The following is a 44,898-nucleotide window of genomic DNA, read 5'->3' as shown; positions in this document are numbered from 1 at the left end:
GTGAAACCATGGACGATCACTACCATAGATTCCGATTTCAGTAACGAACTTCAAAATATCCTGGATGAACAGTTTACACCTGAACGCCCAAATGCGGTATGGTGCAGTGATATTACGTATATCTGGACGACGGATGGCTTTGTCTATCTGACAAGCATTATGGATCTATTTTCCCGTAAGATTATTGCCTGGACACTCAGCCAGACTTTAGAGGTATCCTGTGTGATTGATACCATCAATAAAGCGAAAGCCAGACGGAATACAGAGCTGCCGTTAATTATCCACAGTGATAGAGGAAGTCAGTACGTATCCCAGGCTTATCGGGAAGCTACTGCAAAAATGCAGCGCAGTTACTCGAAAAAGGCTTTCCCATGGGATAATGCATGTATCGAATCGTTTCATGCACTTATCAAACGGGAATGGCTGAACCGGTTTAAAATACGTGATTATCAGCAGGCATATCGTCTGATCTTCGAGTATATCGAAGCCTTTTATAATACCAAACGTATTCATAGTCATTGCGATTATATGTCGCCAAATGACTTTGAAAAACTATATGAGCAGACACAGACAAACGGACAGCTCTTAGTAAGTTAAGATGAGGATAAATTTCTCATTTTAACTTGCGCTAAATCTTGACATAGGACCAAATGATGTTTGTCATGGGCAGCGGATGGTTGGCGGATTTTTTCATTTTAGGGCTTGACTTTTAATAGTTAGTCTTCGTCAGATTTTTGTAGCCCTCAGCCACTTTGCCATTAGGATCATGGGCATAAATGCTTTTTCCTTCAGCACTGATTTCTTTAGCCCTGACAGAATGAGGAATTTCTGATGTAAACACCTTGATCTTACTGCCATAGGTTTCGCGCAGGAGAGCGGAGATTTCTTTGGCAAAATTGGTTCGGCTGTCTACCATCGTCAGCAGAATCCCATCAATTTGCAGCTTGGGATTGATTTGTCTGCGAACCTTATTGATAGTTTGCAAAAGCTGCTCTAAACCTTTAGCGGGAAGATACTCTGCCTGGACGGGGATTATAACCCTATTAGCGGCAGCCAGTGCATTGACCGTAAGCATACCCAGGGAGGGCTGGCAATCAATAAGGATATGGGAGTATTGCCCCTTCAGCGTGTCCAGATATTGTCGCAGAATGGTTTCTCGGCTCATAGCGTTTACCAGAGATACCTCCATACCAGATAGCTGGATGTCCGCAGGCATCAGGTCTACGCCCTCAGGGTGGTGCAGGATACCCTCGCCGGGACGAATTGGTTCATCCATCAAAATACGGCCCATAGCGTCTGACAGTGTAAAGGGCAGCTTGTCAGGTTGGGGATTGCCCAAGCTGATGGTCAGGCTTCCCTGTGGGTCTCCGTCAATCAGAAGGACTTTCTTCCCAGACTGAGCCAGACCAATTCCAAGATTGGCACAAGTGGTTGTTTTGCCGACACCACCTTTTTGGTTGGCTATGGCAATAATCTGTGTATTCATAATTTCACCTCATTTCTTTCTAAGTTTAGATATGAAAAAAAGTGCCTGCTCTACCTTTCCTGAGAAAGATAAAACAGGCACTTTTACTGGCTCAATACCTCTTGTAATGAGCCTCTATGTATGGTAGACTATGTCCACGAGACCATAAATATAATTAAGTCCCGACGGGAATTGAACTTTTGGCTAACGCTAAAATTCGCGCCTTTGCAAACAGAGTGCAAACAATAGGGGGCTAAAATCCTTTGTTTTTGCTTGATTTTGCTTGTACGAGGTTTACAGTGAATGTGGAGAAATGCCTTGATATAACTGCATTTTCTTTATCTCCGTTGATAGGGAATATATGCACTGGGTCCATCTCCTAAGCGGTAGGTCGGGTGTTCGAATCACCTCGGGAACGGGTTTTAAAAGCAGGAATTATCAGCCGAAAAGGCGAAATAATCTCCTGCTTTTTATTTTGTCCTTTGCAGATTTAGAGAGGCAAAAAGCCTGCAACATGGTATAATTGCTTTATAGGGAAAGAGATCGTTGGTGTGCTGAATTGATTCGTTGAAATTCGAGAGGCAGGTATAGCTATGAGCAAAACAGAAAAAGAATTGGTAGTTATTGATGAAAAAGCCCAGGCACCAAACAGTGAAGTGGCACACTATAATATTAAGAGCATGATTTATGTTATACGCAATAAGCAGGTTATGCTGGATAGCGATTTAGCCATGTTGTATCAGGTGGAAACAAGAGTTTTTAATCAGGCTGTAAAAAGAAATATAGCACGCTTTCCGGATAGTTTTAGGTTTCAAATTAGTAAAGACGAGTATGAGGCTTTGAGATCACAAATTGTGACCTCAAAAGAGGAGGATGCTAATGGTAACAAAAAAGGTGGCAGAAGATATTTACCTTATGTTTTTACTGAACAGGGAATCGCAATGTTATCGGCTGTTTTAAGAAGCGATGTTGCTATTCAAGTTAGTATCAATATTATGAATGCATTTGTAGAGATGAGGCGTTTTATAGCCAATAACGCTTTGCTTTTTGAACGTATCAGCAACATAGAACTAAAACAGCTGGAATACCAGAAACAGACTGATGAGAAATTAGAGCAGATATTTGAGTACATATCCGGGCATGAGGAAGCTGGCCAGAAAGTGTTTTTTTGATGGTCAGATTTATGATGCATTCAGTTTGATTGTCAGTCTGATACAAAAGGCAGAAAAAGAAATTACACTGATAGATGGATATGTGGATGTGGGAACATTAAATTTACTCTCCAAGAAAAATGAAAACGTGTCTGTTACAATCTACACTCAAAAACGGACAAGACTTACCAAAACAGATGTGGAGAATTTCAATGCACAGTATCCAACTCTGGAAGTGAAATACACAAAGGTGTTCCATGATCGCTTTTTAATTCTTGATAGAGGTACAGCTTATCATGTGGGAGCATCATTAAAGGATGCAGGAAAAAAGTGTTTTGGGATTAACCTTATTCAAGATGCAGGGATCATCAGGGATATATTGCAGAGGTTAGAACTGGAAACGGAGGAATGAGTTTCAAAAGCAGGAATTATTAGCTGAAAATGCGAAACAGTTCCTGCTTTTTATTTTTTGAAAGGGGAATTTTTATGCAAAAACTTCTCTCATTTCACAGAGAATATACATTTGACGGGAAGAAGTATTTTTATGATAAATGCAGGAAAAAGTACATCTTAAAAACACCGGAAAAAATCATACGGCAGACAACAGTCAAATTTTTCAGATGGAAACTGCATACCCCTTTAAGAAACATACAGACTGAAGTTTCCATGAAGCGGTACGGATATCCGGAACGAAGAGACCGGGCAGATATACTGGTTTTACGGCCCGATGGAAATACAATTCTGGCTGTAGTGGAGTGCAAGACAGCGCATATTCCGATCGATGAGAAGGTAATTGCTCAGCTGTTGCGCTATGCCGAAGCTTTAAATTCAGAAATTGCTTTCGCAACGAATGGAAGTGATCTGAGAGTATTTCGGTTTGATCAGAGATCCGGATATAAAGAGACAGAATGTCCTGCCTCATACAAGCGGATGTGCAGATCTAACTGTAATGAAACAACACAGGCAATGACACTTTCTTCACGTCCGGATTTAAAGACGCTTGAGAATATCACATATGTACGCAGACATTATGACAGCTATATAGGAAGACAGACCAGGGAGCATCTGAAGAAAAAACGATACTGGCCGCAGCAGTAGACGATGGGAATAGATGCCATCATGCGCTGCAATTAATATTAGATACAAATATGGAACTATGCCATACCAAAGAAGGAGTGCGCTGCCTTATAAACCACAGCGGGAAAATTAATGTCGGCCGCAAAGGCAGGGCAAAAGTGCAGGAAGTGCTTGAGTATGTAAGAAAGAAAATGCCTTCGTTAGTGGACGAAAAGAACGGGCGGATACATTTGGGAGAATTTCGAACTGACAGGTTACTATATGTTACTTCTGAGGAATTTATTGATTTCTTTGAACACGTGATAAGCTCCGTTCTGATTCTTGAAGCGTTTAGAAAGATGAAAAAACATTAAACAATAAGGAGTTTCAGCTTCTTTCATGTATTTGAAAGAAATTTATGATATCATAGATTCAGCTGAAAATTAGTGCATAGACAGGATGGATACAAATGGTAAAAACAATTATGAAAGATATTTTCTTCCTTGGGCAGAAGTCTGAGCCTGCTTCAAGGGAAGATTTGCAGGTTGGGAGAGATCTGCAGGATACATTGGCGGCTAACCGGGAGGCGTGTGTCGGCATGGCGGCCAATATGATCGGAGTCAGAAAACGGGTGATTATTGTGAATATGGGGATGTTTGACGTTGTCATGTTTAACCCGGTCATGGTCAGAAAGGACACGCCGTACGAGACAGAAGAGGGATGTCTTTCCCTTCCCGGTGTCCGGAAAACCACCCGTTATCAGAACATTGAGGTGGAATATTATGATATGAACTGGACAAAGCAGCGGCAGAAGCTGAGCGGCTGGCAGGCTCAGATCTGCCAGCATGAACTCGATCATCTGGAAGGAATTCTGATCTGATATGAAAGAGGAAAAATGGGACAAGCTGCTGCAGATCCGCACAACCGGGCGAGATGATTCTCATGCAGACCAGTACCGGTATCCATATGAGCCGACGCCGTATCCGGTTCTGGAGCGTCTGGCAAACAGCGGATATATCCGGAAAGGAAATACGCTTTTGGACTATGGATGCGGCAAAGGCCGTGTTGATTTCTTTTTGTCGTGGCAGACCAGGTGCAGGTCCATTGGAATCGAGTATGATGAGCGGATTTATGAAAAAGCAGTGGAAAATCAGAACATGTCATCAGCTTCGGGAAGGGTAACGTTTCAGGCTGTCGATGCGGGAGAATTTCCGGTACCGGAAAGTGTGGACCGGATCTATTTTTTCAACCCGTTTTCTCTGGAAATCCTGCAAAAAGTGATCAGCAGGATTCGGGATTCGTATTACGAGGCGCCAAGAGAAATTTTACTGTTTTTCTATTACCCGTCAGATGAATATATTTCTTTTCTGATGACGGTGAATGAACTGACATTTTATGATGAGATTGACTGTGGAGATTTATATGATGGAAAAGACAGCCGGGAACGGATTGTAATTTTTAAAATGTAAAAAGGAGAAAAGGGATGATATGGAATCCGGCGATTCCTGAAGTCGGGGGAGAACAAATGAGATGAAAGAAAAGAATTATAATCTTGAACTGATCAGGATGATTTCTTTTGTTCTGGTCATTGCGATTCACGTAAGTAATTATTTCTGCAGAGCTTATGGAGAAATTCCGAACAGCGAGTATGCATTTTCTTTGGTGGTCGATACGGCAGCGAGGGTAAGCGTACCTTCCTTTTTTATGATTTCCGGGGCGTTGCTGCTGGGAAGAGAGGAGACACTGAAAAAGCACTGCAGAAGGATCTTACGCTTTTTGTCGGTATTGGCTGTATGGAGCGTGGTTTATTATCTGTGGAATACCTGTTATATGAAAACAGAAGTAAAACTGCAGGAAATTATTTTTGTTCCTGCGGAAGCCCATCTTTGGTACCTGTATGCTATGATATCGATTTATCTGGTGCTTCCGTTTCTGCAGGTTATGTGCAGAAACCTGTCGAAGAATCTTGAAACTGCACTCCTGATTATTTCGACAGGAGCAGTGCTTCTGAATTTTCGTACTACTTTTACAGGTGAGGAACTGTATTATGATCTGCCGTTGATTGGAGATAAAGTCTATACATACTACTTGTTTTTCGGTTATTATATTAGCAAGTACAGGAAAAAAATCCCGATTCGCCAGAAAACAGCAGTGCTGATTTGTATATTCAGTATGGCGGTATCTTTTGGAGCAACCATGGGGGCAACATTTGCAAAAGGGTATCATTATGAAAAAGAACTGACTTATGGTTCACCGTTTGTGATTTTGGCATCCGTTATGTTTTTTATCATTATGATAAGGGTGAATGATGGAAATTTTCAGCCTTCAGACCGCAGAAAGCGTATAATAGACCTTTTTTGCAACTGTTCGTTTGGCATATATCTGATCCATATTTTATTTCTGGATAATTACAAAAAATATATGGAACCAACTGATTTTACGGCATGGATTGCAATACCGGGGCTGACTTTTGTGATTGCGGCAGTGTCCTTTGTGTGTGTCCTGATTATGAGGCAGACAACGATCGGGAAGAAAATTACATAGAGGGAATGAATGTCCGGATGGAGGAAAGTGAATAATAGAATCAAAACGTGCGATAGCGGAAAGGAAAGAATGATATGTGTACCTGTATTACGTATGACAATGGAGATTTTTACTTTGGAAGGAATCTGGATCTGGACTGCTCTTTCGGGGAGAAGGTTGTGATCACACCGAGGAATTTCCCGCTGGATTTCCGTCTGGCAGGGCGTAAGGAACAGCATTATGCCATGATCGGCATGGCATCAGCTGTCAGCCGGTTCCCTTTGTATGCGGAAGCGGTAAATGAAAAGGGGCTGTGTATGGCAGGGCTGAATTTCCCGGGAAACGCATACTATCAGAAACCGGAAGATCAGGGAATGGAACTTGCCTCTTTTGAGATCATTGCCTGGATTTTGGGAAACTATTCCACGGTGGCGGAAGTGAAAAATGATCTTGAGAAAATGAAAATTGTGGACCTTGCGTTTTCTGAGAAGATGCCTCCGGCGCCGCTTCACTGGATGCTGGCGGACCGGGAACAGTGTCTTGTTCTGGAGGCTGTTCAGGAAGGACTGAAAATTTACGAAAATCCATTTGGTGTGCTGACGAATAATCCGCCGTTTGAATATCACAGGCTGAATATGAACAATTATATGAATCTCAGCGCAAAAAGCCCGGAGAACCGCTTTTGTGACAAGCTGAGCTTAAAGCCTTACGCACAGGGAATGGGAGCGGCAGGACTGCCGGGAGATGCTTCTTCCGCGTCACGGTTTGTAAGGGCTGCTTTCCTGAAATGGAATTCTGTATCGCCGCAGGACGAGAAATCGAATGTTTCCCAGTTCTTTCATATTCTGGACGGGGTATCGATGGTGCGCGGGTCTGTGATTACAGAGGCCGGAACATATGATATCACCACTTATTCCTGCTGTATTAATACACGGACAGGTGCATATTATTACAAAACATACGATGACAGCCGGATCCGGAAAGTAGAGATGCAGGAAACGGATCTGGAAGGGGCTGAACTGATAACGGTATTTTAGGAAGGGAAAAAGGCAGAGCGTAAGATTGCTCTGCTTTCTTTTTACGATGATTTTACGTGTTGCAACTTCAGATTTGACATTCTCCTGTTAAACTTAAAAAAATCATAATTTGAGAAGGGAGAACGTCTAAATATGAAGAAACGACAGCTCAGTATAGCACTTGCAGCATTTTTAACCGCATCCGCAGTTGCCCCGGCAGCAGGCATGCCTGTGTCTGCTGCATCTTCCGGAAATACGGTTTTTATCAATGAAGTCGAGTCTGATGATCCGAATGGAGGGAATGACTGGATTGAGATAGTAAATACAGGAGATCAGGCCGTGGATATCAGTGGCTGGTTTGTCACAGACGACAAGGGTCTGGAACGGCTTACGAGCAATGAGACAAAGCAATTTCCAGATGGAACAGTGCTGGAAGCAGGAGCGGTAATGGTATTGGAGGACAGTATTGATTTTAGTTTTGGGCTTGGGAAAAGCGATACTGTTTCCTTGTACAACGCAAACAGCAGTCTGCAGGATACCTACAGCTATGAAGGACATGCTTTGGGAACTTATTCCAGAGTACCAGATGGGACAGGAGAGTTTGTTGATCAGAGTTCTACAAAGGGAGCGGTAAATGTTACCGCACAGGAACCAGGAGAAGGGGAAAACGGCGAATCCGGACAGAATATGACGGCGCTTGTGATAAATGAAATCAATTCCTCTCCGGATGACTGGGTAGAACTGATGAATACAGGAAATGAAACCATTGATCTGTCAGGGTGTGAAATTCGTGATAATTCCGATGACCATCGGTGGAGATTTTCGGAAGGTTCCACGATAGAACCGGGAGCGCTGCTGGTGGTTGATGCTAAAACAATGGGAAGAATTTATAATGACCAGACAGACACGTTTGAAGAAAATACGTTTGAGGCAGCAATCGGAATCGGGTCTGCGGATTCTATCCGACTTTATGATTCACAAGGGACTCTTCTAGATGAATACTCCTGGACTGAACATGCTTCATATGAAGGAGATGCGGCTCAGGCTTCTTATGGAAGATATCCGGATGGAACAGGAGCATTTGCACTCACAAAAGAGACAAAAGGACAGGCGAATGAATGGTATGCTCCATCTGTTGTAATCAACGAAGTAGAATCGAATGGTGACAGCACAGACTGGGTAGAAATCAAAAATACAGGAGATACTGCGGTAGATATTTCAGGATGGTACCTGTATGATAATGATCCGGTAGGACATGCGTCCGATATTACTCCTGTAGCGGAAGGAACGATCTTAAATCCGGGAGAATACTATGTTTTTGAAGGAAACCGTGACTTTTTATTCGGTTTGGGGAATGAGGACAAGGTATCCATTTATAACAGCGAAGGCGCGGCTGTTGCTGAATACAGCTGGACGACTCATGCAGCGGGAGTATATGCAAGAATTCCGGACGGGACAGGAGAACTGACGGATTTCCAGACTTCCACTAAAGGAGAGGCGAACCTGATCGTGAATCCCGTGGTGCTTAACGAAGTGCAGTCCAATGATCCGGATGGAGGAGCGGACTGGGTGGAACTGGCAAACCCGACACGGGAAGCGTTAGATGTTTCCGGAATTGTTATCAAAGATAATGATGATTCGCATGAGTATGTAATACCGGAAGGGACGACCATTCCGGCAGACGGGTATCTGGTGATTGATGACCTGAATTTCGGACTGGGAAGCGATGATTCTGTCCGTCTGTACGAAGATGGAAATCTGATTGCGAACACTACATGGACCGGGCATACAAGTCCGACCTGGGGACTTTATCCGGATGTAAACGGACAGGAGTACAGGAATACGCAGGAAGCAACTCCGGGAGCAGCGAATAAGTTTGCGGATATTCCGGAAGTAATCGCATGGCCGGGAGCAGAAGAGGTTACCGTATTTGATACAGAATCTACATTTCTGGAAGATTCTTCAGGACTTGACTTTTTTGGAGGACAGTTGTATGCGGTAGATAACGGAACCGGAAAATTCTGGATTCTGGATGTTGCAAAAGACAGCACATTAAGCTTTGCGAATGGATTTGAAGAAGGAAAGAGGATTCGTTTTCAGAAAGATGCATCTGATCCGTCTGCTGCCGGACCGGATGCGGAAGGAATTACAGTAGATGGAGCCGGACTTGTTTATATTGCATCGGAGCGTGATAATAGTCAGAAGGGAATCAATTATAATTCTATTCTGGTGGTAGATCCGGACACAGAAGGATCAGACCTGACAGCAGTCAATGAGTGGGATTTGACGTCTTCTCTGCCGCAGGTATCTGCAAATATGGGAATTGAAGCAGTCGAATGGGTTTCTGACACGGCTATAACAGGAAAACTGTTTGACCAGAATACAGGGTCTGCATTTGACCCGGCAGACTATCCGGATGCGGTCGCTGATGGTGTATTTTTCGTAGCTTTGGAAGATAACGGACATGTTTACGCCTATGTATTGAATGAAGATGGTACATCTGTACAGATTGCAGATATTGATTCCAAACTTGGCGGTGCCATGTCACTGGACTATGATACTTACGAAAATGTTCTTTGGGTGATGACGGATGACGGTTACGGTAATAGAGGAGCAAAAATCACTCTGAATGGAACGGAGACACCGGAAATTGTCCATGTACTTCCGCCGTCAGGTGTGGATCCCTCCGCCAATAATGAAGGCTTTGCCATTGCGGATGCTTCTTATACTGTAAACGGACAAAGGCCGGTATACCGGTTCCGGGATGGAGTTACATCCGGTGCACTGACAGTTGGTTCGTTGAATTGTGACTACAGTGAGACATCAGGAGATGATGGACAGCAGACTGGAGGAAATCAGCAGACCGGGGATAACCAGCAGACTGGTGGAAACCAGAACAGCGGAGACAAGAATGCCGGAGGAATGGATGCTCAGAATCAAAACTTTGCGGATCAAAATAAGACTGCCGTTTCTGAAAGTGATTCAGGAACACAGGCACCAAAAACCGGAGACAGCAGTAATGTACTTCTCTGGGCCGGAGCAGCCGTAATTTCTCTTGGAGGAGTAATCAGCGGCTTCATCATGAAAAAGAGACATTTTATGTAATGCTTTGTTAAAATAGCAGAAAGCTTCCGGGGTGAGTAAAAAAATCAGCTCATTCCGGAAGTTTTATTTCTGACAGAGATTCAAAAGAAATCACTGTTTCAGTTTCTCCGTCAGAGATGACAAGTTTCTGAAAGACAGAATCAATCCTGGTTACAATTCCTGAAACCTCTTTATAGATTCCAAGAGGTGGCGTGTCAGAATGGTGCATGTCCTCCTGAAAAAAACGAACTGAGAGAGAGCTTCCCTTTTCTACCCGAGAAAGGAGCACGGAAATCTGCAGAGACTTCTCTTCTGACAGAAGTTTTTTCGGGACCAGATTCTTTTTCCAGTCTTCCTCGGCGATTTCCTCTTCATATCCGCGCAGAGCGGCGAAAGGTGAGAAGATCTTTGCGCGGCCGGCAACGGGCATACGGGGATGCCTGTAGGATGGTTCCGGACGGGAAAGATGCAGAATATCCTGATATTTTGCAGTGACGATGCGTCCTTCTGCTGAATTTTTATAGTCTGTCATGGCAACATTTCTCCTTTTTATATGGCGGAAACAGATCAGGCCGTGTGGCCGCCGATCTGCCCGTTGCGCTCCCGCATGGTAGCGCCGTCTAAAAAGCTGGTACCTTTCAGTACCGCATTTTTTCCAAAGCGCTTCCGGATATCCAGCATGGATTCCTGAAGCTTCTTTTCTTTTTCCAGCTTCTTTGTGTCGGTAAACAGATTGAGCTGATATATGCCATCATCTTTTACCACCCGGTTTGCAGTGATTGTAATACGGCGCACCAGAAGACGGGGATCTGTGATCTGCTCAAACAGCTCTGAAGCTGCCTGGATCAGGCTGCCTGCCAGATTGGACGGAGGATCCAGACGGATCGTACCGTGTGCGCCTTTCGGAACTTTCCGGCCGTAGTGATCGATGTGAACTTCTCCGTGATATGAGCCGCTGTCGCAGTTTTCACGGTCATAGCCGATTCCCAGAGTCAGAGAATCCGTCGTCAGATTCTGTTCCAGAAGACGGTAGGAGAGACTTTCTGTCATCTCCTGGACGACGATCCGGGCTTTCTGATGGTCATAAGGGCAGGAGAGCACCTGGCCCTCACTGGTGCTGTTGTCCGAAGGGCGGTATGATTTAATATCCTGCATGGTGCACGGCTCGATCCCCCAGGCATGATCGATGAGGATTTCCGCATCAATACCAAATTCCTTGTAAAGCATATCTTCTTCTGTGAGGCTGGCCCGTGCCAGCTCGCCCATCGTATGAATCCCGTGCTTTTCCAGACGTCTGACGGTACCGGCACCTGTCTGCCAGAAATCGGTAAGCGGCTGATGATCCCAGAGAAGATACCGGAAAGATGCCTCATCAAGCTCGGAAATCCGGACGCCGTCCGGGTCCGGAGGCGTGCGTTTGGCAACGATGTCCATGGCAAGTTTGCAAAGGTACAGATTAGTCCCGATTCCCGCGGTGGCGGTGATGCCGGTGGCATAAAGGACTTCGCGGATCATTGCTTTGGCAAGGTCATGGGCGGACATCTGATAATGCTCCAGATAGGAGGTCACATCCATAAAGACTTCATCGATGGAATAGACATGAATGTCCTCCGGGGCAATGTATTTCAGATAGATGGAATAAATCTTTGCGGAAAGTTCCATATAGTAGGCCATACGGGGAGGGGCAACCAGATAGGAAACCGTAAGCGTCGGGTCCTGTTTCAAGGCATTTGCGTCAAAGGAAGGCTCTCCAAGAGACAGCCGTCCGTTTTGATTCAGTGCAGTATGACTCTGGATGGCGGCCTGAAGCCGGCGCGTATTGACTTCCTTGACCTTCTGAATGACTTCAAAGAGCCGTGCCCTGCCGGGAATCCCATATGCCTTCAGAGAAGGGGAGACGGCAAGGCAGATCGTCTTTTCCGTGCGGGATTCATCCGCCACTACCAGATTGGTGGTCAAAGGGTCGAGATGACGTGCTGCGCACTCGGCAGATGCATAGTAGGATTTCAGATCAATTGCGAGATAGGTTTTCATCTTGCGTCGCCTTCTTTCTTTTCAGAGTAACAGATTATACAGAAGCACTTCTTTCTACAAACCATCTTCCGACACGGCTTGGAAATAGAGGATCCGTACGTTCAAAAAACAGATGCTTTTCCTGACCGTGAATGACTACGGTATAACAGTCGCCCCGGGATAAAGCGGATGCAGGCCGGCAGTCCCGGACACTTTCGATGGGAAAGGTACGGCCGTCCGCCCAGGTGATGGCTGTCGGCTGCATATAGCCGGTGGCATCAAAAACGGAAGAAACACTGACATAAATGCGCTCTGTGGTATGTGGACCGGGAGCTGGACTGTGCAGGGGCTGATTCATACAAAGCGTCTCCTTTCCTGAAAATAGTGATCAAACAAAACAAACATATGTTCGAATTCTTCTGAGTTCATCATACTATAGAAAAACAGAGAATGTCAAGATGAAGAAACTTCCAGAAAAGAGAATCGTGTTCTGTTTTTCAGAAGAAAACCAATGGTTTCTTTTTTAACCCAAAGTTTAAAAAGCAGTTTATTGCTTTATGCAGCGGCAGATTGATATAATCAAAGCAGAACCGGACAACAGTTAGCGCGTATAAGGGGAAAAGAAAAATGAAAATCAATGAAATCATAAGAACAAGACGAATCTCGAAGCTTTTCGACCAGTGGGAGTACACTTCATATGTGGCACATTTTCAGTTATACTCAGCGCAAAAAGACTGGGTGAATACGCTGAAAGTTCTGGTGCCGATGCTGAAGTCAGTAACAAAGCGGTGGGATCTTAAGAAGTCCCCGCTTTACCAGCATATCCAGACAAAAAAAGTGGAGACTGAGGACAAATCCAGGATGAAGCAGATGTTGTTAAAAATGATCAAGGAAGATGAAGATACCGCATTTTTGCGGGAAAGAGACGAATTTCAGGATGCCGTCAAAGAAATAGAAGACGAAAACGGGGAATCATAAAAAAGCTTACAAAAACCCCGGTCGTCCGGCACGTGTGTACCGGATGACCGGGGTATATTTTTGCATTTTTCCTGTTGGTTATGCCTGCTGTCGTCGTTTCCCGGACCGGATTTTGATCAGATCGTAAATAGATACATAATGAAGTTCATCATTGTAAGCTGCTTCCGCATGGTAGGTGATCGGCAGCAGTCCGTTTGTCTCATTGTGAATCTCCACGCCGCGTTTCAGCCGTTCCAGAAACAGTTCTGTCTTTTCGTGGGAGTTTTCCCGGAAGATGGCGAGGAAAGTACGGCCGCTTTTTCTGCCGATAAAACACAGATCTTCCGCAGAAACCCGGAGAATATCCGCAAATTCCCGGAATACAGAATCTCCCGCCTCGTGCCCGTAAGTACGGTTCAGACGGTGGATATTATCAAAAGAAATCACCGCGCAGGAAATGTCATCTTCCAGTACTGTTTCAGAAAGCTTTACGAGTTCGTTTTTAAGTGCGGAAGTATTCGGAAGCCGGGTCAGAGCATCTGTCTGGGCCAGCTGGAACAGCCGCTGTTCTTTCTTTTTCTGACGGTTCCAGGAAATCAGATCGAAAGCAAGAAACGCAAGGCATCCGAAAAGCCCGGAAAAGAGAAAGATGGAATATTCCGTGGATAAAAAGTGTTCAGCACGGAGCAGAATACAAAACGCCATAAAAAAGAATACGATGAATATACCCTGTATCCATTTTAAAGCTCTATAAGATTTCATTACCAATCATCTCCTTTGGTGTTCCAATATCAAACCAGGTATTATAATTAAGTATAGAAAGAAAAAGTAAAAAATATGTGTTTTTTTTTCTTTGGATTTTATGAAAATCGTATCATAGTCTTGTGTCAAGTAAAATTTTAGATACAGGATGTTGATAACTATGTGGAAAGAGTGGATAACTTTGTGGACATGTCTAAAAAGCGTTTGGATAAAGCTTGGAGAATCTGTAGAAAAAAATAGTTGGTTTTCGACACGGGAAAGTGGATAAAGGGTAAAAAAGGAGGATAAAAAACCAGATTGAAGAAAAAGTTATCCACATAATAGGGAAAAGAGGGAATAAAAGAAAATAGAGAGGATATAGTATGGAAAAGCCCGATTTTTAAGAGAAACTGAAGGATAGATACTAATAAACCGGGGAAAGAAAAGAGGAAAAAAAGAAAGTTATCCACAACTTTATCCACATAAGGTGGACAGTTTTGCATGTGGAGAAAAACGGTGTGAATATCGTGGAAAAACAGAATCGGGATGTGTAAAAAGAAAAGTGCACGGAAAAGTGGATTTTTTTCACTTTCTTTCCGAAGATATGGTAAACTATAAGGTACGAAGAAAAACAGGGGAGACATATGATGAAAAGAAAAATGAAAAAAATACTGGCAGGACTGCTCTGTATTGCAGCGGTTACAATGCCCGCATCAGGAGTCAGTGCGGCGGATGCAGAGGAGGAGGCGAAGCAGTCCTATGCGCTTCCGGTTCAGAGTAATGAGATTGAAAACTGGCCGGAAGGTCCTGCAGTCTATGGAAAGTCGGCCATTGTGATCGATGCCGATACAAAGGCGGTACTTTATGCAAAGAATATTGATGATGAGCACTATCCGGCGAGTATTACGAAAGTGATGACAGCACTTCTGGCGGCGGAAAATGGAGATCTGGAGACTGGACGGGTGACGATCTCACAGGAAAGCGTGGATTTCCTCGAACCGGGGGACGCTTATATCGGGATGCGGCCGGGAGAGGAGATATCCCTGACGGATGCGCTGTACGGGGTACTCCTGGCATCGGCAAACGAGGTGTCCTACGCGGTTGCGGAAAATATCGGCAATACACTTTCAGGAACCGGAACGGGATATGAAAAGTTTGTGGCGGCCATGAATGACCGGGCCGGGGAGCTTGGTGCCACCCATACGCATTTTGTCAATCCGCACGGCCTGCAGGATGAAAATCATTATACGTCGGCACATGATATGGCACTGATTTCGTCAGAGCTGTTTTCTCATCCTGAGCTCATGGAAATCATGCAGACATATGAGCATACGATTGGACCTACCAATCTGGAGACAGAGTCCCGGACATTCCAGCAGAGGCATGAGATGCTGGTCAACTGGAACGATCATTATTATGAGTACTGTGTCGGAGGAAAAACAGGATATACTGATGAGGCCGGAAATACACTGATTACTCTTGCGGACAACGGAAAAATGCACCTTGTCTGCGTGGAGATGGAGACAAGAGGCCAGCACATTTATGATGATACAAGAAGTATTCTGGATTACGCGTTTGAGAATTTCACCAGGCAGGAGGTAGAAAGCAGTGTTCTGGAGCAGGCACAGGAAGAAGCACATGCAACTGTCACGGAGACAGAACCGGTTTATGTAAGTCTTCCGGCTGACGCTTCCCAGGAAGACCTGAAGTTTGAGACCGGAGAAGAAAATGGAGAGTCCATGCTGTATCTGACGTATGAAGGACAGACTGTCGGCAAAGCAAAAGCGGATGTCGATGAGAAAGCCGTGGCCCGGAAGGAAAAAGAAGAGCAGGGAACAGCATCGGTTCTGGACATCATCAAAAATGTATTCGAGGGAAGACAGTGGATCGTGATCGCAGCGGCAGCGGCTGTAATCATTGTGGCAGTTGTGATTCTGATTCTGGTATTCCGCAGAAGAAGACGGAGATCGTTCCTGAGGACGAGCAGACGGCAGAAGCGTCTGGAGCGTCAGAGACGGAGAAGAATGAAGAGAGCCGCCAGAAGAAGCAGAAGGCGCGGAAGGAAAAGATGGTAAAAATACTTGACGCATACGAAAACTATCAAGTATAATAAACGAAGTATGGGACAGACCATACATAAATATATCGAAAAAGCGATGACGAAGAGAGTAAGACAGATGTCAAAAGCCTTCAGCGAGCCGGAGATGGTGTGAGCCCGGTGTAAGTAGACCCTGCCTGAAGATCACTTCCGAGCTGCAGACGCTGAACGGGAATCCTACTAAGCGCTGCCGGTATTCTGCCGTTACCAAGAGCGCATATGAACGTATGCAGTAACAGGTGGTACAGCGAAAGATTATACTCTCGTCCTATTACGGACGGGAGTTTTTTTCTTAGAAAAATTCTAAAAGGAGAGAAGAGCATGTATCAGAAAGTTTCAACCGATTTGAAATTTGTTGACAGAGAAAAAGAAGTAGAAAAATTCTGGGAAGAAAACCATATTTTTGAAAAAAGTATGGAAAACAGAAAAGAAGGCGAGACATACACGTTCTATGACGGACCTCCGACGGCCAACGGAAAACCGCACATCGGACATGTCCTCACCCGTGTTATCAAAGATATGATTCCGAGATATCAGACGATGAAAGGAAAGATGGTTCCGAGAAAAGCAGGATGGGATACCCACGGACTGCCGGTAGAACTTGAAGTGGAGAAACTGCTTGGACTGGATGGAAAAGATCAGATCGAAGAATATGGTCTTGAGCCGTTCATCGGTAAATGTAAAGAGAGTGTATGGAAATATAAAGGTATGTGGGAGGACTTTTCTGCTACAGTTGGTTTCTGGGCGGACATGGAGCATCCGTATGTTACCTATGACAATGATTTTATCGAGTCCGAGTGGTGGGCATTAAAGCAGATCTGGGAGAAAGGACTTCTTTACAAAGGATTTAAGATCGTTCCTTACTGCCCGCGCTGCGGAACACCGCTTTCCGCGCAGGAAGTAGCGCAGGGATACAAGGACGTAAAAGAGCGTTCCGCAATCGTGCGTTTCAAGGTAAAAGATGAAGACGCTTATATTCTTGCATGGACAACAACGCCCTGGACACTGCCGTCCAACGTGGCTCTCTGTGTAAATCCGGACGAGTCCTATGTGAAAGTAAATGCAGCTGACGGACGTGTATATTATATGGCAGAGGCACTTCTTGATCAGGTGCTCGGCGGACTTGCAAAAGAAAAAGGCGAAAAGGCCTATGAAATTGTAGAGCGCTATACAGGAAAAGAGCTGGAAGGCAAAGAATACATTCCACTCTATGAAGGAGCTGCAAAGGCAGCAGAAAAGCAGAATAAGAAAGCATTTTACGTGTTGTGCGACACCTATGTTACACTGACAGACGGAACCGGAGTCGTTCACATTGCACCGGCATTCGGTGAAGACGATGCCAAGGTGGGACGCCGCTATGATATGCCGTTTGTACAGTTTGTAAACGGAAAGGGAGAACTGACGGAGGAGACACCGTTTGCGGGTATCTTCTGTAAAAAAGCAGACCCGATGGTTCTTGAGGATCTGGACAAGAGAGGACTTCTCTTCTCAGCTCCGAAATTTGAGCACAGCTACCCGCACTGCTGGAGATGCGACACTCCGCTGATCTACTACGCAAGAGAATCCTGGTTTATCCGCATGACAGAAGTCAAAGATGACCTGATCCGCAACAATAATACGATCAACTGGATTCCGGAAAGCATCGGTAAAGGACGTTTCGGCGACTGGCTGGAAAACGTTCAGGACTGGGGCATCAGCCGGAACCGTTACTGGGGAACTCCGCTGAATATCTGGGAATGTGAATGTGGACATCAGCATTCCATTGGAAGTATCGAAGAGCTGAAATCAATGTCCGACAACTGTCCGGACGATATTGAGCTTCACCGTCCATATATCGATGACGTGACGATTAAATGTCCAAAATGTGGAAAAGAAATGCACCGTGTGCCGGAAGTAATCGACTGCTGGTTTGACAGCGGATCCATGCCGTTTGCGCAGCATCACTATCCGTTTGAGAATAAAGAACTGTTTGAGCAGCAGTTCCCGGCAGATTTCATCTCCGAAGCGGTAGACCAGACAAGAGGATGGTTTTACTCTCTGCTTGCGATTTCCACACTGCTCTTCAACAAGGCGCCGTATAAGAACGTCATTGTTCTTGGACATGTGCAGGATGAAAACGGCCAGAAGATGAGTAAGTCCAAAGGAAACGCGGTTGATCCGTTTGAGGCTCTTGAAACTTACGGAGCCGACGCGATCCGCTGGTACTTCTATGTCAACAGCGCACCGTGGCTTCCAAACCGGTTCCATGGAAAGGCAGTCCAGGAAGGACAGCGTAAATTCATGGGAACACTGTGGAATACGTACGCATTTTTCGTACTGTATGCGAATATTGATGAGTTTGACGCTACAAAATATAAACTGGAATATGAAAAACTGTCCGTCATGGACAAATGGCTTCTTTCCAAACTCAATACGCTTGTAAAGACGGTAGATGACAATCTTGCCAATTACCGGATTCCGGAGACTGCAAGAGCACTGCAGGAATTCGTAGATGATATGAGTAACTGGTATGTCAGAAGATGCCGCGAGCGTTTCTGGGCAAAAGGAATGGAACAGGATAAAATCAATGCGTATATGACACTGTATACAGCGCTTGTGACAGTATCAAAAGCGGCGGCTCCGATGATTCCGTTCATGACAGAAGAGATCTATCAGAATCTCGTAAGAAGTCTTGATCAGAGTGCGCCGGAAAGCATTCATCTGTGCGACTTCCCGGAGGTAAATGAGGCGTACATCGACGCGGAACTGGAGCGCTACATGGACGAAGTTCTGAAGATCGTTGTAATGGGCCGTGCATGCAGAAATGCGGCTAATATCAAGAACCGTCAGCCTATCGGCAAGATGTTTGTCAAAGGTGTGGAGGAACTTCCGGAATATTACAGAGAGATTATTACAGAAGAGCTCAATGTAAAAGAAATGGAGCAGACAGAGGATGTCCGGGCATTTACAACCTACACATTCAAACCACAGTTAAAGACAGTCGGACCAAAATACGGAAAGCTGCTTGGCGGTATTAAGAAAGAGCTCGAGACTCTGGACGGCAATCAGGCAATGGATGATCTTGAGAGCAATTCCGAACTGAAATTCACAGTTGATGGAAATGAAGTAGTTCTTACAAAAGAGGATCTGCTCATTGACATGACACAGACAGAAGGATATGTATCTGAAAGCGATTATGGAATTACAGTTGTTCTGGATACCAATCTGACACCGGAACTTCTGGAAGAAGGATTTGTGCGTGAAATCATCAGTAAGATCCAGACGATGAGAAAAGAAGCCGGTTTCGAAGTGACAGACAAGATCCATATAACATATACTGGAAGTGAGAAAGCAGAAACTGTTTTCGCAGAGAACCGACAGGAAATTTCAGAAGATGTTCTTGCTGTATCCATGGAAAAAACAGAGCCGGCAGGCTATGTAAAAGAGTGGAAAATTAACGGCGAGGCTGTTACGATTGGAGTGGCAAAAGAAAACTAATCATCAGACATTCAAAATGTTCAGGAAGGAAAAGGAAGATGTACAGTAAAAGATTTGAGAAAGAAGCTTTTAAAGAGGAAGTAAAGAATAATATTAAAAACCTTTATAGAAAAACAATCGAAGAAGCAACCGGACGGCAGATCTTTCAGGCAGTTTCCCTTGCCGTAAAAGAGACGATCATTGATTACTGGCTTGCGACGCAGGCAGAAATGGAAAAAGAAGATCCAAAGACAGTATATTACATGTCCATGGAGTTCCTGATGGGAAGGGCTTTGGGCAACAACCTGATCAATATGACTGCTTATAAAGAAGTCAAAGAAGCGCTGGATGAGATGGGAATCGATCTGAATGCGGTAGAGGATGAGGAACCGGATCCGGCTCTTGGAAATGGTGGTCTCGGAAGACTTGCGGCCTGCTTTCTTGATTCCCTTGCGACACTGGGGTATCCGGCCTACGGCTGCGGAATCCGTTACCGTTACGGCATGTTCAAGCAGAAAATCGAGAACGGATATCAGGTGGAAGTACCGGACAACTGGCTCAAGGACGGCAACCCGTTTGAGATTCGCCGTGATGAGTACGCAAAAGAAGTCCGTTTCGGAGGAGATGTACGAATCGAATACGACCCTGTGACGAAACGAAACAATTTCATTCAGGAAAACTACAGCTCTGTTCTTGCTGTACCGTATGATATGCCGATTATCGGATACGGAAATCATGTAGTCAATACACTGAGAATCTGGGATGCGGAAGCAATTACGGACTTCCATCTGGACGCGTTTAACCGCGGTGATTACAGACATGCGGTGGAACAGGAAAATCTGGCAAAGATGATTGTAGATGTGCTTTATCCTTGTGATGACCACTATGCAGGAAAAGAATTACGTCTGAAACAGCAGTATTTCTTCATCTCTGCCAGCCTTCAGGCGCTGCTGGTACGGTATAAGAAGAAACATGACGATGTCCGCAAACTTCATGAGAAAGTAACCATTCAGATGAATGATACCCATCCGACACTGGCAGTTGCAGAACTGATGCATCTCCTGATTGACCAGGAAGGACTGGAGTGGGATGAAGCATGGGATGTGACGACAAAGACAGTTGCCTATACGAATCATACAATTATGGCGGAGGCGCTGGAAAAATGGCCGGTTGATCTGTTCTCCAGACTTCTTCCTCGTATTTACCAGATCATCCAGGAAATCGACCGCAGATTTATTGAGCAGATCCGCGCAAGATATCCGGGCGATGAAGGAAGAGTAGCAAGAATGGCTATCATCCGTGACGGTCAGGTGAAGATGGCACATCTTGCCATTGTAGCGGGATATTCTGTAAACGGTGTGGCAAGACTTCACACAGAGATTCTCAAACATGAGGAGCTGAAAGATTTCTACGACATGATGCCGGAGAAATTCAATAATAAAACAAACGGAATTACCCAGAGAAGATTCCTCATGCATGGAAATCCGCTCCTTGCAGACTGGGTGACAAAGCGCATCGGAGATGGATGGATTACCGACTTGTCTCAGATGAGCAGGCTGAAAAAATATGTGGATGATCCAAAAGCGCTTGCGGAATTCCGTGAGATTAAATACCAGAACAAGCTGCGCCTGGCAGAATATATTAAGAAATATAATGGAATTGAAGTGGATCCGAGATCGATTTTTGATGTGCAGGTAAAACGTCTCCATGAATACAAACGTCAGTTTTTGAATATTCTTCATGTGATGTACCTGTACAATCAGATCAAAGATCACCCGGAGATGTATTTCTATCCGAGAACGTTTATCTTCGGCGCAAAGGCAGCGGCAGGATATGTCCGTGCCAAGGAGACAATCAAGCTGATCAATTCTGTTGCGGATGTCATCAACAATGACAAGAGCATCAACGGAAAGATCAAAGTTGTATTTATCGAAGATTATCGTGTATCCAATGCAGAGATCATCTTTGCGGCAGCAGATGTCAGCGAACAGATTTCCACAGCATCCAAAGAGGCATCCGGTACCGGAAACATGAAATTTATGCTTAATGGTGCTCCGACTCTTGGAACCATGGATGGTGCCAATGTAGAGATCGTTGAAGAAGTTGGAATTGAAAATGCATTTATCTTCGGACTTTCATCCGATGAGGTTATCAACTTTGAGAACAACGGCGGATACAATCCGGCAGATATTTACTTTAATGACTGGGACATCAAACGAGTCGTTGATCAGCTGATCGACGGAACGTACTCCAATGGAGACAGGGAGATGTACAGAGATCTCTACGATTCACTTGTCAACACACACGGTCAGGAACGTGCGGACAGATACTTCATTCTGAAAGACTTCCGTTCTTATGCAGACGCACAGAAACGTGTGGAAGAAGCATATAAAGACAGAGAAGGATGGGCTAAGAAAGCGCTCATGAATGTTGCATGCTGCGGCAAATTCTCTTCTGACAGAACGATTCAGGAATACGTAGATGACATCTGGCATCTGGACCACATTAAGGTTGATGCATAATTCGCCTGCAAAAAGGACAGGAATAAGAATAAAAATCCTCTCATACGTTGTATGGGAGGGTTTTTTATGCTTCGGAAATGGAAAAAATATGGCTGTATTTTGTTTCTTCTGATTGCGCTGCCATATGTAATCACGATTTTTATCAACGGGCCGATGCGCCTGGCGCCTCCACGGCAGGAGGAAACAGAAGTAATGGTGCAAAGCGGGGAAGATGACAGGCTTTTGACCATGTCTCTGGACGCGTATGGAATGGGCATGCTGGCAAAAGAGATCTCGATGGAGATGGATATAGAGACGATCAAAGCGCAGGCGGTCATTGTGCGGACCGGGATCTACAAAAAGATGACAGAGCAAAAAGAAGGAGAAGAACTTGTTTTTACCGATCATTTTTATACAGTGGACGAAATGGAAAAAGAGTGGAAGAGCCATATGCAGGAATATTATGAGAAGCTTTCAAAAGCGTGGAATGAGACGAAAGAAAGAATTCTTGTCTATGAGGATCATCCGGCATATACACCGTACTGCCGTCTGACAAATGGAAAGACAAGAGATGCGAAAGAAGCACTCGGAACGGATCAGTATCCGTACCTGAAAAGTGTAGACTGTGCGGAAGACAAGGATGCGGAGGATGCGTTTCAGTCAAAAGAAATCGATGGAACCGGGTATGAAATCACAAAGCAGGACAGCGCCGGATATGTGCTGGAGATCAGGCAGGGAGAAGAGATAATGGATGGAGATACGTTCCGGGACCGGTGGGAGCTTGCTTCGTCCTGCTATACATTGAAAGAAGAAAATAAAAAAACGACCGTCATCACTCAGGGTATCGGCCATGGACTTGGAATGAGCCAGAATATGGCCGAATCCATGGCGAAAGAGGGAAAAGACTACAAAGAGATTCTGAATTATTTTTTTGAAGGAACTGTCTTAAAAGAAGTTGCGGAAATTTTGAAAGACACAGAATAAGCTTCCTGGTTTCTGGCAAAGATAATGCCAGAGGTGATGAAGATGAACAACAATAAGCGCGCTCCTAAAAAACGTCGGGGAGCAAAAATCGGGCTGGCAGTCTGCATGGCGGCAGCAGTAGTTCTGACGGGTGTCTATACATTTCAGCAATACAAAAGCAATGTTAAAAATGAGATGGCAAAGATTGAGGAGGAAAGCCGTCAGGAGCTGGAAGAATACCAGAGCGCAGATGCGGGGGATGTAATCAATGATTCTACAGACGATGTGACAGAAGAAGGAGTATCTGATTTTTCCGGCAGCGGTATTTCTGAAGAGGCAGAGGATCCTGCATCCTCCGGCACAGATGCGGCAGATAACGGTACAGCTTCCGGCGGGACGACATCCCAGAGCGGAACTTCCGGCACGGACAGTACCGCAAACGCAGTAGATTCAGACAGCAGTACGATTGATTCCGCGGAAACGGCAGGGGCCGGCAGCGAGATCAATTTCAGCGAGGGCGACAAGCTGATCTGGCCGGTCAGCGGCGCGGTTCTGATGAATTACAGCATGGACAAGACCGTGTACTTTGCAACACTGGAGGAGTATAAATACAATCCGGCTCTGATTATCGGAGGAGCTGTCAACGATCAGGTCATTTCCGCAGGAAAAGGAATTGTCAAATCCATCGACAAAACGCCGCAGGAAGGAACGACCGTTACAGTAGACATGGGAAACGGATATGAGGCCATCTACGGACAGCTGCAGAATGTACAGGTCAAGACCGGGGACAGCGTAGAAGCAAAAACCGTGCTCGGCTATCTGGCGGAACCTACCAGATACTACAGCGTAGAAGGGTGCAATCTGTACTTTGAATTCCGCAAAGACGGACAGCCGATTGATCCGTTACAATATTTAAGCGAATAACATCCAGGGGCGGCTCTGACGGAGAGAGTGCCCCTGGATTTTTGGTGCAGGTCTGAAAACGTATGTGACTAAGAGAAATAAATATGCTAAAATCAACTTATAATGCCAGGGGAAAGGAGTCGGAGAGACGGCAATGAGTAATTGGAATGATGCAGAAGTCGTAAAGCAGCAATATGCAACTGAAACAAATTTGAATATAAGAATCGCTATTCACGAAAAATATTCAACGAATAAAATGGGGTTTGGAAACTGGATCTTTTCTAATTATGAAATTTCTGATGGGATGAAAGTGTTAGAATTGGGATGCGGAACAGGAGATATGTGGAAAGACAAAGAAGCAATGATTGCTTCCTGCTCAAAATTGGTACTTTCTGATTTTTCTGCTGGTATGGTCAAGGTTTCCAAAGAAACTGTCAGCATCCATGATAATGTTGAATACCAGGTTATTGATATTCAGGATATACCGTTTGGGAACGAAACATTTGACATCGTAATTGCCAATATGATGCTGTATCATGTGCCGGATTTACATAGAGCGTTGACAGAGGTAAGGCGCGTGTTAAAAAAGGGTGGAAAATTTTATTGCGCTACTTATGGAGAACATGGTATTACAGAATATCTCACGACATTATTTTCTGAATATGGGGTTGAAGACAGCATAAATAAAAATTTCACACTTCAAAATGGGTACGAAATACTAGGAAAAGTTTTCTCAAAAGTTGAGAAATTAGAATATGTGGATTCGCTGCAAGTAAGGGAAGTGGACGATATGGTCGAATATATTTATTCGTTATCCAGCATGATGCCGTTGCGGAATGTGCCTAAGCAGGATTTTAAGAATATGTTACTTCAACATACTTCCAATGGCATATTACATGTGCCGAAAGAATACGGGATGTTTCGAGCGGAGTAGAAATGATTGCAAACGGCGGAATCATTTGATAACTATTGTCAAATTCTGTCGGAGAAAATATGTTTGACAGTTCTGCCCTGGTGTGATAACATAAATTGGTCAAAATTGAAAAGCAAAGCAAAGATCATATGGTTTTCCTGTTTCAGAATTAAACAGGCATATGGTCTTTTTTATTCTGTGGAAGAAGGAGAGAGAAAATGGAAAAGACGAATGAGTTTATGAAGACCGGAAAGGTATTTCCGCTTCTGATGTCCATGTCGGTCCCTATGATGCTTTCCATGCTGATTCAGTCGCTGTATAATATTGTCGACAGTATTTATGTATCAAGGCTTGGAACGGACGCTTTGACGGCGGTTTCTCTTGCGTATCCGCTGCAGAACGTGGTGACATCGGTGGCGGTCGGAATTGGAGTCGGAATCAGTTCGGCCATTGCGATCCATCTTGGGGCCGGAAGGCAGGAGAAAGCGAATAGGGCTGCGACTATTGGAATTGCGCTGACGGTGATTCACTGTATTTTATTTGTGATTCTTGGACTGCTTGTCACAAAACCGTTTCTTGCGATGTTCACAAAAAATGAAGTGATTGTGGATTTGGCGTGCGATTATACTTATATTGTACTGTGTCTGTCCTTTGGGTGCCTTTTGCAGATTGCCTTTGAGAAGATTTTTCAGGGAATCGGTGAGATGAAGATTACGATGATTCTTCTTGCGACCGGGGCGGTCATCAATATCATTCTGGATCCGATTATGATTTTCGGACTTCTCGGCTGTCCGGCCATGGGAGTAAAAGGCGCGGCATACGCTACGGTTATCGGCCAGATTACGGCGTTTCTGCTCTATATTGTCGTATATAAGAGACGGCGGTTTGCCGTTCAGATCCATCCGAAGTATCTGAAGCTGGATAAGGCAATGATCCGGCAGATTTACAGTGTAGGAATTCCATCCAGTATTATGCTGACGCTGCCATCGGTTCTGGTCAGTGTGCTTAACCGGATTCTGGGAGGATTTTCGGATGTGTATGTGGCGGTTCTGGGAGTTTACTATAAGCTTCAGACTTTCATTTATATGCCGGCGAATGGAATTGTGCAGGGAATGAGGCCGCTGATCGGCTATAATTATGGAGCGGGAGAAAAAGAGCGGGTGAGAAGCATTATCCGGTACAGCCTGTTATCCGCAGGATGTATTATGCTGATCGGTACGGTGCTGTCGCTTACTGTTCCGGGACAGATTTTCGCGCTGTTTGATGCGGAAGAGTCTCTTCTGCAGGCGGGAATTACGGCGCTTCGGATTATCTGCCTTGGATTTCTGGTTTCCACTATCGGTGTGATTTATTCCGGAGTTTTTGAGTCGATAGGAGAGGGAAAGCATTCTCTTGTAATTTCGCTCTTGCGGCAGTTTGTCATCACGATTCCGTGTGCATTTTTGCTGTCCCGCGTTTTCGGACCTGCAGGGGTGTGGATATCTTTTCCAGCCGGAGAAGTCATCGCTGCAGTGGCGGCGGTTATTCTTTTGAAGCGGTTTAAAGAGGGAGCATATTCACCTTTTTAGGAGGAAACATGGAGGAGAAGAAAGAAACGATCCAGAAAAATTATACTTATATTCTGAAGTGCAGTGACGGGACACTTTATACCGGATGGACCAATGATCTGACAAAGCGCCTGAAGGCCCACAACGACGGCAGAGGCGCCAGATATACGAAGACGAGACGTCCGGTTGCGCTTGCCTACTATGAGAGCTTCTGTTCAAAAGAAGAGGCGATGAGGCGGGAATATGAGATCAAACATCTAACACGGAAAGAAAAGGAAAAGCTGATTGAAAATCAAAAAGAAAACCCGGCCTGATGTCAGATCAGAGCCGGGTGAGAAGACTGTGCGTCATGCATGGTCTTTTATTTTGCGATCAGGTTATTGCGGTAAGGTTATTACAATACGAAGGCGTACATCACAATAAAGTGGCACATGCTTCCACCCATGACAAAGAGATGGAAAATCTCATGGGATCCGAAATTTTTATGCCGGTTATTGAAAATCGGAAGTTTCAGCGCGTAGATAACACCGCCGATTGTATAAATGATACCGCCTGCAAGAAGCCATCCGAATGCTGCAGGAGAAAGGGTATTTAAAATCTGGGTGAAAGCAAGGACGCAGGTCCAGCCCATTCCAATATAGAGAACGGAAGAAACCCATTTCGGACAGAATACCCAGAAGGCTTTCAAGATAATTCCCACAATGGCAATACCCCACACGAGAGCAAGAAGGATGGTTCCTGTCCGCCCTTTTAACGTAATCAGGCAGATCGGGGTGTAGCTTCCGGCAATCAGGACGAATATCATCATGTGGTCAATTTTTTTGAGAATCGTATTTGCCCTCTCAGAGAGATCAAACGTATGGTAGGTGGTGCTCGCCGCATACAATAAGATCAGGCTGAGTGCGTAAATACTCAGGGAAATCAGATAAATATGATCCGGCTCCCTTGCGGCCTTGATCAACAGCGGAACTGCAGCAAAAATAGCCATCAGCATTCCGATAAAATGTGTAATGGCGCTTCCTGGATCTTTTAAATGTCTGCTATGTCTATTCATAAAACTACCTCCTGTCTGAACATGCTGAAAAAACAACATGTAGTTTTCGATACTACGTAATCTATATGCTAATATTATATCCGATATTCCAAAAAATCAATAGTAAAATTGCGAAAGAAAAATAAAGATTTGAACAGAAAATATTTAAAATCCACAACTGGACTGGTTAAAAATAATAAAACTGGATGTTTTAAAGAATCCAGTTTGGTGATAATATGAGGCAAGAAACAGAGGAAAGAGGGCAGAATTATGAATCAGAGACATCAGACAACAACTAAACTTGCGCAGACCGCGATTTTCGCGGCAGTGTGTTATGTAGCATTTGCGTTTTTGCAGATAAAAATTCCGGTTCCGGGCGGCGATGCGACGTCGATCCATGCAGGAAATGCATTTTGCGCGCTGGCGGCGCTGATCCTTGGGGGCGGTTACGGAGGGCTGGCCGGAGCAGTCGGCATGACAATCGGAGACCTCCTGGATCCGATTTATATTGTAGGAGCACCGAAGACATTCGTGCTGAAATTCATGATTGGTCTGATTGTCGGGCTTGTTGCGCACAGAATCGCCAAGATCAACGACAGTACCGATAAAAAGTATGTGATGAAATGGAGCACACTGGCATGCGTGGCGGGACTTGGATTTAATGTAATCGCAGATCCTGTTGTGGGATATTTTTATAAGCAGTACATTCTCGGACAGCCGCAGCAGATGGCGGAGACACTGGCCAAGATCAGCGGGGCGGCGACACTGATCAATGCGGTCGTATCGATCGTGCTTGCCGGACTGCTTTACAATGCGGTTCGCCCGGTTCTCTTAAAGAGCGGGTTGATTACGAAAGAGATAAGAAGGACAAAGGCGGTATAAGAAATGAATGACCGGAAAATCAAGACGATAGTAAGTATGGCCTTTTTTACGGCGATTACATTCCTTGGGATTCAGGCGTTCCGGATTCCGGTTCCGGCGGTGGTCGGAACACCGTTTATCCACTTTGGACACGTATTTGTGGTACTGGGGATGCTTCTTCAGGGCGGCAGGAAAGGGGCCGTCACCGGAACAGCAGGGCTTGTCATTTTTGACCTCCTCAACGGATATGTACAGTCCATTCCGCAGGTATTTGTGGAGACGATTGTGAAATGTCTTCTGGTGGGAGCGCTGTTCGCATGGTTCCGAAAAAGAGCAGACGGCGATCAGAAAAAAGAGTACCGGGGCGCCGTGATCTGCAGTATTGTTTACGCAGTTTTAAATATTCTCATTGAGTGGGGAATGGGAATCCTTGGACTGGTCATCACAGGAAGCGGCATCGGCGCGGCAGTGGCAGCATCCACCGCTTCGATTCCGGCAACCGTATTCAATGCAGTCTTTATGGCTGTGGCGGTCAGCATCCTGTATCTGCCGGTGAAACGGATTTATCAGAGAGTGATGTAAAAAGAAAAGGAAGAAATCGCGGATGATTTCTTCCTTTTTTCTGTGTCTTATTTCTTTCCTGCGAATAAGAATCCCATAAACCGGATAAAGACATAGGCAACAAACAGGACTGCGATCACGGTCTCGATCGTCACCACACCGGAGAGGAAAGAGATTGGTCTGCCCATGTTCATCAGGCAGGCGGAAGCCTGTTTCATCGCGATGGCACTGATGACAAACGGGAAAGTGAAGGATGCATAGGACGGATAGAATGGAAGCTTCAGGTATGTCACTGCTTTAACAAGCGAGAACACATACAGGATTGCTGCCACGATCATCAGTCCGATGAGCAGTCCATAGGATTTTGTCTCTACCGACTGGGTATAACCTGCGATACAAAGGCTTGCAGGCGCCGCATAGATACAGATCAGCGGCTTTGCAGGTTCCGGAATTTCCTTAAAATTGATGTACCGGTATGTAATAAGAATCAGCAGTACAACAAGCGAAATCAGGCCGAACCAGAAAGCGGCCGCTCCGATGGTCAGCCAGCCGAATGCCGGAGCTGTCACTGCTGCAACTGCAATTCCTACATAAACGATAAAGTAACTTGCAAATACTTTTGGCATCTGAAGCTTCACGATAAAAATTACTGTAAAATACAGGATCATTACGATGTGAAGCAGGATTGCCAGAATCCAGATCACAAATGCTGCATTTCCGATAAAAGGCTTCACATAGGTGCTCAAAAGCATAAGTGCCATAGGGAAGGTGGCGGCAACACTTGCCATGATCGGATTTTTCATGTCCTCTTTGATCATGCCCGGAAACAGAATCAGTTTCAGGATAAGCAGGATCAGAAGAAGGCCTGCGAGGATACCGCAGAAATAGCGGACTCCTTCGGAATAGCTCTGCAGGAGATTGCCGAGGGCGGCAAGACCAAGCATGACCCCGCTCAAAGGTACGGGTACTTTTTTGATTACATTTTTCATTGTCAGAACCTCACTTAAGCTGTCTGTTCGTCTGTGTTTGTAAGTCCGAGTTCGCGTACAACGATCTCAGCTACTTTTCCGGCACAGAGTCCGGTGAAATAGATGCACTGTTCTTTGTGTTCGCCCTTGCCCATGTCAAATTCTTTTGTCAGGACACGGCAGCATACGGAGTGCTTTCCGTTTGCTTCACGGAACCAGCTGTGAAGTTCGTTTGTCAGTTCCATACATTTTACAACCTTTGGATCCTTCGGTCCGTTTGGCTCTGTTCTTCCGAAAAGCATGCCAAGAGCAAGGATGCCACCGTTTAATGCGCCACACATACAGCCGGAACGTCCTGCTCCTACGGACATACCGGAAGACATTGCAATGACCTCCTTCGGAACATCAAGCTCGAAATTGTCTCTTACAGATGCCATAACAGCTTCGCAGCAGAAGTACCCGTTTCTATAGTAGTCCTCAGCGTCTTTGCGCACTTTGCTTACACTTACTTCATTTTTTACGTTCATTTTTTCTTCCTCCTTTGAATGTGTAACTTCTGTGGTAAAAGTATAAGGCAGAGGAAGAATGGTGAGAAATAGAAAAAGGAAATAATTGTTGAAATCAATTGAAATTGTTTATAAGAGCAGGAAAATTTAACAAAATGGAAATGAAAAACAGGAGAATATTTTGGAGAAAATTGTAGAAAAAGAAGAAAAGCAGAAGCGTTTTATTGAGGGGCATCAACTACCTGGATAGATGCCCCAGTTTAATTTCCCGCATCCAGTCCATGACATGGTTGCAGAATAATGTGACAGCTTCACTGACCGGCTCCCCGCGGCGGGTCAGCATACAGATTTTCCATTCGTAGGTATCGTCAGAAAACGGGATAAGGCAAAGTCCCTGGGATTTCATGTCCTCGAAGACAAAATCGACTGTCACAGATACCCCTTTATTGGCCTTCACCATTTTATGGCAGAGGCTGAAGCCGCTCGTTTCAAAGACAATATTCGGTTCAAATCCGGCCTTTCGGCATCTGTCCACGATCAGATGATGAATCTTAAACTGTCCGCTTTCTATATATAAAGGCTCGCCTTTCAAGTCCTCGATGGTGACGCTTTTTCTCCGGCTTAAAGGATGGGACTCGTTGACAAGAAGGCATACAGGAAAGCTTTCCATTTCTGTGATATCATAGAGGCCATCCTCAAAATCGGCAATGGAAAACGCAACATTTCCATTCTTCTCCAGAAACAGGCGCTCTGTCTGAAGATCCGGGTATTCCCGGTAAGAAAACTGGATTTCCGGATAACGCTTTTGAAATGCCATAATACAATCCGGAGTGACAAGGCGGAGAATTCCATAGGAGGAAAGCAGATCGACAATGCCGTGATTTCTCTGGCGGATATTCAAAAGCTCTTTTTTCAGGCTCCCGTATTCAGCGGTAACGGAAAAAGAGTGATGAAGAAAACATTCTCCGCTTTCGGTCAGCCGGATGCCCTGCGGGGAACGGTCGATGAGCGTACAGTCCAGTTCGTTTTCCATGTTTTTAATAATTTTACTTAAGCCCTGAGGAGTCATATACAAGAGCTTTGCTGCCCTGGTGATGCTCCCCTCACGGGCTGTAGTCTGAAAAATGTAAAAATCCTGAATATCCATAGATTCCGGCCCCCCCTTTGATAAAAACAGGCACACTTCTGTGTGCCTGTCAGATTCTGATCAGTAAATTTTAGTAGTTTTCTACTTTTCTTTCAAAATAAGCCTTCGGATGAGCACATACCGGGCAGACTTCCGGAGCCTCTTCGCCTTCATAGATATATCCACAGTTGTTGCATTTCCATCCAAGAGGAGCGTCTCCTTTGAAAGTATTTCCTGCTTCGAATGTAGCAAGAATCTTATTGTAACGTTTCTCGTGAGCGGCCTCTACCTGTGCAACAAGTTCGAATTTTGCAGCAAGCTCATCGAATCCTTCTGCTCTTGCTTCTTCAGCCATGGTTTTGTACATTTCTGTCCACTCATAGTTTTCGCCGGCAGCAGCGTCTTTTAAATTTTCTGCTACATCACCGATGCCGTGGAACTCTTTGAACCACATTTTTGCGTGTTCTTTTTCCTGATTTGCTGTCTCCTCAAAGATATTTGCAATCTGAACGTATCCGGCTTTTCTTGCCTGAGAAGAATAAAATGTGTATTTGTTTCTTGCCTGAGACTCACCGGAAAATGCAGCCATCAGGTTCTGTTCTGTTTTGGTTCCTTCGTATTTTGACATGTTTTTTTCCTCCTTTTAATGACAAATTACTTGTTATCCCTACTATAGCACAGTTAATCTGAAAGAACAATCTTTCCGCTGTGAAGCGGGGAAGGCTTTGAAAAAAGGAGACGATTCATAAGAACCGTCTCCTAAATTCCTGAATATTGGGTGTATCTTAGCTGAAGTATCTCTTGAGAAGTCCTTCGAATGCTTTTCCGTGACGAGCTTCGTCTCTTGCCATCTCATGAACTGTGTCATGGATTGCATCAAGGTTAGCAGCTTTTGCACGTTTAGCAAGGTCAAATTTACCAGCTGTAGCGCCGTTTTCAGCTTCTACTCTCATCTCAAGGTTTTTCTTTGTGCTGTCTGTAACGACTTCACCTAATAATTCTGCGAATTTAGCAGCGTGTTCTGCTTCTTCCCATGCTGCTTTCTCCCAGTATAATCCGATCTCCGGATATCCTTCTCTATGAGCAACTCTTGCCATTGCAAGGTACATACCTACTTCGGAGCATTCTCCCTCGAAGTTTGCTCTTAAATCAGCGATGATGTCTTCGCTTACACCCTGAGCAACACCTACTACGTGCTCAGCAGCCCATGTTCTTTCTCCTGCCATTTCCTGGAATTTATCTGCAGGAACATGGCACTGAGGACATTCTGCCGGCGGATTTTCTCCTTCATAAACATAACCACATACTGTACATACCCATTTTTTCATAACACATATCTCCTTTTCGTTTTTTTTGTTTCCTTAGTTAAAAATCAGTAATAATTACTGATATCAATATAGCACTTTTCCGTGTGCTTGTCAATTCCTATTTTGGAATTCATGAATTATTTACAATTATATGGCAGCAGCTTCTGAATGCTTTTGAAGACACCGGCTGCATTTCCCATAAAATGTAATGGTGTGTGATTCCACGGTGCCGTCAAATGCTTCGTTGGCAAGCTGGTCAATCTGTTTCATGCATGCCATGTTCATATCTTCCATACAACCGCATTCAGTACAGAAAAAGTGATAGTGAGGAACAGTGCGTCCGTCAAACCGGTCTGCTCCGTCCGGAGTCGATATCTTGATGATCTCTCCCATGTCAGAAAGAAGATTCAGATTCCGGTATACCGTTCCAAGACTGATATTAGGAAACTGTTCTTTGACATGGAGGTAAACCATATCCGCAGTCGGGTGCGCATTTGTATGCATCAGGTAGTCCTTAATCGATTCTCGCTGCCTGCTGTATTTCAATGCTGTCAACAAAAACCCTCCCTTCGATTAATAATGATAATAATTATTATATTTATAATAAAAAATTTCACGGATTTTGTCAAGAAAAAATATAACTGAAAGTGAATATAGAAAGGGAAGTGCCTTGACAAAAAAACGAAATATGTTAGAATACAAAACGTAACATTTGTAACAAAAATGTAATAAATACGAAAGAAAATATACATAACTATCATAAAAGGAGGATTATGCCATGCATAGTTATTTCAAAAAGGGACTGATACTGGCTGCCTTTGTCGGTATTTTCGGAGCAGGCTCCGGGATCCATGCAAAGGCCGCTGAACTTCCGGTTCAGACAGGAAATCCGGCAGTCAATGCAGATGGACTGTTCAGACAGGTACAAAAGACAGAGGATCAGGCATCTTCTATTATAATAGAAGAAACAGAAAAAAACGGAGAATTTGTTGTAAGGGAACAGAACGGGAAATACGAAGATACAGGCTTTGTTAATATTTCTTCTGATTATATTTATGTCAGAAGCGCCACATCTGATGACAGTGACTGGACCGGAAAGCTTTATCCGGGAAATGCAGTAACATTGAAGGGACCGGTTGGAGAGTGGACGGCAGTTCAGTCCGGAAATATTACCGGGTTTATCCGGTCGGAATATCTGATGGATGCAGGACAGGCGCAGCAGAAAGTGCGTCAGATGGAAGCGGAGGCGCTGAAGAACGGAACAGAGGTTACATTTTCCTACGGAGAGACAAAAGAAGAGGAGGCGGCAAGGCTTCAGGCAGAAGCAGAGCAGAGGGCAAGAGAAGAAGCCGAAAGAAAACAGGCGCAGAGGCAGGCTGTTGTGGATTATGCCTGTCAGTTTATCGGGAATCCCTATGTGTGGGGAGGGACAAGCCTGACAAACGGAGCGGACTGTTCCGGTTTTGTCCAGTCAGTCTATGCCCATTTTGGCGTTTCCCTTCCGAGGACATCCTCGGCTCAGAGAAGCGCAGGATACGAGGTCTCCTATTCCGAGGCACAGCCGGGAGATATCATCTGTTATAATGGTCACGTCGGAATCTATGTGGGAGACGGTCAGATTGTCAACGCACAGGATCCTGCACATGGGATTGGAATTTCATCCGCAACATACACGAGTATTTTGACAGTGCGCCGGATTTTCTAAGCAGGCGCGGAGAGAAAAAATTGCGAATCAGCAAAATGCACAAATTTGTAATAAATTGTAAAAAAATGGAAAATAAGGCCAAAATCGTTTTCCACACTTAAATTATGAAAAAAGGGTAAAATAGCGTTGTTTTCAAAAGTTATCCCCACTTTCCACAGAAAAAGTTGTGAATTGTGGGGATAACTTTTGGCTTTTAAAAGAACGGATGTTTTGTAAAGAAATAATAAAATTGAGTTTTTGTCGAAAAAACCGGAAAAAAAGGTTGACTTTTTCATAATCAAACTATGATTCTGAAAGGGCAAAAAATTATAGAAAATTCTGACAATTATTTCCGGAGGAAAGGAAAGCTTTTTGGTTGCGTATTAGGAAAAAAGGTATTATAATAAGGAATACGTAAATCCAAGTAAATAAGGAGGAATTCAAAATGGCTTTTCAGGTAGAAAAAACTACGACGATTGGCGAGATTGTAAATACACATCCAGAAGTTGCTCCGATCCTTATGGAAATCGGAATGCACTGCCTCGGATGCCCGGCTTCTCAGATGGAATCTCTGGAAGAAGCAGCAATGGTTCATGGAATTGACGCCGAATTATTAGTAGAGAAAATCAATGCTTTCTTAAAAGCAAATGAATAAGCCGTAAGGCAATAGAAAAACACCGTCTGCAGGTGAGTAAATTCTGCAGACGGTGTTTTTTAGCGCTTTATTTTACAGACTGGCAAGATGCTGTACAGCTTCGCGGGAAATGATCGTCTCACAGTGCTCTTCCAGATATGCAAGAGACGCCGGAGTACTCTTTTCCAGAATACCGTATTCAGTCAGCATATTGCAGATTTTGCTGAAATCACTTTTTGAATGTCCTGACTGTGTGACGGCCAGAATAAAGAATCCGTCGGACGGATCCTTATAGAGCGTATTGACGCCCTGATACATCGGAGAGAGAAGATGCGCCGCTTCAATCACCCGGTCAAGAGAGCCAAACGAGAACAGCCGGACAGCCGGGCGGATGGACGCTTCGGGCTTTCCATTCTTTCCGGGCATCTCTGCGACCGCCTCTTTGACTTTGTTGAGAAGCTGCAGAAACTCTTCCGCACCCTCAAGCTTGTCTGGGACAGCCTTTTTGGATGTATCTGTATCATCGAACGGAGAAGGAGCAAATTTGGAAAAACGAGTATCCAGCTCTTCCGGATCTTCTACCTTTGTAATGATGAGCACGATGGAATCCGATGATGATGGAATCGCTTCGATCATGAGCGGAATATCGTCAGCCTCAAAACCGAATTCAAAGGCTGCCTGCTGCATCATGTCATGGAAAAGTGATTTCGCTTTTTCGGTACCGTAGGCAAGCTCGCTGATCTTTAAGTGTCTGTCCTCGAGATCGGCACGTGTCAGGGTACAACGGATTTGATTTTCATTGATCTTTTCAATTTTCATATAATCACTTCCTAGCTGTAAATAATCTTATACTTACTCAATAGTAGTATAAACAAAAAATAAAATTCTGTAAATAAAATTTAGAAAAAATACTTGCATTCGCAGAAAACAGGAGTATAATATCTGGACAGAGGTAGTATTCCCGGATGACTGTGTACAGTAATAAAGGAGGGGATATTTACGAATCTATTTTCCGGTCAGCATTTCTGCATATAGTTTATGCAAAGCAGTCCTTGATTTATCTCACTAAAAGCATTTCTGCAATCAGTTCGATAGAATCAAAATAGAGCATATCACAATTATTCTCAGTTTATATTCATTTAATCACAAAAGAACCCACTAATAAATTCAGACGATTCATGATTTTGAAAAATAACGGGAACGGTGCTACCTTTTTCAGCATACGGGGTATCATAAATAATATATCACGATAAGAAACCTGTGCACTTCACAAGGGGATACTCCGGGCCGCAGTCATAGAAAAAGGTTTTTCAAAATTCTGTTTCAGATTATCAGAAAGAAAAGGGAAACAGTATGGAGAGCGATATTATAGAGGACGAGCAATACAGGAATCTGTTTGTGGAACTCTCGGAGTATGAGCGGATGGGAGTACGGATGAAAATGAACGGACATCCGGCCAGTCCGCTGCAGATTGCGTCCGCACATGCAGTGAAGGAAGAACTTTCCTATATGAGAGACTATGTGGCGGATGAGAACGGTAAAGTTAAAGAAGTCAGATTTGTGAAACTGTCAAACATAAAGTAAAAAGCGATAATCCCCCTTTACGCAGAAACAGGTAGTGAACAGAGCCGAAAATGTCAAAATTATTAATGACGTGCAGAAGAAATCTTGATATAATGTGAGCGTATACAGGAGGTATGGACATGGATGAAAGACGAGGCAAAAGGAGACCGGATGGACGGCCGGCCAGAAAAAGACAAAGGCCGGTACAGCAGCAGGATCCAAGACGCCGGAATCAGGAAAGCAGACGCCAGAAAGAGTTTGAGATGCGCCGCCAGATCCGAAGACGGAAAAAGAGAAGAAAACGCATCCTGATTCTTCTTCTGCTCTTACTTATCGCAGTGATCGCAGCAGGAATAGTATTATGGATCAGATATGGCCCGTCGAGGGAAGAAGCAGATAAAAATGAGTATTTTGGTATTACAGACACCAGCCAGGTGGGACTTGCGATCGACAATCAGATTCCAGATGTAAAGAGCATGAAAGAAGGAAGCGAAGTCTATCTGGATTTCGATTCTGTACACGATTACGTAAATCAGAGATTTTACTGGGACTCTAATGAAAACCGGCTGCTTTATACTTTACCGGACAGGACGCTCAGCATTCCGGCTGGCTCGACAGAATTTGAATCTGAAGATGGAACACAGACGAGAGACTATGAAATTGTAAAAGTGGAAAATGATACCGTTTATCTCGCGCTGGATTTTGTAAAAGAATATACGGACATGTCACTGGATGTCTATGAAAATCCGGACAGAGCAGTGATTGTAACCAACAAGGAAGAAAACCACGCCAGGGTGAGCAAAGATACCGAGGTCCGGATCCTGGGAGGTGTAAAGAGCCCGATCCTGACTGAAATCAGTAAATCAGACGACGTGGTTGTCATCGAAGAAGCCGGATCCTGGATGAAAGTAAGAACCGTGGACGGGTATATCGGCTATGTGAAATCCAATACCCTGGAAAAAGCCGAAAAACAGACACGGAAATCTGAATATGAAGAGCCGGAATATACCAATATTCAGAAAGACTACAAGATCAATCTGGCATGGCATCAGGTTACAAGCCAGGCGGCCAATGAAAATGTGGCCTCCGTCATTGCAGGAACGACAGGACTGACTACAATTTCTCCAACCTGGTTCACAATCCAGGATACAAACGGCAATATTACGTCTCTCGCAAGCAGTGCCTATGTGGATGCCGCACATCAGGCAGGGCTGGAAGTATGGGGGCTGGTTGACAACTTTACCAATCAGGTCGATACACTTACGGTATTAAGCAACACACAGAGCAGGGCCAATATGATCAGCCAGCTGATTACCGAGGCACAAAACAGCGGACTTGACGGCATCAACGTGGACTTCGAGCAGATCACCGAGGAGATGAGCGACCACTATATTCAGTTTATCCGGGAATTATCTGTTGAGTGCAGGAAGAACCAGATCGTTCTTTCCGTGGATAACTATGTACCTGGATTTACAAGCCATTACAACAGAGAAGAACAGGGCATTGTAGCAGATTACGTGATCATCATGGGATATGACGAACACTTCGCGGGCTCTGAAGAAGCCGGCTCTGTTGCATCGATTGACTTTGTAAGAGAAGGTATCACAGAGACACTCAAAGAAGTACCAAAAGAGAAAGTCATTAACGGACTTCCGTTTTTCACGAGACTGTGGATCGAATCATCCAGCGGCCTGACAAGCCAGGCGATCGGCATGCAGGAGGCAGAAACGGCTGTGGCCAATGCAGGCGTGACAGCATCCTGGGATGAAGAGACCCAGCAGAACTACGCAGAGTGGACTGCAGACGGAAACACGTACAAAATATGGCTTGAAGACGAACAATCCCTGGAGGCCAAGCTCAAAGTCATGCAGGAATACGATCTTGCAGGAGCAGCCGCATGGAAACTCGGATTCGAAAAATCAGGTATCTGGGAACTGATCTCCCGGTACGTGAACGGATAACAGAATACAAAAAGAAAATAAAAACTGAATAACGAACAAAGAAAGACGGAGCCGCTTGCCTCGAAGCGGCTCCGTTATTTTTGTGGAGGCTGTAGGGGACGTGTTCCGGTGCACAGGTACACGACGTAAACGGCAAAAAAACGCTCGGAACCCGCATAAAATAAGGCAAAACTCGAATTTTCAGATTTTTTTCATCGGGGACAGGTTCCTTTTCATCGGAACACGTCCCCGATGAAAAGTCTATCGTACAGTCTTTATTCATATATTTGTTTTAAAGACTGGAACGTAAAGGGATTATAATATGGCGGATAAAGTGAAGTGGGTGCTGACACTTCTGATTCTTGTTTTTGTGTTGTATGGGATACAGAAGGTGGAGAGTATAGTGACGCAGGGAGAAGTACAGGTGCAGAAGGCGGATGTAGTGATTGATGCCGGACACGGAGGGAAGGATCCGGGGAAGGTCGGTGTTAATGACGCGCTTGAAAAGGATATTAATCTTCAAATTGCAGGGAAGCTGAAGGAGGAACTGGAGGCAAGGGGGATTTCGGTTCTGATGACACGGGAAGAGGATCAGGGGCTGTATGATGAAAATGCTGATAATAAGCAGGTGCAGGATTTAAAGCGGCGGGTAGAATTGATTAATGAGACGGCCCCGGCACTTGCGGTCAGTATTCACCAGAACAGTTATCCTTCGCCGGATGTGAGCGGTGTTCAGGTTTTTTATTATGAGCATTCAAAAGAGGGGGAAGAGATGGCCTCGGTCGTGCAGAAGCAGATGGAAAACTTGGAGGGGACAAAAAACCGGCCGGTAAAGGGCAATACGACTTACTATCTTCTGAAACGTACAGAAGTCCCGACATTGATTATTGAATGCGGATTTCTGAGTAATCAAAGCGAAGCTCAGAAACTGACGGAGGAGGATTATCAAAATTCCCTGGCCAGAGTGATTGCCGATGGTATCGAGGAATGTCTGCAGTGAAGGGTTCCGAAAAGAGGATGAGTGTGTTATAATAAAATTTATGGAAACAAGAATAGAAAAAATTGACAGAATGCAGATCGATGAAACGATCATGGAAACAGCGGGAGAAATCATAAAGCAGGGAGGCCTGGTCGCATTTCCAACGGAGACCGTTTACGGCCTGGGGGCGAATGCGCTTGATGAGGAGGCGGCGAGAAAAACATATGCGGCAAAAGGCAGACCTTCTGATAATCCACTGATTGTACATATTGCAGAGAAAGATGCACTGGATGGAATTGTGGAAGAAATTCCGGCAGGAACAAGAACGCTTGTTGATAAGTTCTGGCCGGGCCCGCTTACCTTGATTTTGAAGAAAAACGAAAGAGTACCGTACGGAACGACGGGAGGACTTGACACGGTTGCGGTGCGTATGCCGGACGACGAGATTGCGCTGCAGCTGATCCGGAAAGGCGGAGGTTATGTTTCTGCACCGAGCGCAAATACATCGGGGCGCCCGAGTCCTACGACTGCACAGCATGTTGCGGAGGATCTGGACGGAAAGATCGATATGATTCTGGATGGAGGCAGTGTCAATATTGGAGTGGAATCCACCATTCTGGATATGACCTGTGTGCCGCCGATGATTCTAAGACCGGGTGCAGTCACGAAAGAAATGCTGGAAGAGGTGATTGGTGAGGTCAGGATGGATCAGACCCTGATTTCGGAGAACAGCAGCCAGGCTCCAAAGGCTCCTGGTATGAAATACCGTCATTATGCACCGAAAGCGCAGATGATTCTGATCGAGGGGAAGCCTTCAGATACAGTTCTTGCGATCAAACAGCTCGCATATGATAAGGCGATGTTTGGGAAAAAAGAAAATGGAGAAGGATACCGGATCGGTATTATTGCTACTGCGGAGACGATGAGTCAGTATACATACGGAACCGTGAAAAGTATCGGAAGCAGGGAAAACCGTCGGACAATCACGAAAAATCTGTATGGAATTCTCAGGGAATTTGACGAAGAAGGCGTGGATATTATTTACAGTGAAGGTTTTTTCGGAGAAGCAATCGACACTGCCATTATGAATCGTCTATTAAAAGCGGCAGGTCACAAGCGGATTCCTGCCTCCGAGATTATCAAGCTGCAGGAATACCGGAAGATCATTTTTGTGAGCAAGGATGATAACTGTCGAGGCCCGATGGCAGAGCGCCTTCTGCAGAGGCAGATTCTTCTGCAGGAATATGACATTCAGTCCAGGGGCATGATCGTACTGTTTCCGGAGCCGTTAAATCCGAAAGCAGAGGAAATCATGCGGAGAAATGGTGTGGACACGACAGAGCATGAGGCCCTGCCTTTTGAGGAGAAAGATATTACTCCGGATACCCTGATTCTGACAATGGAGAAAGCGCAGAAGAGAAAAATTATTACAGAGTATGGATTCCACAGCAACATCTTCACTTTGGGTGAATATATCGGAGAAGAAAAGGAAGTGGAGTCCATGTACGGAAAGTCTCTGGAGGAATATGAGGAATCCTATATGGAGTTGGAAGATTATATGAGAAAACTGGCTAGAAAGCTGAATATGGAGGCAAAGGAAAAATGGGAAGAGTACATATAATGGACCATCCGCTGGTTCACCATAAAATTGATTATATCCGCCGCAAAGAGGTTGGAACAAAAGAATTCCGTGAGATCATTGAGGAGATCTCCATGCTGATGTGCTATGAAGCGACAAGAGGGCTGAAACTTGCGGATGTGGAGATTGAAACGCCGATTTGCAAGATGACGGGAAAAGAGCTGGCGGGCAGAAAGCTTGCTGTTGTCCCGATACTTCGTGCCGGCCTTGGAATGGTGGAAGGAATTCTGAAGATGATTCCGGCGGCAAAGATCGGCCATATCGGTCTTTACAGAGATCCGGAAACATTGCAGCCGGTAGAATATTACTGCAAGCTGCCGTCAGACTGCGATAAAAGAGAGGTCTTCGTGGTAGATCCGATGCTTGCCACAGGCGGATCCAGTTCCGAGGCGCTCACCATGCTGAAGGAAAAAGGGGTAAAAAATATGACATTCCTTTGTATCCTTGCAGCACCGGAAGGACTGGAAAAGCTTCGGGAAGACCATCCGGATGTGGACATTTATGTTGGGGCGCTTGATGAAAAGCTGAATGAACATGGATATATTGTACCGGGGCTTGGAGATGCAGGAGACCGTATCTTCGGAACCAAATAGCAGGAAGGTGATAAAATGAACGCCAAGAGAAAAGATTATCTGTCCTGGGACGAATACTTTATGGGAATTGCCATGCTGTCCGGCATGCGTTCCAAAGATCCGAATACCCAGGTAGGATGCTGCATTGTGAGCCAGGATAATAAAATCCTTTCTATGGGTTATAACGGGCTGCCGAATGGTTGCTCCGATGATGAGTACCCGTGGGCCAGGGAGGGGGATGATCCGCTGGAGACCAAATATGTGTATGCGGTCCACAGCGAGTTGAATGCCATTCTGAATTATGGGGGAGGCAGCTTGAAAGGAGCCAAGATTTATGTTTCCCTGTTTCCGTGTAATGAATGTGCAAAAGCCATTATCCAGGCAGGCATTAAAGAAGTAATTTATGACTGTGACAAGTATGAGGACACCGCCTCTGTGATTGCATCAAAACGGATGATGGATTCAGCAGGAGTAAGATACTATCAGTATCACCGGACAGGCCGGGAAGTAAAGATTAAATTATAAATTCTGCTTCCCGATCAGGAAGTATCTATAAAGAGGGACATTCTGAGATTCCAGGGAATCCGAATGCCCCTCTTTATTCATTATGCGAAATACTGATGAAACTATAAAAAAACTAGATGAGTTCCTGCCCGGGGAGGACAGTACTGTCAAGTACAAACTGTCGAAAATGCTGCGCGCATGGCGGCAGAAAGATGCGGCTGTTGTGTACCATAAAAAGATTTCGTTCACATGCGGGGGTATTGATCTGCAGAATCTTGAGATCCAGCTTTAAGAGTAAATCCATATAAGGTACGACTGCAATACCAAAGCCTTGTGCAGTCAGCCCGGCAATGACCTGATCCTCTTCTGTCTCGTAGGCGATCTTTGGTTCTGTGTTTATGTCGGAAAACATCTGATCAACCACGGCACGGATACCTGAGCTTTTATCAAAAAAGATCTGTGGGTAGGGAGCTGTCTCGGCCAGGTCAACAGTATGGCGGGAGGCAAGCGGATGTCCTTTTGGGACAATCAGAACAAGATCCTGCTTCTGTACCGGAACCGCTGTGAAGTTCAGTCTGTCCGGCGGATGAGAACAGAAGACCAGGTCATATTTCCGCTTTGAAAGGCCGTCCAGAAGGCTTTGTGTCACCCCGGTATGAAAGGTAAACTGGAGATCCAGATCGGGGTGTGCTTTTAAAAAGGCAGATGCCAGACGAGGGACAAACTCGACTCCCAGCGTCCGCAGAAGTCCAAGGCGGATCAGCCCTTCGCCCCGTGCACTGCGTCGGATAGATTCCATTCCGGCATCCAGAGTAGATAATGTGTGTTCTGCGCAGTCAAGGAATTCTTCGCCAAAACGGGTGAGTGTTGTATTTCGCCCGCTTTTTTCAAAGAGGGGAACCCCAAGCTCCTGTTCAAGCTGTGCGATTGCATGGCTTAAATTTGGCTGTGAAATACAGAGCTGCGCGGCTGCTTTTGTATAATGCTGTACATGCGCCAGGGTGACAAAGTAACGTAGATAAAATAAGTTCATACAGGCACGTCCTTCCCTTCCATAACGGTATCATCTAAATCATAAAAAAATTTTATAATTTTATGCAAATTATTCATTTGCGAACAATTTATCTCCATACTAAACTGAATGGATGGAAAGTGCAAGGATATCTTATGAGGAGGAAAGAAAAAATGAGGGAGAAACAGATGGAAGCTGAGAAACCGGTGTGGAGAGGAGAAGCGGCACTTGTGGCGGCTGTTATTATGAATACGTTTGGAGTAGTACTGATGTTGTATTCCGGATCCGGAATATCTGCCATCTCCAGTGTGCCGTTTGCTTTTTCGGAGGTCTTTCCGCATCTTTCACTTGGGACATGGACCTATCTGTTTCAAGGGCTTCTGATACTGAGCCTTATGATTTTGAGGAAACGCTTTGTCCCGGAATATCTTTTCAGCTTTGTGGTGGGATTTGTGTTCGGAGAATTACTGGACGTTTATGAATTATGGATTCATATTCTGCCGGAGACAACCGGTTGGCGTGTCATCTATTTTGTTGTCAGTTATCTTCTGATCAGCTTCGGAATCGCGTTGTCAAACCGATGCCGTCTTCCGATTGTGCCGACGGACCTTTTCCCGCGGGAGATGGAGCAGATTACAGGAATCACGTATTCGAAAATAAAAATTTCTTTTGATGTTATCTGTCTGGCTGTGACTGCCGGAATGACAGGAATTTTTCTGGGACATCTGGACGGATTGGGAGCCGGAACGATTCTGGCGGCATTTACAATGGGGAAAAGTGTAGGGGTGATGGGCAGCTGGATGGACCGGCATGTGCGATTTACATCATTTTTGTCAGGAGAAAAGCTCTGCCGGTATGCAGGATGATAACCGGATGAATAGAAATAATTATGCGAAAAGGGACGTTGTTTTTGACGTCCCTTTTTCGGTGGACCTATGTTAATGCAGGTGTGCGTTTGGCCTGCTTGATAAGAAAACTGTATCGTTTACGGGCGGCATTCCCCTGAAAAATATAGCTGTCAATCAAATCCGGATCAGAGGCGTTTTGAAAGAGATTGTCGGCAGCTTCGATCTCCTTCCTGACAAGTGCAATCTCCGTTATAAGATCAGAATAAGAACTTCTGAGATAAACATCGGCTTCATAATGGTGATTCGTGTTTGTTGGCATGATATCCCTTCCTTCCTAAAGTTATAGTTATAGTATGTACAAAAACAGGAATAAAATACCAGTTTGGAAGAATAGAATGTACTAAAAGAAGCGGGGAGTATGAGATGAAAGAAAAGGGAATCGAGATCATCATCAACTTTATTGTCCGGGCTGTTCTTGGGGCGGCTGTTATCTTTTTTGTGAATCAGTTTCTGGATTCTCAGAAAATACCGGTTGCCGTAGGATTAAATCCGTTTACTGTTTTGACAGGCGGAATCCTTGGACTTCCTGGGGTTGCGCTCCTTTATGGCATTGTATGCTGGGAAATTTTGTGAGAGTTTCACAAAGATCAGGGAAATGAAAAAAACCGGTGGACAAAACTCTTAAACCGGTCTATAATCCTGTCTTTGACAGTTATTGGAAGAAAAAATCGCTGTATCCCTTGTGTTTACTGGGCTACAGCGATTTTTGTCGTT

The 44,898-nt window shown here is 44.9% G+C and carries 46 protein-coding genes; 31 read left to right on the top strand and 15 right to left on the bottom strand.

Annotation, left to right across the window (positions count from 1 at the left end; genetic code table 11):
- Positions 1–597: IS3 family transposase (locus FGQ85_RS13325; RefSeq protein WP_138373703.1), on the top strand; the 597-nt coding region annotated here is incomplete at its 5' end.
- A 112-nt stretch (positions 598–709) separates the two neighbouring features.
- On the opposite strand, the gene FGQ85_RS13320 is transcribed toward FGQ85_RS13325, so the two are convergent.
- Positions 710–1,486, bottom strand: coding sequence for a ParA family protein (locus FGQ85_RS13320; protein WP_138373702.1), 777 nt, complete (start codon positions 1,484–1,486; stop codon positions 710–712).
- 572 nt (positions 1,487–2,058) lie between these two features.
- Here FGQ85_RS13320 and FGQ85_RS19200 point away from each other — a divergent pair.
- The 8 genes from FGQ85_RS19200 (at position 2,059) to FGQ85_RS13285 (ending at position 10,316) form a co-directional block, all read left to right on the top strand.
- A complete protein-coding gene (locus tag FGQ85_RS19200) occupies positions 2,059–2,637 on the top strand; it encodes an ORF6N domain-containing protein (protein ID WP_347563103.1) in 579 nt (192 codons plus the stop codon).
- Positions 2,638–2,725: 88 nt separating this feature from the next.
- Entirely contained in the window at positions 2,726–3,028 is a 303-nt protein-coding gene (locus tag FGQ85_RS19195; RefSeq protein WP_347563102.1) for a fic family toxin-antitoxin system, read from the top strand.
- A gap of 74 nt (positions 3,029–3,102) precedes the next feature.
- Positions 3,103–3,714: a type I restriction enzyme HsdR N-terminal domain-containing protein gene (locus FGQ85_RS13310; protein WP_171027967.1), complete on the top strand. Its 612-nt coding sequence runs from the start codon at positions 3,103–3,105 to the stop codon at positions 3,712–3,714.
- Between the two features lie 427 nt (positions 3,715–4,141).
- Complete coding sequence (locus tag FGQ85_RS13305) at positions 4,142–4,552, top strand: peptide deformylase (protein WP_087166526.1); 411 nt, start codon at positions 4,142–4,144, stop codon at positions 4,550–4,552.
- A 1-nt stretch (position 4,553) separates the two neighbouring features.
- Positions 4,554–5,141 carry a class I SAM-dependent methyltransferase gene (locus FGQ85_RS13300; RefSeq protein ID WP_118636202.1) on the top strand — a complete coding sequence of 196 codons (588 nt, stop codon included), beginning with the start codon at positions 4,554–4,556 and terminating at the stop codon, positions 5,139–5,141.
- Between the two features lie 61 nt (positions 5,142–5,202).
- Positions 5,203–6,216 (top strand): acyltransferase family protein, encoded by a 1,014-nt coding sequence (locus tag FGQ85_RS13295; RefSeq protein WP_138373700.1) that lies wholly within the window; start codon positions 5,203–5,205, stop codon positions 6,214–6,216.
- 74 nt (positions 6,217–6,290) lie between these two features.
- Positions 6,291–7,232 carry a choloylglycine hydrolase gene (gene bsh / locus FGQ85_RS13290; RefSeq protein WP_138373699.1) on the top strand — a complete coding sequence of 314 codons (942 nt, stop codon included), beginning with the start codon at positions 6,291–6,293 and terminating at the stop codon, positions 7,230–7,232.
- 132 nt (positions 7,233–7,364) lie between these two features.
- A complete protein-coding gene (locus FGQ85_RS13285) occupies positions 7,365–10,316 on the top strand; it encodes a lamin tail domain-containing protein (RefSeq protein ID WP_138373698.1) in 2,952 nt (983 codons plus the stop codon).
- A gap of 49 nt (positions 10,317–10,365) precedes the next feature.
- On the opposite strand, the gene FGQ85_RS13280 is transcribed toward FGQ85_RS13285, so the two are convergent.
- Genes FGQ85_RS13280 through FGQ85_RS13270 form a run of 3 tightly spaced genes read right to left on the bottom strand, consistent with a single transcriptional unit; the run spans position 10,366 to position 12,666 of the window.
- A complete protein-coding gene (locus tag FGQ85_RS13280; protein WP_087251902.1) occupies positions 10,366–10,827 on the bottom strand; it encodes a hypothetical protein in 462 nt (153 codons plus the stop codon).
- 35 nt (positions 10,828–10,862) lie between these two features.
- Positions 10,863–12,329, bottom strand: coding sequence for a DNA methylase (locus FGQ85_RS13275; protein ID WP_138373697.1), 1,467 nt, complete (start codon positions 12,327–12,329; stop codon positions 10,863–10,865).
- Between the two features lie 34 nt (positions 12,330–12,363).
- On the bottom strand, positions 12,364–12,666 hold the full coding sequence (locus FGQ85_RS13270) for a hypothetical protein (protein WP_138373696.1): 303 nt from the start codon (positions 12,664–12,666) through the stop codon (positions 12,364–12,366).
- 269 nt (positions 12,667–12,935) lie between these two features.
- On the opposite strand from FGQ85_RS13270, the gene FGQ85_RS13265 reads away from it, so the two are divergent.
- Positions 12,936–13,286 (top strand): hypothetical protein, encoded by a 351-nt coding sequence (locus FGQ85_RS13265; protein ID WP_138373695.1) that lies wholly within the window; start codon positions 12,936–12,938, stop codon positions 13,284–13,286.
- 78 nt (positions 13,287–13,364) lie between these two features.
- Here FGQ85_RS13265 and FGQ85_RS13260 read toward each other — a convergent pair whose 3' ends face one another.
- Positions 13,365–14,027: a GGDEF domain-containing protein gene (locus FGQ85_RS13260; protein ID WP_138373694.1), complete on the bottom strand. Its 663-nt coding sequence runs from the start codon at positions 14,025–14,027 to the stop codon at positions 13,365–13,367.
- A 623-nt stretch (positions 14,028–14,650) separates the two neighbouring features.
- Between FGQ85_RS13260 and FGQ85_RS13255 the strand changes: the two genes are divergently transcribed.
- The 9 genes from FGQ85_RS13255 to FGQ85_RS13220 all read left to right on the top strand — a co-directional run bounded on the left by FGQ85_RS13255 (position 14,651) and on the right by FGQ85_RS13220 (position 26,701).
- Positions 14,651–16,081 (top strand): D-alanyl-D-alanine carboxypeptidase family protein, encoded by a 1,431-nt coding sequence (locus FGQ85_RS13255; protein WP_138373693.1) that lies wholly within the window; start codon positions 14,651–14,653, stop codon positions 16,079–16,081.
- Between the two features lie 6 nt (positions 16,082–16,087).
- The gene (locus FGQ85_RS19035) at positions 16,088–16,219 is read left to right on the top strand and encodes a hypothetical protein (RefSeq protein ID WP_255396377.1); all 132 of its coding nucleotides are present in this window, start codon (positions 16,088–16,090) and stop codon (positions 16,217–16,219) included.
- A gap of 206 nt (positions 16,220–16,425) precedes the next feature.
- Entirely contained in the window at positions 16,426–19,581 is a 3,156-nt protein-coding gene (gene ileS / locus FGQ85_RS13250) for an isoleucine--tRNA ligase (protein WP_138373692.1), read from the top strand.
- A gap of 38 nt (positions 19,582–19,619) precedes the next feature.
- Entirely contained in the window at positions 19,620–22,082 is a 2,463-nt protein-coding gene (locus FGQ85_RS13245) for a glycogen/starch/alpha-glucan phosphorylase (protein WP_138373691.1), read from the top strand.
- Between the two features lie 66 nt (positions 22,083–22,148).
- A complete protein-coding gene (locus FGQ85_RS13240; RefSeq protein ID WP_171027966.1) occupies positions 22,149–23,045 on the top strand; it encodes a SpoIID/LytB domain-containing protein in 897 nt (298 codons plus the stop codon).
- A gap of 42 nt (positions 23,046–23,087) precedes the next feature.
- Positions 23,088–23,948, top strand: coding sequence for a peptidoglycan DD-metalloendopeptidase family protein (locus FGQ85_RS13235; RefSeq protein ID WP_138373689.1), 861 nt, complete (start codon positions 23,088–23,090; stop codon positions 23,946–23,948).
- Positions 23,949–24,081: 133 nt separating this feature from the next.
- A complete protein-coding gene (locus FGQ85_RS13230; protein ID WP_138373688.1) occupies positions 24,082–24,861 on the top strand; it encodes a class I SAM-dependent methyltransferase in 780 nt (259 codons plus the stop codon).
- A 197-nt stretch (positions 24,862–25,058) separates the two neighbouring features.
- A complete protein-coding gene (locus FGQ85_RS13225; RefSeq protein ID WP_138373687.1) occupies positions 25,059–26,408 on the top strand; it encodes an MATE family efflux transporter in 1,350 nt (449 codons plus the stop codon).
- A gap of 8 nt (positions 26,409–26,416) precedes the next feature.
- On the top strand, positions 26,417–26,701 hold the full coding sequence (locus tag FGQ85_RS13220) for a GIY-YIG nuclease family protein (RefSeq protein WP_087166543.1): 285 nt from the start codon (positions 26,417–26,419) through the stop codon (positions 26,699–26,701).
- Positions 26,702–26,781: 80 nt separating this feature from the next.
- Here FGQ85_RS13220 and FGQ85_RS13215 read toward each other — a convergent pair whose 3' ends face one another.
- Positions 26,782–27,441: a hemolysin III family protein gene (locus tag FGQ85_RS13215; RefSeq protein WP_138373686.1), complete on the bottom strand. Its 660-nt coding sequence runs from the start codon at positions 27,439–27,441 to the stop codon at positions 26,782–26,784.
- A 249-nt stretch (positions 27,442–27,690) separates the two neighbouring features.
- On the opposite strand from FGQ85_RS13215, the gene FGQ85_RS13210 reads away from it, so the two are divergent.
- Together FGQ85_RS13210 and FGQ85_RS13205 are read left to right on the top strand one after the other, a co-directional pair.
- A complete protein-coding gene (locus FGQ85_RS13210; protein WP_138373685.1) occupies positions 27,691–28,302 on the top strand; it encodes an ECF transporter S component in 612 nt (203 codons plus the stop codon).
- 3 nt (positions 28,303–28,305) lie between these two features.
- Positions 28,306–28,863, top strand: a complete 558-nt coding sequence (locus tag FGQ85_RS13205; RefSeq protein ID WP_138373684.1) for an ECF transporter S component — start codon at positions 28,306–28,308, stop codon at positions 28,861–28,863.
- 47 nt (positions 28,864–28,910) lie between these two features.
- On the opposite strand, the gene FGQ85_RS13200 is transcribed toward FGQ85_RS13205, so the two are convergent.
- From FGQ85_RS13200 to FGQ85_RS13175, 6 genes are all read right to left on the bottom strand, one after another.
- Positions 28,911–29,831 (bottom strand): TDT family transporter, encoded by a 921-nt coding sequence (locus tag FGQ85_RS13200; protein ID WP_138373683.1) that lies wholly within the window; start codon positions 29,829–29,831, stop codon positions 28,911–28,913.
- A gap of 14 nt (positions 29,832–29,845) precedes the next feature.
- Entirely contained in the window at positions 29,846–30,337 is a 492-nt protein-coding gene (locus FGQ85_RS13195) for a C-GCAxxG-C-C family protein (RefSeq protein ID WP_087251887.1), read from the bottom strand.
- 217 nt (positions 30,338–30,554) lie between these two features.
- Positions 30,555–31,463 (bottom strand): LysR family transcriptional regulator, encoded by a 909-nt coding sequence (locus FGQ85_RS13190; protein ID WP_087251886.1) that lies wholly within the window; start codon positions 31,461–31,463, stop codon positions 30,555–30,557.
- Positions 31,464–31,533: 70 nt separating this feature from the next.
- Positions 31,534–32,070, bottom strand: coding sequence for a rubrerythrin (gene rbr, locus FGQ85_RS13185; RefSeq protein ID WP_087166547.1), 537 nt, complete (start codon positions 32,068–32,070; stop codon positions 31,534–31,536).
- A gap of 157 nt (positions 32,071–32,227) precedes the next feature.
- Positions 32,228–32,770 carry an NADH peroxidase gene (locus tag FGQ85_RS13180; RefSeq protein ID WP_087166548.1) on the bottom strand — a complete coding sequence of 181 codons (543 nt, stop codon included), beginning with the start codon at positions 32,768–32,770 and terminating at the stop codon, positions 32,228–32,230.
- A gap of 126 nt (positions 32,771–32,896) precedes the next feature.
- Positions 32,897–33,304 carry a transcriptional repressor gene (locus tag FGQ85_RS13175; protein ID WP_087166549.1) on the bottom strand — a complete coding sequence of 136 codons (408 nt, stop codon included), beginning with the start codon at positions 33,302–33,304 and terminating at the stop codon, positions 32,897–32,899.
- Positions 33,305–33,527: 223 nt separating this feature from the next.
- Between FGQ85_RS13175 and FGQ85_RS13170 the strand changes: the two genes are divergently transcribed.
- Positions 33,528–34,454: an NlpC/P60 family protein gene (locus FGQ85_RS13170; RefSeq protein ID WP_138373682.1), complete on the top strand. Its 927-nt coding sequence runs from the start codon at positions 33,528–33,530 to the stop codon at positions 34,452–34,454.
- A gap of 424 nt (positions 34,455–34,878) precedes the next feature.
- Positions 34,879–35,088: a DUF1858 domain-containing protein gene (locus FGQ85_RS13165; protein ID WP_087251882.1), complete on the top strand. Its 210-nt coding sequence runs from the start codon at positions 34,879–34,881 to the stop codon at positions 35,086–35,088.
- 72 nt (positions 35,089–35,160) lie between these two features.
- Here FGQ85_RS13165 and FGQ85_RS13160 read toward each other — a convergent pair whose 3' ends face one another.
- Positions 35,161–35,886, bottom strand: coding sequence for an adaptor protein MecA (locus FGQ85_RS13160; protein ID WP_138373681.1), 726 nt, complete (start codon positions 35,884–35,886; stop codon positions 35,161–35,163).
- Between the two features lie 534 nt (positions 35,887–36,420).
- Between FGQ85_RS13160 and FGQ85_RS13155 the strand changes: the two genes are divergently transcribed.
- The 6 genes from FGQ85_RS13155 to FGQ85_RS13130 all read left to right on the top strand — a co-directional run bounded on the left by FGQ85_RS13155 (position 36,421) and on the right by FGQ85_RS13130 (position 42,285).
- Positions 36,421–36,651: a hypothetical protein gene (locus FGQ85_RS13155; RefSeq protein ID WP_087166553.1), complete on the top strand. Its 231-nt coding sequence runs from the start codon at positions 36,421–36,423 to the stop codon at positions 36,649–36,651.
- 119 nt (positions 36,652–36,770) lie between these two features.
- Positions 36,771–38,591 (top strand): glycosyl hydrolase family 18 protein, encoded by a 1,821-nt coding sequence (locus tag FGQ85_RS13150; RefSeq protein WP_243128565.1) that lies wholly within the window; start codon positions 36,771–36,773, stop codon positions 38,589–38,591.
- 301 nt (positions 38,592–38,892) lie between these two features.
- Positions 38,893–39,570 (top strand): N-acetylmuramoyl-L-alanine amidase, encoded by a 678-nt coding sequence (locus FGQ85_RS13145; protein ID WP_138373679.1) that lies wholly within the window; start codon positions 38,893–38,895, stop codon positions 39,568–39,570.
- 40 nt (positions 39,571–39,610) lie between these two features.
- Positions 39,611–41,170, top strand: a complete 1,560-nt coding sequence (locus tag FGQ85_RS13140; protein ID WP_138373678.1) for an L-threonylcarbamoyladenylate synthase — start codon at positions 39,611–39,613, stop codon at positions 41,168–41,170.
- Entirely contained in the window at positions 41,152–41,781 is a 630-nt protein-coding gene (upp, locus tag FGQ85_RS13135; protein ID WP_087166556.1) for a uracil phosphoribosyltransferase, read from the top strand. Before FGQ85_RS13140 ends, upp begins: the two co-directional genes overlap by 19 nt.
- A gap of 15 nt (positions 41,782–41,796) precedes the next feature.
- Positions 41,797–42,285: a dCMP deaminase family protein gene (locus FGQ85_RS13130; RefSeq protein ID WP_087166557.1), complete on the top strand. Its 489-nt coding sequence runs from the start codon at positions 41,797–41,799 to the stop codon at positions 42,283–42,285.
- A gap of 112 nt (positions 42,286–42,397) precedes the next feature.
- On the opposite strand, the gene FGQ85_RS13125 is transcribed toward FGQ85_RS13130, so the two are convergent.
- On the bottom strand, positions 42,398–43,297 hold the full coding sequence (locus FGQ85_RS13125; RefSeq protein ID WP_138373677.1) for a LysR family transcriptional regulator: 900 nt from the start codon (positions 43,295–43,297) through the stop codon (positions 42,398–42,400).
- A 152-nt stretch (positions 43,298–43,449) separates the two neighbouring features.
- On the opposite strand from FGQ85_RS13125, the gene FGQ85_RS13120 reads away from it, so the two are divergent.
- Positions 43,450–44,142, top strand: coding sequence for a DUF6198 family protein (locus FGQ85_RS13120; protein WP_138373676.1), 693 nt, complete (start codon positions 43,450–43,452; stop codon positions 44,140–44,142).
- A gap of 67 nt (positions 44,143–44,209) precedes the next feature.
- Here the strand turns inward: FGQ85_RS13120 and FGQ85_RS13115 are convergent, their stop codons facing one another.
- Positions 44,210–44,443 carry a YaaL family protein gene (locus FGQ85_RS13115; protein WP_087166559.1) on the bottom strand — a complete coding sequence of 78 codons (234 nt, stop codon included), beginning with the start codon at positions 44,441–44,443 and terminating at the stop codon, positions 44,210–44,212.
- A gap of 104 nt (positions 44,444–44,547) precedes the next feature.
- Here FGQ85_RS13115 and FGQ85_RS13110 point away from each other — a divergent pair, with 104 nt between their 5' ends.
- Positions 44,548–44,757: a pro-sigmaK processing inhibitor BofA family protein gene (locus FGQ85_RS13110; protein ID WP_087166560.1), complete on the top strand. Its 210-nt coding sequence runs from the start codon at positions 44,548–44,550 to the stop codon at positions 44,755–44,757.
- Positions 44,758–44,898: the final 141 nt, after the last annotated feature.

The organism is Pseudoflavonifractor sp. BSD2780061688st1 E11 (assembly GCF_005844125.1).
GTDB classification, from domain to species: domain Bacteria; phylum Bacillota; class Clostridia; order Lachnospirales; family Lachnospiraceae; genus Sellimonas; species Sellimonas catena.
The sequence above is the reverse complement of the archived record's forward strand: the minus strand, read 5'-3'. Positions and strand labels throughout refer to the sequence as shown.

What these genes read in the sequence shown, in the direction of transcription:
- FGQ85_RS13320 (WP_138373702.1), bottom strand. Translation starts at nt 1,486, where the DNA reads ATGAATACACAGATTATTGCCATAGCCAACCAAAAAGGTGGTGTCGGC.
- FGQ85_RS19200 (WP_347563103.1), top strand. Translation starts at nt 2,059, where the DNA reads ATGAGCAAAACAGAAAAAGAATTGGTAGTTATTGATGAAAAAGCCCAG.
- FGQ85_RS13310 (WP_171027967.1), top strand. Translation starts at nt 3,103, where the DNA reads ATGCAAAAACTTCTCTCATTTCACAGAGAATATACATTTGACGGGAAG.
- FGQ85_RS13305 (WP_087166526.1), top strand. Translation starts at nt 4,142, where the DNA reads ATGGTAAAAACAATTATGAAAGATATTTTCTTCCTTGGGCAGAAGTCT.
- FGQ85_RS13300 (WP_118636202.1), top strand. Translation starts at nt 4,554, where the DNA reads ATGAAAGAGGAAAAATGGGACAAGCTGCTGCAGATCCGCACAACCGGG.
- FGQ85_RS13295 (WP_138373700.1), top strand. Translation starts at nt 5,203, where the DNA reads ATGAAAGAAAAGAATTATAATCTTGAACTGATCAGGATGATTTCTTTT.
- bsh (WP_138373699.1), top strand. Translation starts at nt 6,291, where the DNA reads ATGTGTACCTGTATTACGTATGACAATGGAGATTTTTACTTTGGAAGG.
- FGQ85_RS13285 (WP_138373698.1), top strand. Translation starts at nt 7,365, where the DNA reads ATGAAGAAACGACAGCTCAGTATAGCACTTGCAGCATTTTTAACCGCA.
- FGQ85_RS13280 (WP_087251902.1), bottom strand. Translation starts at nt 10,827, where the DNA reads ATGACAGACTATAAAAATTCAGCAGAAGGACGCATCGTCACTGCAAAA.
- FGQ85_RS13275 (WP_138373697.1), bottom strand. Translation starts at nt 12,329, where the DNA reads ATGAAAACCTATCTCGCAATTGATCTGAAATCCTACTATGCATCTGCC.
- FGQ85_RS13270 (WP_138373696.1), bottom strand. Translation starts at nt 12,666, where the DNA reads ATGAATCAGCCCCTGCACAGTCCAGCTCCCGGTCCACATACCACAGAG.
- FGQ85_RS13265 (WP_138373695.1), top strand. Translation starts at nt 12,936, where the DNA reads ATGAAAATCAATGAAATCATAAGAACAAGACGAATCTCGAAGCTTTTC.
- FGQ85_RS13260 (WP_138373694.1), bottom strand. Translation starts at nt 14,027, where the DNA reads ATGAAATCTTATAGAGCTTTAAAATGGATACAGGGTATATTCATCGTA.
- FGQ85_RS13255 (WP_138373693.1), top strand. Translation starts at nt 14,651, where the DNA reads ATGATGAAAAGAAAAATGAAAAAAATACTGGCAGGACTGCTCTGTATT.
- ileS (WP_138373692.1), top strand. Translation starts at nt 16,426, where the DNA reads ATGTATCAGAAAGTTTCAACCGATTTGAAATTTGTTGACAGAGAAAAA.
- FGQ85_RS13245 (WP_138373691.1), top strand. Translation starts at nt 19,620, where the DNA reads ATGTACAGTAAAAGATTTGAGAAAGAAGCTTTTAAAGAGGAAGTAAAG.
- FGQ85_RS13240 (WP_171027966.1), top strand. Translation starts at nt 22,149, where the DNA reads ATGCTTCGGAAATGGAAAAAATATGGCTGTATTTTGTTTCTTCTGATT.
- FGQ85_RS13235 (WP_138373689.1), top strand. Translation starts at nt 23,088, where the DNA reads ATGAACAACAATAAGCGCGCTCCTAAAAAACGTCGGGGAGCAAAAATC.
- FGQ85_RS13230 (WP_138373688.1), top strand. Translation starts at nt 24,082, where the DNA reads ATGAGTAATTGGAATGATGCAGAAGTCGTAAAGCAGCAATATGCAACT.
- FGQ85_RS13225 (WP_138373687.1), top strand. Translation starts at nt 25,059, where the DNA reads ATGGAAAAGACGAATGAGTTTATGAAGACCGGAAAGGTATTTCCGCTT.
- FGQ85_RS13220 (WP_087166543.1), top strand. Translation starts at nt 26,417, where the DNA reads ATGGAGGAGAAGAAAGAAACGATCCAGAAAAATTATACTTATATTCTG.
- FGQ85_RS13215 (WP_138373686.1), bottom strand. Translation starts at nt 27,441, where the DNA reads ATGAATAGACATAGCAGACATTTAAAAGATCCAGGAAGCGCCATTACA.
- FGQ85_RS13210 (WP_138373685.1), top strand. Translation starts at nt 27,691, where the DNA reads ATGAATCAGAGACATCAGACAACAACTAAACTTGCGCAGACCGCGATT.
- FGQ85_RS13205 (WP_138373684.1), top strand. Translation starts at nt 28,306, where the DNA reads ATGAATGACCGGAAAATCAAGACGATAGTAAGTATGGCCTTTTTTACG.
- FGQ85_RS13200 (WP_138373683.1), bottom strand. Translation starts at nt 29,831, where the DNA reads ATGAAAAATGTAATCAAAAAAGTACCCGTACCTTTGAGCGGGGTCATG.
- FGQ85_RS13195 (WP_087251887.1), bottom strand. Translation starts at nt 30,337, where the DNA reads ATGAACGTAAAAAATGAAGTAAGTGTAAGCAAAGTGCGCAAAGACGCT.
- FGQ85_RS13190 (WP_087251886.1), bottom strand. Translation starts at nt 31,463, where the DNA reads ATGGATATTCAGGATTTTTACATTTTTCAGACTACAGCCCGTGAGGGG.
- rbr (WP_087166547.1), bottom strand. Translation starts at nt 32,070, where the DNA reads ATGTCAAAATACGAAGGAACCAAAACAGAACAGAACCTGATGGCTGCA.
- FGQ85_RS13180 (WP_087166548.1), bottom strand. Translation starts at nt 32,770, where the DNA reads ATGAAAAAATGGGTATGTACAGTATGTGGTTATGTTTATGAAGGAGAA.
- FGQ85_RS13170 (WP_138373682.1), top strand. Translation starts at nt 33,528, where the DNA reads ATGCATAGTTATTTCAAAAAGGGACTGATACTGGCTGCCTTTGTCGGT.
- FGQ85_RS13165 (WP_087251882.1), top strand. Translation starts at nt 34,879, where the DNA reads ATGGCTTTTCAGGTAGAAAAAACTACGACGATTGGCGAGATTGTAAAT.
- FGQ85_RS13160 (WP_138373681.1), bottom strand. Translation starts at nt 35,886, where the DNA reads ATGAAAATTGAAAAGATCAATGAAAATCAAATCCGTTGTACCCTGACA.
- FGQ85_RS13155 (WP_087166553.1), top strand. Translation starts at nt 36,421, where the DNA reads ATGGAGAGCGATATTATAGAGGACGAGCAATACAGGAATCTGTTTGTG.
- FGQ85_RS13150 (WP_243128565.1), top strand. Translation starts at nt 36,771, where the DNA reads ATGGATGAAAGACGAGGCAAAAGGAGACCGGATGGACGGCCGGCCAGA.
- FGQ85_RS13145 (WP_138373679.1), top strand. Translation starts at nt 38,893, where the DNA reads ATGGCGGATAAAGTGAAGTGGGTGCTGACACTTCTGATTCTTGTTTTT.
- FGQ85_RS13140 (WP_138373678.1), top strand. Translation starts at nt 39,611, where the DNA reads ATGGAAACAAGAATAGAAAAAATTGACAGAATGCAGATCGATGAAACG.
- upp (WP_087166556.1), top strand. Translation starts at nt 41,152, where the DNA reads ATGGGAAGAGTACATATAATGGACCATCCGCTGGTTCACCATAAAATT.
- FGQ85_RS13130 (WP_087166557.1), top strand. Translation starts at nt 41,797, where the DNA reads ATGAACGCCAAGAGAAAAGATTATCTGTCCTGGGACGAATACTTTATG.
- FGQ85_RS13125 (WP_138373677.1), bottom strand. Translation starts at nt 43,297, where the DNA reads ATGAACTTATTTTATCTACGTTACTTTGTCACCCTGGCGCATGTACAG.
- FGQ85_RS13120 (WP_138373676.1), top strand. Translation starts at nt 43,450, where the DNA reads ATGAGGGAGAAACAGATGGAAGCTGAGAAACCGGTGTGGAGAGGAGAA.
- FGQ85_RS13115 (WP_087166559.1), bottom strand. Translation starts at nt 44,443, where the DNA reads ATGCCAACAAACACGAATCACCATTATGAAGCCGATGTTTATCTCAGA.
- FGQ85_RS13110 (WP_087166560.1), top strand. Translation starts at nt 44,548, where the DNA reads ATGAAAGAAAAGGGAATCGAGATCATCATCAACTTTATTGTCCGGGCT.